Below are 57,671 nucleotides of genomic sequence, written 5' to 3'. Positions count from 1 at the left end.
ACGCTTGCACATTTCGGTTAAGCGCTTCCAACGACTTCATCGCCATCGTACCATGTCATTTTGACTTAAAACAAGTGAATTCCAATATTTTAAACAGTACCTTTACATCCGTTTCCACAGACTTTTGATGTTTAAAGTATACTGATTGAGGAAAATAATTTGAGAAGGGAGGCGTTTCATCGTGTATCGTCGCTATTTTTTATTTTTAATTTGGATTGTTGCCATCGTCTTTATTTTATCCTTCGGAAACAATCGTGTTTTTCCGGACGGTTTTTTATTTTCTTTTCTTCGGTTTGATCAAAGTCAATTTGACACGTCAGCCCTGAGCCTGTTTACACTGCTAGGCATTTATCCGCTTGCATTCTTTATGATGTTCTTAGACGAAAAACGATTTTTAAAACCTTCACCGATGTTAGCAAGTATCGGCGCCTTCGTCCTCGGATCGTTCGTTTTGATGCCTTACCTCGCACTCGCCATTCCGCGACAGACATTTCTTCCGTTTCGTCGGCGCACTTGGATATTGATTGCCGTTCCTCTGTTAGCTGTCCTTTCAGCGTGCATCATCTGGATTGCGTTAGCCCGTTCCGATTGGTCGATTTTCTTGCTTTACTTCATGACGAATCAGTTCGTCCGAACGATGGCCGTCGACCTCGTGATGTTTTATATTTTACAAATTTTTATGTTATACCGCATTCGCTCACGCGATGAAAAAAAGTTGATGTGGCGCGATTTCCTCCCGCTATTCGGACTATTCAGCTATCTCTTTCGCCGTCATGTCTCTAGCTCATCTTCCTGATTTCAGATACAATAAGGGAACAGAGAGTTAGAGGGGGAGTTTTGCAAATGAAACAATATCACGACCTATGCCATGAAATTCTGACGAACGGGACAAAAAAAGAAGATCGGACGGGAACCGGGACGACGAGCATCTTCGGTCATCAAATGCGGTTCCCGCTTAAGGACGGATTTCCGATGGTCACGACGAAGAAATTACATATGAAATCAATCATCCATGAATTGATTTGGTTCATTTCTGGGAACACGAACATTGCTTACCTACAAGAAAACGGAGTTCGAATTTGGAATGAGTGGGCAGACGAAGACGGGAATCTAGGTCCGGTTTACGGAGCACAATGGCGTTCCTTTCCTAAGCCAGACGGAACGACAGTTGATCAACTCGCAAATGTCATCGAGCAAATCAAAACAAATCCAGATTCTCGCCGCCTCATCGTCAGTGCCTGGAATCCGGGACAAGTAGACGAGATGGCATTACCGCCGTGCCACCTCTTGTTTCAATTCTACGTCGCCGACGGCAAACTTTCTTGTCAGCTCTACCAGCGTTCGGCAGACGTCTTTTTGGGAGTACCGTTTAATATCGCCTCATACGCCTTATTGACACATATGGTCGCACATGTCTGTAAACTCGAAGTCGGGGATTTTGTCCATACGTTAGGAGATGCACATATCTACTCCAATCACATGGATCAAGTTAATCTTCAATTGAGTCGGACGCCCAAACCACTCCCACGGCTCCGTTTCGCCCGCGAAGTGACTCGTATAGAGGACTTCCGTTTCGAAGATATCATCATCGAAGGGTATGATCCTGATCCACACATTAAAGGAGTCGTCGCCGTATGATTTCACATATCGTCGCCTATACGAAAAATCGTGTCATCGGTCGTGATAATGAGATGCCTTGGCATCTTCCAGCTGACCTCGCTCATTTTAAACGCGTGACACTTGGCAAACCGATCATCATGGGGCGAAAGACTTTTGAATCAATCGGACGTCCGTTACCCGGGCGACAAAATATCGTCGTTACGCGAGATGAACAGTTTCAAGCAGACGGTGTTACGATTTGGTACAATCTCGATTCACTCTCTGCCATAATTAATTCAGAAGAAGAAGTCTTTTTGATCGGGGGCGGCGAACTGTTCCGCCAAACCTTGCCAGTTGCAAAACGTCTCTACGTGACCGAAATTGAAGCCGAGATCGACGGGGATGTTTTTTATCCCTCCATCCCTTCGCACTTCACTTTATTAGAAGAAGCATTTTATCCGGCTAACAAAGAAAATACATTTGCATTCTCGATAAAATGCTTTGAACAATAACATTAAAAGATGACCCCTTTTACTACATAGCAGGGGTCATCTTTTTGTATCGTTTAAGAACGCTTCCACATATGAAATTGGAAGGGAAGCACGAAATCAAAGGTCCCTCGTTCAAGAGATTTTTGATTAATCCTTCGATGTCGACTGAGAGTCTTCCTTTACTTTATTTATTAATTTACCACTTTTGTAAAACTCGTCTTTTCCAGATAGTTTTGTTCGATTCGCACAGCAACCAAGTGATACAGAATTGAACTAAAGTCTCCTTGCTGGCTTTTTTGCTGCAAGTCAGCTCCCGTGTAAGGTTCTGGTAAGCTCAGACCGATGTACATAAGCTCATCACCAGAATATACGTTTCCATTCACCCTGTAATTTTTCTCTGGATCAAGCCCGCTCAACTTTAACCGTTTCAAACGTGGATTAGGACGCGCTAATACCTGATAGTGAGCAATAAGGGCCTCTTCTTTATTTCCAGAGATGACGGACCATGCTGTCTCGTTGCCATCTCCGTCAAAAGGACTGACTAATCTTTTAAAGATGCCCGTGTGCAATAACTTACGATGCTTCTTAAAAAAATGAATTTGTTGCTTGATTTCTTCCTGCTCTTCGAAGGACAGTCTAGTGATGTCCAATTCATATCCGAATGTACCAAAGAACGCTACGTTTGCACGAGTGGCAAGACTCGTATGACGGTGGACTTGATGATTCGGTACAGCCGATACATGTGCTCCTATAGAACTGAGCGGATAAACAATTGACGTTCCATATTGAATTTTTAATCGTTCGACTGCATCCGTATCATCACTGGCCCAAGCTTGTGGTGCATAATACAACATACCAGGATCAAATCTGGCCCCCCCGCTTGCACACGATTCAAATAAAATAGCTGGAAACGCTTCGATTAATCGTTCGTAAAGTGCATAAACCCCTAAAATATATCGGTGTGCGACTTCCTGCTGTCGTTCATACGGTAACGTAGCAGAACCAATTTCAGTCATATACCGGTTCATATCCCATTTGACGTAAGATATGTCGGCACTTCCTAATATAGTAGTCATTTGTTCAAAGAGATGATCTACAACCTCTTCGCGGGAAAAATCAAGTACATATTGATGACGCCCATGTGAATGATGATAGCCAGGTACTTCGATAATCCAGTCCGGATGTTCCTGGAATAGTCGGCTTTTTTTTGACACCATTTCCGGTTCAAACCATAAACCAAATGACAGTCCAGTCTGTCTGATCCGGTTGACAAGGTGTGGCATTCCATTTGGAAGTTTCTTTTCATTGATATACCAATCACCAAGAGATGTTGTGTCATCTTCTCTTTGACCGAACCATCCGTCATCGAGAACAAACAATTCAACACCTAGTTTCTGTGCAGTTTGTGCAATCGTAACAATTTTATCTTCATCAAAGTCAAAATAAGTTGCTTCCCAATTATTAATCAAGGTTGGTCGTTCACGATCACGCCAAACACCTCTCGCTAATCGTGTCCGGTATAAACGATGGTAAGTTTCACTCATCTCGTTGATACCTTGATTCGAGTATACTAAAATGACTTCCGGCGTTTCGAATTGTTCCGTGGCATCAAGTATCCATTTAAAATCAAATGGATGAATCCCAAGCTGGACACGGGTCGTATTAAAATGATCAACTTCGATTTGCCCTAAGAAATTTCCACTATAGATTAGGCTGAATCCGAATACTTCACCAGAATGCTCTGTCGTACCGGGACGTTTCAAGGCCAAAAATGGATTGTGTTGACTGCTACTTGTTCCTCGCGTACTTGAGATACTCTGTATCCCAGGACGTAAATGATGTTGCTCTAAATGTCGTTCACGCGCCCACGCACCTGATAGCTGTAGCAGTTCATAATTGGCATCGTCTAAATCAACTGACATGCTGAGTGCACGTGTTAATTCAAGTCGTCCCTGTCCCGTATTACAATACTTAACTTGACGGGATAATGCATTTGTCTGTTCAAAAACACTGTATGACAAAATAGTCTCAAGACCGGATTGTTCATCACGTAACGTTATTTTTAAGGTTGTTGCCTCTGTTTCATCTTCTACATAAGTAGCAGGAAGACCATCAAGTTTCGATTTCCCTTTAAAAAGATCATGTGATACGTATATTAACTCACTTATTCGATGCCCTGTTTCATGTACGACTTGGAATGCAGGTTCGCGATAATCCGTCGTACCGTAACTCGGAAATTCCTGTTGTGTCGTTTCTAACGAAAAAGCAAGGTCACCCTCTGTGACACATGAAAGGGTTGCTCGTGGTACTTGGCGCATAAGATGTGAAAAATTCTTTTGATGCCTGATTTTTCTTCCATAATATAAATGACCAAGCTGACCATTCGGTAAAACGTGAAGAATATAGCTAAAATCCTTACCTTGAATATGAAATTGTGGTGTAGGTGAACTATTGTAATAAATCGCCATAGAAAATTCCTCCTTTCTCTTTTAAGAAGCTTCTTCCTGATTACGTTTCACTTCTTTGACTTGATCCTTGATGAAGAATGTACAGAGTACAACCCCTATCAAGAAGAACAGCGGTAAGTTAAAACCAGCACGAACACCGACAAATTCCATCATATATCCAACGAGCCAAGTTGAAAACATCGCACCTAGACCTGCTGCCGTATATAAAAACCCAAGTGCTGACCCCGCATTTTTAAATAGCGATGTAGCGAGCGCAATTGCCGTCGGGAAAATGACTGAAAAAAATGCACCTGACACACCATATAATATGGCAATCGAATCTGGACCGAATTTAGCGAAGCTAAATGTCAAAATAGCAAGAGATGCAAAAACGAAAATCACTCGTTTTTCACCGTATCGATCGACGATGATTCCCCCCAGTAAACGTCCTATTGTAAAAACAGCGAAGAAAATTGAAAGATACAACGCACCTTTTGAACGGGCTTCTTCCAGTTGAATTCCTTCAAGATAGGCTGGAAGCCAACTGGCAAATCCCGCTTCCGCCCCAACGTATAGTGTTAGTAACAACATCAATAAAACGAACTGACGATTTTTTAACATCCCAAAAAATTGTTTTAAATCAAGGGCTTCCTTTTCAACAGTTTGCTTAGGCATTGGCGCCTTCAGTGTATAGAATGCAAAGAGGATTAAAGTAACCCCGAGTACGATATAGATTGTACGCCAAGATACAGCAACGCCAAATAGATAGTTCAAAAGGAGCGGAGCAATGAATGCACCAATTCCGTATACTCCCATCATGACGTTAAACATTAAGCCTTGTTTTTGTGGAAAAATGGGTGGAACAATTGCATTTGAACCAATCGTCATCGTTCCAAGCCCTATCCCGACGATCGCATAAAACAAAGCAAATATTGCAAAATTGTTTGAAAATCCTGTACCAGTCAAACCGATTATCATAATGATCGTTCCACCTGCCATCATGAACCGGATACCGCGTTTATCTGATATGTATCCTCCAAATAAACTTGATAAGAAAAATCCCGTATAGTAAATTCCCATCATTATTCCAATGTCGTTATAACCAAACCCTAAATCCTCTTGGGCACGCGGGAGTATTACTCCTTTTGAATAATTAATTGCTCCAAGCGTAAACATAACAAAGAACATAATGATCAGCGCAGCTACCTTTTTAGGTGTGTCAAAGTGTTGTTTCCATTCCATTACAATAGACCCCGTTTCCTTTAAATGATGTATGAAGTACTGAATTCGTTATAATTAGTTTATTTTTTTGTAAGCGTTATCACAAGAAGCTATTTCTTCTTCATTTTACGTCTTATTGTGCTCTTTTTTTAAATTTAGAGCGTTTTCTATGTTATTTTATGCTATATTTACGAAATAAATATTTGAAATGATTATTTTTAAATATTTTTAGTTTTATTTAATCATTTTATGCTTTTTAATTAGCTAATTTATGCTATCAGGAGAAATGATATGACAAATGAGATTGAATATGGTTCTTATGCTTTTCGTTTTCCGGAATTCGTAAATGATATTGTTCAAATCTGGTCGGTTGGAAAAGATCATCAAACATCCTCTCTCTATCAGTGGAATGGATTAGAGCGTCGCGATAAAGGAAGTCTGATTTTTCAATATACACTTTCCGGCACAGGTCAATTACGTATAGATGGAAAAAATTATAGACTTGACCCCGGACATGGCTTCATTGTTTCTGTTCCAAGTGATTTTGAATATGGTGTCATTGAGGGAGAGCCTGATTGGACGTTCATCTATATTACATTACAAGGTGAAATTGCTAACCTTTGCTTCACTAAGCTACGAAAACGATTCGGTCCTGTCGTCCGCTTTCATCCGGAATCTGAACCGATTAAACGATTAACCACTATTTATGATGCAGCAGCAAGTGATACGATTTCAGATGGATTTCAAGCTTCGGCTCTTGGTTATACTTTTTTGATGGCACTCGAAACATTTCTTGCTAATCCAACCGACATGCTAACCGACACACCGCCCTCTATCGCTCGTTCTTTAGTTTACGCCCATGAACATTATGCAGATTCGTTGGGTATTGAGGACTTAGCGACGGTCGCTCGGTTATCACGTCACCATTTCTCGCGCTTGTTCAAAAAGACTGTCGGTATGACGCCAAACCATTACATTACTCGGCTTCGTGTCGAACGAGCTGCTGCCCTCTTAACAGAGACGTCTAAAACAATTGATCAAATCGCTAAAGAAATAGGTTATCCAAATTCAAATTACTTCAATAAAGTATTCCGAAAAGAAAGTAGTTATTCACCAAGTGAATTTCGTAAAAAGAAAGCACAATTATCTTTTTAGCCACACTGCAAATAAGGAAATTCCTTTTAGACGTAATCTAAAAGGAATTTCCTTATTTTTTAATACTTTTACCGTAAGATTAACTGTCCTTGCGGATATGTAATGGTTACTGTTTTTCCAAAAACAACTCGATTTTCAAGAATATCCTTTGCAACGCGAATCGCAAATAAAGTCCGTTCCAATTCATCGTCCGGTTTATTCTGAGCTTTAATCAATTCTATCAATTGATGTTCCTTCGTAAGAAGCGTTTGATACATATCTTCAGCAACTGCTTTAAATTGTGTCATTATGAACCTCCCTAAACCGTCTGCCTGTCGCAACAGTGATGGTGCTATGATAAGTCGATGACTTGAGTCGGCCTTAAAATTTCACCCTGACCAGCTAAATTTAACATATCATATCTATGCTTAATTGAATCGGAAAATAACGAATAGGATAACATTGATTTATTATAATTTACTTAGTCCGTACTGAAATAGATATCTTCTCCAATCAAGTGCTATGAAGCATTCGAGGATATGCAAGACTTCCGGGAAATATCGTAATCATCAACTTATAGTGCGCAAACCATCACATCGAAAGAATCATGATAACCGAAGCACCCATTGCCGAATCTGTTCTTCGATTTGATTCGATTCGAGGGGAAGTAGACAGTAATCGACGACCCCCCGTTGTAATGCTTCTCCAAGCAGCGTACTTTCCTCCATGACAGTAACAATCGTTTCAATCGTATGTTCGCGTTCGTGTTTCCATTGATCGAGCAGACGGAAATCCGCTTCCGCAATCATCGATAACGGAACAAAGTTAAGTTGCATTACAGCCTCTGCCGGATCCTCGTATGGTAACACACGGAAATGATATTTTGGATGCTCCGGTACGTCAAGCTGACTCAAGTTCTGCAAAGGCATTCCGTCAATTTTTATCAAGCCTTCAATCTTTTCTTTTTCCGTTGCGACCGAGTACGCCACGACACGGTTCCGTCCTTTTCGTTTAGCTTGATAAAGTGCTTCATCTGCTTCGGATGTCATCTCTTCAAGGTCGAACGATGGTTGAGAGACAAGCGTTACACCGATTGAAACGGTGACCTTTAGACCGTTAGGAAATGTATGCCGTTCGATTCGTTCCCGAACTTTCCCCATCGTTACACAGGCAGCTTCCACATGCTCTGTACTAAAGAGCAACATGAATTCCTCTCCACCAAATCGAATCATTTCATCCTCTTGGCGAATTGCTTGTTTCGTTAAAGATGCAAGCTCAGATAGCACGAGATCCCCTGTCGGATGTCCGTGTAAATCGTTAATCCGCTTAAAATGATCGAGATCAAAGATTGCCAGTGCAAATAATTGACCGTCACGCGCAAGGCGTGACACACGCCGTTGAAAAGCATTCTGTAAGTATTTACGATTGAACGCCCCGGTCAGTTCATCAACAAGAATCGTAGATGAGACAATTCGCAGCTTATGTAGTAGCCGTTTCAACCGGATTTGTCGTTCGATGAGCGTCACCGTTTCATCCCAGTAATCATCTGCTCCGAGCTGGTAACAATATTGACGCGTCTGTTGATTTTCCTCTCCGATAATAATCAAAGGGGTGAACGTCGCCTCTAATTTTTTGATTAACTTATCTAGCTGTACCTTTTTTGAAGCCCGGACAAGTTCATAGTCAATCAACAATGCATCCGTCGGTAAATCGTAACCGACCTCAAGCATATCTTCGACTGATCCAAAAAAACGGGTCATGTAACGTTCGTTTTCTAACGCCTTTTTCCACTGGACATTATCAAGAAACCGTTTCGTGATTGAGACGATTAATTCTTTTCGGACCATTTTTTTACGACCATATGCAGATAAATAGTCGATGACAGGTCGTAATTGAAGTTTTACCACCTCATGACCAATCGTCTTTTCTTCTGAAGGAAGTTCTTGTTCAAGCCGCGTCGCTTGTCGCGCAAAGAACTCCATGCTTTCTTGTTGACCGAGCCGCTCAAGCCAACTGGCGAACACTAGTAATTCCGCTGTCGGGACGGATTCCATCCGCAATAAACGTTCTACCATCAGAATCGTCTGATTGATTTGTTTCTCCAACTGCATTTGTTTATTTCTCAAAACATCCTCCCCCTCTTTCTCTACAACCGAAGCAGTGTTGCTTCGAGTGAAGAGAAAGCGAGGGAGGCACCCTCACTTTCAAATTAAGCCTTTAAATTCGGACTAATCATATCGGCTGGAACAATCCAGGAGTCATATTGTTCTTCTGTCAATAATCCTGTCGCCAATGCCGCTTCTTTTAACGTCGTTCCATTCTTATGTGCAGCTTTTGCAATCTTCGCTGCATTTTCATACCCGATGTGTGGATTTAAGGCTGTGACGAGCATGAGCGAGCGCTCTACATTTTCATCGATGACTGCTCGCTCCGGCTCGATACCAACTGCGCAGTGGTCGTTGAATGAATGGAGCGCGTCCGTCAACAGACGAACGGACTGAATGAAATTATACATAATGACCGGTTTGAAGACATTCAGCTCAAAGTTTCCCTGGCTCGCAGCAAATCCAATCGTCGCATCATTTCCAAGCACTTGTGCCGCGACCATCGTCAACGCTTCACTCTGTGTCGGATTGACTTTCCCTGGCATGATTGAACTACCCGGCTCATTTTCAGGAATCGTGATTTCACCAATTCCTGCTCGTGGACCTGACGCGAGCCAGCGGACATCATTGGCGATTTTCATCGCGTCCATCGCAAGCGCTTTAATGGCACCATGCGCGAAGACAAGCTGATCATGGCTCGTCAAGGCATGAAATTTGTTCTCAGCGCTGACGAATGCTTTTCCTGTCTCTTGACTCATTTTTTCAGCAGCCCGGTCCCCGAACTCTGGGTGCGCATTGATCCCTGTCCCGACAGCCGTTCCTCCAATCGCGAGTTCCGTCAATGGATCAAGCGTCAACGTAATCATTTTTTTCGATAAATCGAGCATTCGGACCCAGCCGCTGATTTCCTGACCGAGTGTAATCGGTGTCGCGTCTTGTAAATGTGTCCGTCCAATCTTGACGATGTCAGAAAATGCCTTCGCTTTTTCGTCAAGCGTCGCATGAATGGCTTCAATCGCCGGGAACAAGTCATCAATGACGACCGTTTTGGCTGCGATGTGCATGGCCGTCGGATATGTATCATTTGAACTTTGTGATTTATTGACGTCATCATTCGGATGAATCGTCAAGTCGCTGCCACGTTCTTGTAACTTACGTGTCCCAACGCGTGCAATCACTTCGTTGACGTTCATGTTCGATTGTGTGCCGGACCCCGTCTGCCACACGACCAGTGGAAACTCCTCATCGAATTGCCCCGCGATGATCTCGTCACAAACTTCTGCAATCACGTCTGCCTTTTCACGGTCGAGTACACCGAGGTCTCGATTGGCTAACGCTGCGCCTTTTTTTAAGACGGCAAAGGCACGAATAATTTCGATTGGCATCTTTTCTGTACCGATTTTAAAGTTCTCTAAACTCCGTTGTGTTTGTGCGCCCCATTCCTTTGAACCCAAAACACGAATTTCCCCCATCGTGTCTCGCTCTAAACGATATTCCATTGTTGTTTCCCCCTTTTTTTCATCTTACACCTTATCAGTTTAACGGAAAAAACGTTGAATGGGAATGATAGAGCGTTGTTTGGGGAATAGTTTGTTAATCGAAAAGGAGTGAATGCAGTATGTGGTTTATCAATCTGACGATTGTCTTACTTTTAATCGTCGCAAACGGGATTTTTGCAATGACCGAACTTGCGCTGTTGTCTTCAAAACGCCAGAAACTGCAACAGTATGCGGATGAAGGAAAAAAATCAGCCCAAATTGCACTTGATTTTTTAGATCGTCCGACGGATTTACTATCGACGGTCCAAGTCGGCATCACTTTGATTGGAATCGTCAACGGCGCGTTCGGCGGCGCTGCTTTATCGCAACCTGTCATCCGCTGGCTCGGTCAATTTTCTTGGCTTGAAGCCTATGCCAGTACGCTCGGATATATTTTCGTCGTCACAATCATCACGTATATTTCACTTGTCATCGGTGAATTAGTCCCGAAACGGATTGCTCTCGTCAGTCCGGAACGTGTCACGATGTGGCTCGCCCAACCGATGCGTTTTTTTTCAACACTCCTTCGTCCGTTCATCTACATTTTGAGTAAGTCGACGAGTGGCATTTTCCGATTGATTGGCCTCGATCGTCTCGAAAGCGAAGATGAGACAGAAGATGAAGTGAAACAGTTGTTGATTCGTGGTGCTCAGGAAGGAATCTTTGCAGATTCGGAAGCCGAACAAGTCTCTCGTGTCTTTGCGTTCCACGATCAATACGCCTATGAATTAATGGAACCCCGGACCGTCACGGAGTGGATTGATTTAAACGATTCACCTGAACAAATCTTAAATGATTTACGTCGGGCGAAGCACCGGAATTTGCCCGTCGGACACGATGATTTGGATCATTTTGTGGGCTATATCGATGCGAAAGAAGTCTTAGCATCCGATACTCCCGCCTTGACGATTGAACGCTACATCCAGACACCGCTTATTGTCCCTCGACAGCTTAAAGCAACAGACTTACTCGAGCGGATGCGGAAAGAAACCGTCTCGATTGCCTTTGTCCTCGATGAATACGGTGGTTTTTTAGGAATGATAACATTATTTGATATATTGGAAGCCTTCGTCGGAGAAATTTCAACGATCGAGGAAGAACCAGAGCTGATCATGCGAAGTGATGGCTCCTATTTAGCAGACGGATTGTTGCATATCGATGATTTGAAACGAACGCTCGGTTTGACGACACCACTCCCGGGTGAAGTCCAGAATGCGTATCATACGGTAGCTGGACTGATTTTATATACACTCGGCGAATTTCCACAGCGTGGCAGTCACGTCATGATCGCCGATTATCGTTTTGAAGTCGTTGATTTGGATGGACGTCGCATCGATCAAGTCTTAATCGAAAAAGCCGCTCCTGATTTGTAATATCAGAAAAACGACCTGATTGCACCGAGTTACTCGGACAAACAGGTCGTTTTTAAATTAAAACTCATTTAATGCTTCACGTGCCACACGGTCCGCTTTATTTTCAGACCGCGGAATCCACTTGACGAATGCCAGTGGTAATTGTGAATACCGTTCGAATGCCGGATCAAAATAAACTTGAATGCGCTTGTTCTTGGCAAACTCGCGTTCGACCGCTAACGAAACTGCTTCCGAGTCCGTCCGGAACGAAAAGACACTTTCTCCTGCGTTCAATAACTCTTCCGCTAATTCGACCGCTCGTGCAAACGCCTGGAATTCCGCTTCATGATTGTTGACCGCGGTAATCCGAAACGTTCGTTCGATGACTTCTCCTGCGGAATTCTTACAGAAGATTCCTACCGTCGCGTCATCATTCGATGGCCGAACAGCCCCATCAAAATACATTTCAACCATGTTCAATCGCCGCCTTTACACCTTTTCGGATTGCTTGTTCATCTAAATTTTTTCCGATGAAAACTAGCGTCGTTTGTTTCTCTTGCTCGAACATTCCACGTACTGCTGTTCCGTAAATCATTCCGGTGCCTTGAAGAATCGTCTTTTGATCCGTATCCGCGAAATGAATGATTCCTTTATAGCGGTATAAATCTTCCGCATAGGCTTCGAGTACTTCACGCAAAACGGCACCGAAACGATTCCGATTCAACGGCTGCACTTCCGTAATCGTCAATGCCGTGAACGAATCTGCCGCTCGTTCGAAGCGATCATCTTGTTGTAATAAACGTTCTTCTTCCGCTTTTGGAAAATGGAACGTTTCAAATAAATTTGCTACCTCGACACGTGACTCGACTGTCGGAATGATATGTGCCGTCGGATTCAAGACTTCGAGCCGGGCGATGATGTCGGTTCGTGCAGCATCCGGTACCAAATCCACTTTATTCAGTAACAAAACATCGGCAAAGCCAATTTGTCTGACATTCTCTTCAAACGTCAATTCTCGTTCGAGATGGTACGCGTCGACGACCGTGATGACGCTCGAGAGTTGATATTGTTGTTCAATTGCCGGTTCAAAGTAGAATGTTTGGAGGATTGGGCCCGGATCAGCAATTCCTGTCGTTTCAATCAATAAACGATTGAATACCATCTCACCTGAGCGTCGTTTTTTAGCAATCCGTAATAACGCCTCTCGTAAATCGCCACGAATCGAACAGCAGATGCATCCATTCGTCAATTCAATCATCTCTTCGTCACTTCGTTCAATCAAAGCTTCATCGATATGGACTGATCCTACCTCATTGACGAGCAGCGCCACCTTTTCGGTCGGATGGGAGACAATATGATTCAACAGTGTCGTTTTTCCCGCTCCTAAAAAACCCGTAATCAATGTCGTTTTAATTCGTTCTTGCATAACTTTCACTCCTTACAGCAGTTGTGCCGTTCGCCATTTCTCTTTTCGTGCGTCGAGTAAATCAATCGCATGCAAATACCAGGATTCCGTTGTTTGTGGCGTGACACTTGAACCCCATTCTTTTTTTCCATGATGCGATAAGATGAGATGCATCATCCGATGATGCATGTCTAACGGAATCCGGAGTGCCTCGTCACGCAACGCGCGTTCGAACACAAAACAGCCGTATGGCATATGTCCGACTAGACTTCCAAGCGGATCAATCGCAATACCGGATAACGTTTCCTCTGCCGCATCGACTTGCAGTAAGTCCGTGAAGCGACTTGGTGTTGCGCCGAGATGATTATACTCCCAAATCTTTCCGATGTCATGCAACAAGACACCTAACAAGAGTTCATCCTGATTCGGTTCTTGATCGAGAAGCGTAATCGACCGTGCCGCCTGATAAAGAGAATCGAAGCTGTCGTCCCAGGCAAATTGACGTGTCGCTCGCTCAGGAGCTTGAAATAAATCGTTTTTATGATCAGCTTCTGCTTCTTGAATACACTTGAGTAACGTCAAATAAGGTCGCTCCGATTGACAGATTCCTGCCGCGATCGTCATCATACAAGCAGTGTGCTTCATCAACCCACCAATATAGGCATGGTGATGGAACAATGCCGCTGGTCTCGTCGAAAAATCATCCCAATACAAGTTTAGACAACGCAGGGCAATCTGGCGGTAAGGTTGTTGCATTTGCTCGACTAGGCCAATCAATTGATCCCGGTAATCGCTCGCAGACTCTTCCATCGGCATCTGAGGTAACAATGTCGTTCCAGCGACATCATGGACGGCCTTGACGCGTTGAACAGTCAACGACTTATTGCCTGAGTCGACGGGATATTCCTCGACCTTGGCAGTAACGTGGACGATCCGCGTCTCTAGATAAGGACGCATCGCCTCTTCCGCCGTTCCTTGATTCAACCATTGTTTTCCTTTACAAGAACCACTCGATGAATTGAATGTAAACTGTAACCATTCACGCCCTGTCTGACTCGTTCTGATTTCCGCAGAAGCGACTAAAAGTGTCTCTTCGATTTGTTCTCCCGGAACGTGACGTTCAATCAAAAAGCCGCCTGACGCATTTGATACGTCAACCACAAATTCATCCCCAAGGTAAGGTGGCATCTGTTGCTCTGGAATTGCTTTAAATAAGCGAATCATTTCCGAATCACTCCTCTCATCTCTATTGTCCATCATATCAAAGTCGCTCACCACCTGTACAAAACAAAAGAATGATTGTAAGCGTTTACTTAATCAGCTATGATGAATGCATATGTACAATACTTCCAATTAAGGAGGACTTTCATGATGCTTCGCTCACTCTCTTCAAGTTATGATGTCGTGATGCGCACAGCGCGAGATACAGTCGATCCAGCAACACGTGCTCAACTGAGGCAGGCCGTCGTCGCCTATGGCATAACGGCTAAAGATGAATCACCTTTACAGGCTTTAATCGAACAGGAGCTCCACTTATGTTGTATTCAAGTACAGCATGCCGGACTCGACGTTCAATCCGACCTCGTCAAGTTACTCGTCTTGTCCGCTTTCAGTAGTGATGCGGGATTTAGCACCGCAGAACTGAACAGTATGACACCAAATGCAATCAAAAGACAATTGTCTTCATACGATGCCATCTTCGCGCGTCTCATCCAAAAACTTTTTCTCCATCAGACACAAGTCGATATCATTTGCCAACGGCTACAACGTGTTCTGTGTGGTGCAGCAGCACAAAAGTGTTCGATTCGGGCACGTCGACTACAAGAGTCAACCCGCGTCACCTACTCTCATTAAAAAAGTCCTGACTCGAGTGAGTCAGGACTTTTTTTCAACGACCTGGCATTCCAGCTCCTTGAAAGGTGTATATTATGAAAATGCGGCATTCCGCTTCGTCATATTCTATAATCATCATCACAGATATTGGAGGTTCTGTCAATTGATTTTCAAAAAAAGTGGGTTGATCTCGTTAGAAATCAACCCGAATGGAAGAGTGAATAATTACCATGGCAATGCTTGATTTCATCATACAATGCAATGGAAGCGTTTACAAGCCTTTATCTAAAATTTTCTCAAGAAAATATTGTTCTGTTAATGGCAAATGTACGACTTCAATCCCGCTTTGGCGCATCAAGTTTAATCCATCGCCGTATTCATAACCCGTCGTATAGACGACGCGATCAATTTTTGAAGCGATTAAAGCTAAACTACATGCGTGACACGGACTATGCGTGACATAAGCCGTCGCATGACGCGCACTCGTCGAATCCGCAGCAAGTTTTCCTAACGCATTAATCTCCGCATGAATTTCATGTTGCTTTGACCATTCATGATGTTCTTGTTGGTTATTACAACGATAAAAAACTTCGCCATTATGTATAGTAGTATCAGATTCCAACACATTTTCATTGATTGATTTATAGAAAACCCCGTGTTGCTTTAAAAAAATTTCGTTGCAGTTCACATGCTGACTCGGTGTTCCATTGATTCCAATCGAAATTGGCTTTTCATCCTTGACGATGACGCATGCGACAGACTTCGAGGCACATTTCGAATGACGTTCTGCCATCATCTGGGCAAACAGTAACCAGGTCGTATCCCATTTCTCTTGTTTCGGATCCATAACGTTCACTCCTTAAACAATACGAAGGAACACGTAAACGTGTCCCTTAGTATCGTTGATTTGGTAATTCGCGACTTTTCGAAGCGACTTCAATGACTTTTTGTTTTAATTCATTTTCCATCCGCTCTAACTCATGCTCTGCATCGCGACGTTTCTGCTTCCCATCTTGTTGAATCCGCAGTGTCTCATCAAGCGTCTCGATTAAATTTTGATGCGCAACTTTTAACGATTCGACCGATACGATTCCTTTTTCATTCTCTTCTGCGATTTCAATCGATGAATCTTTTAAGAGACGTGAATTTTGTTCGAGCAATTGATTCGTCGTATTTGTAACATCCTTTTGCATCTGCAAAGCACTCTTTTGCCTAGACAGACTGAGTGAGAGGACGACTTGGTTTTTCCAAAGTGGAATCGTATTGACGACTGCAGATTCAATTTTTTCAGCAAGAATCTGGTTATTCTGCTGAATGACACGGATTTGCGGTGCCATTTGAAGACTGATCGTACGTGATAACTTTAAGTCGTGAATTTTTTTCTCGAACCGGTCCGTCAATTGAATCAAATCATTTAATTCTTGTAGTTTCGTCTGGTCACGTGAAACCTCGACTTCTGTCCGAAGCGGTTCGATCTCATTTTCTCTGACGTGTGCAATCTTCGTCTCACCCGCTGCGATGTAAAGATTTAGTTCCTCGAAGTAACGTCGATTTTTTTGATACATTTGATCAAGTAACGTAATGTCTTTCATTAAGCCAAACTTCGAACGATCTAAATTATGAACGACCTCTTCTAAATAAGCACTCATCTTTTCATATTGTAAGAAGTAGGTCTCCGCTTTTTTCTTCGCCCGTCCGATGACGGGAACGTTTGACCAAAAGCTTTTCTTTTCTTGTAACGAATCCGGGTCCATTTGACGGACACGTTGCATTAAATCCGACAACAGTTTTCCGGCGTCGCCACCATCTTTCATTTTGACTTCGCTTAACACTTGATCTGAAAATTGCGAGAGTTCCCGTTGAACCGGTGCTCCGAATTGCATGACGGCATCGGATTTATTCAAATCAATCACTTGAAGTAAACGTTCGATTTTTTGACGCTGTTCAGCTGGAACGTCACTTGGAATCATTTCTTCAACCGGACGAACTGGCGTCCGGTGTTTTGGTGTTTCCGCAAGATTCAGGTCAACTGATGGATCAGAAATCGTTGGTTGTGCCTGTTCCTCTGTTTTGGATTCGTCCGGCCACTCTTGCCATGAATTGTTATCAGAATGGGTCATGTTTATAACTCTCCTCCTGTTTTCTTTGTTCCGATTCTTGTGCCAAAACTTTTTCAATCGTTAAAAGTTCACGCTCTAAGTCGACCGTATCTCCTTCTAACAACAAGGATTGGTGTTGTTTTAATTTTTGAGCAATCATCTTCAAGTTCGCTTGCAGTTGTTCGCGTGTATCAAATTGCACTTGAGCCCCACGTCGTTCTAAATCTGCGAATTTTTCTGAAATCGATAATAAGGAATCGAGATAAAACGTGAAGAAGTCGCGTACTTTTTTTACTTCACGTGGTGCATTAAATAATTCTTCAAATAACACATGTGCTTCGCGCGAGACGACTCGCATATCTGAACGTACTTCGCTGTCTCGGATCGATGGGATAATGCCATCGAATGCCTGTAACTTTACGAAACCTTCTTCGACGGTCCGTTGCAAGACTTGCAACTCCAAATCATCCGTTTCATCAAATCTGCGCGTCGCTTGTTCAGGCTTTAAGATGACGCTTCCGACAAATTGATCATCATCATCGAGTAACAATTTCTTTTTGACATTTTGTCGTTTTATCTCTGTTGATTTTCGTTCTGTCCGGTACCGCTTCCCGGGTTTCGCCCGGTAACCGCTCCAAATGAACCATAAACCGAGCGCTACGAAGATTCCGGAAAAGTTTAACGTATCTGCTATCTGAAGAAATACGAACATCAAACCAATCGATCCGAAAATCCACCATGTAGAAGATTTCATGTCATCCCCTCTTTCTATTGACTCCATCTATTTGTGTCATGAATGAATCTACTGTTTCTTATATCTTACCATTACGGATGTCTTAACAAAAAGTTTCCCGTTTTCGATAAATGTTAGTCCTCTCTACTCTTTATTTCACCATAATCTTTCACCGGCCGCATCCGTCTCTAGATGTACGATGCTGAATGGATTGCATCTACTTTTTTCTTTTTACTTTTTACTTTTCACGAGTAACATATACGCATAAGATTTTTCGATTATTCAAAAATCACTTTCATCAAAAAAACTAGCTTCCGTTAATCAAAACGAAAGCTAGTGCTCGTGATCATATTCTGATTCAATCAAACATTCAAGAGAATACGAGTGGCCAAATCAGAATGATTAAAATGGCGAGCGGACTCAAGTAGCATACACTAAAGCGCCAAAATGGAATCATTCGTTTTAACAGGGGACCTGTCGCTAGCTCACGTTCGACAATCGCCCGATCAAGTTTAAATCCAGCAAATATTGAAATCAAGAGTGCACCGATTGGCATCAAAATATTCGATACGAGGAAATCCATCCAATCAAAAATTGTCTTATCGAACCACATGATGTCGCTCGCGACTCCAAAGGAGAGTGCTGATGGAACACCTACTATTGCGACAAGGATTGTCGTAATAATGGTATTACGTTTCTTATTTTGGACGGTCGCATCTTCTTTTCGATCAGTAATCGATGAAACCACAACTTCTAGCATCGCGATTGAAGAAGTGATCGACGCGAAAGCAAAGAGTAAGAAAAACAACGTTAAGAAGACTGTTCCAAATTGGACTTGGCTGAATACTGTTGGTAACACGATGAATAAGAGTGAAGGACCTTCAGCAGGATCAAGACCTGAAGCGAAGACCGCTGGGAAGATCGCGAATCCGGCTAGTAGTGACACGACGATGTTTAAAGAGACGATCCATCCTGCTGACCGATTGATTTGACCACGCTCTTTCATATACGAGGCATACGTCAACATTGCGGAGACGCCGAGCGATAATGAAAAGAAGGCTTGTCCGAGCGCACTCAGGACCGATGTCCGGTTCAGCGCTGAGAAATCCGGTTCGATGAAGAAACGAACCCCTTCACTTGCACCTTCAAGGGTCAATGACCGACTCACTAATATAATGAAACAAAGGAATAATAATGGCATCAAGATTTTACTCATTTTTTCAATTCCCGACTGAACACCTCGCAAGACGATTAATCCCGTAATGATGAGGAATACGACTTGGCCTAAAATCGCATAGAGTGGAGAGGCGGATATCATTCCGAAGAGTTCTCCTAACTGATCCCCACTCATGGAAGTCAAATTTCCGGAAAAACCAAGAACCGTATAAATTAATACCCATCCCCCGATGACGCTGTAAAAGGATAAGAGTAAGAAACAGGTGATGACACCTAACACGCCAATAAAGGTGAATTTCTTATGACCCAACTCTTCGAAAGCGCGCAACGCCGTTTTTCCACTCGTTCGACCGATTAAAAATTCTGCAATCAATACCGGGAGACCGAGGAGCAAGGTGAACACTAAAAATAGTAGTAAAAAAGCGCCTCCACCATTCGTTCCTGTCGTATATGGAAACTTCCATATCGCACCGAGTCCAATCGCTGATCCTGCTGCTGCTAAGATAAACCCAACTTTTGAAGCCCATGCATTGCTTTTCATGGTACTCCACCTCCTTTTCAAAAATACTTCCTTATTGTACAAAAGTTAAATCAAGAAGTCATCCTTTATCAAACATTTTCTTTAAAGCGTCAAAGCATAACCGCATATTCGCATGTTTGTATTAAAACAAAAAGCTTATACACTAAAAAAGGAGAGACATGGATTCTTCTTCGAATCTTTTTTGTCTCTCCTGATACAATCTTGTTAAGTTCGATTTAGTTTACGATTTTGTCCAGCGTACATTTTTAAGAATTCCGGTAAGACCTTCACCTCGACAGGCGAGTTCAGCGCCTTCTCACCATCCGTATCGATGACTTTTGGAGAATCCGTTTTTAAGGTAAAACCACTCGTTAAGATGTGCGTGAAAGATGGGTCGTTTGCCAGTCCGATTTTTTGAAGGATCACGTCACGGATTGTCGCTAAGTTGACTTCATCGACAATCACTAAATCCAGTTTCCCATCATTGTATGCACCGTTCGAAAGATTCGTTTCAATCCCCCCAAGCGACTCGCCATTCGCTGCTAAAATCAAAACGGCTTCTCCTGTCATTTTTTGCCCTTCATTTAATTCAAGTTCGTAGGCAAACGGTTTTGCATCCAAGCTTGAGCGGATGGTTGACAGATAATACCCCATTTTCCCAAGTCGGACTTTTTCTTCTGTATCAATGCCAATTGATGCTTCAGCAATTAATCCGAGACCCAAAAAGTTAAGGAAGTACGTATCGTTGACTTGTCCAAGATCGACTTCGACGATTTGTTGGGTCGCAATCATCTCTGCAGCAAGACGCGGCACCATCGGTAAACCGAGTGTCCGTGCAAAATCGTTACACGTTCCCCCTGGCACGATGCCAAGAATCGGACGCGTCTCCAGTTTAGCTAATCCATTAATGACTTCAAATACGGTTCCATCTCCACCGAGGACGACAAGGGCATCGAAGTCTCCCGCTTCTTCTGCAAACTCCTGTGCATCTCCTGCCCGACTCGTTTGCTTAATGACGATTTCATTGAATTGTTCCGCAAGTGGACTAATAACATCTTCTAGAAGACCACTCCGGTTCGTCCCGGCGGAAGGGTTACTAATCATCAATAGTTTCATTGAATGATTCCTTCTTTCTTCAAATAATTATTTGCCACTTCGTTGGCAGTTTTACCACCATAGGCGACTTCTTCATTCATTTTAGACATTTCTTCATCCGTGATTTTTCCATCTAATTTCTTTAATGCTTGCCCGACTTCCGGGTACTCATCAAGCGTCTCTTGGCGCAACAGAGGTGCCCCTTCATACGGAGGGAACAGTTGTTGATCGTCTTTCAAGACGACCATGTCATATTTCGCGATTTCCGGATCGGTCGAATAGGCATCGATGACTTCGATGTCTCCTGATTCGATTGCCTTGTATCGTAATTTCGGTTCCATCGTCACGACTTCTTTAAAATTGACACCATATTTTTCTTGAATCCCTTTGTAACCATCTTGACGATCTTTAAACTCTAACGTGAAGCCTGCCGTTAATTGACTCGCAACCCGCTTGATGTCGGAAATCGTTTTTAAGTCATACCGTTCCGCGATTTTTTTCGGAACTGCGATGGCGTAGGTGTTATTGTAGTCCATCGGCGGTAAAAGCGCGAGGTCCTGTTTGACCAATCCATCTCGTGCTTGCTCGTAAACCGCTTGTGCATCATTTGAGACCGGTTTTTCATTCGTTAAGCTAGCAAGGACCGTCCCTGTGAATTCCGGGTACAGATCGATATCACCCGATTGCAAGGCTTTATAGACGAACGTCGTCTTTCCGAAGTTCGGTTTGACTTGGACGTTTAAGTCCGTTTCATCCTCGATGACGATTTTATACATGTTCATTAAGATTTCTGGTTCGACCCCTAATTTCCCGGCGACGACCAAGTCAGGTTGTTCCGTCCGTCCGAGTGCGAACGGCGTGATAATCAGTGTCGCAATCAAGGCCAGGGCGACGACCATCCGGCTCGTTTGCCGTTTTTTTGTGGCGACTTCCGTCTGACGTAATAAAAAATCGAACAATAACGCGAGTAAGGCTGCCGGGATAGCTCCTAATAATAAGAGATTGTTATCATTTCGGTCGATTCCGAGCAAGATGATCGATCCGAGTCCCCCTGCCCCAATCAAAGCAGCAATCGTCGCCGTCCCGATGATAAGAACCATCGCTGTCCGAACACCAGCCATCATGACCGGTAAAGCGAGCGGTAACTCAACCTTCAACAAACTTTGCGTCGGTGTCATTCCGCAGGCACGGGCCGCTTCTTTAATTGAAGGGTCGACTTCTGCTAATCCCGTAAACGTGTTACGGACGATTGGTAAAAGAGCATATAGAACAAGTGCAATGACAGACGGGAGTGTGCCGATTCCAACAAGCGGAATCATCAGTCCGAGTAGTGCGAGAGAAGGAATCGTTTGGATGACGGATGTCACACCAATCGACCATTCACTAATTTTTTTATTTCGTGATAAGTAAACGCCTAAAGGAATGGCAATCAAACATGCGATTAATAACGAAATGACCGAAAGTTGAATATGTTCGATTAATGCCTGCAGTAACTCTTCTTTTCGATTTTGAAACGTTTCGACTAAACCGTTCATCATATCGTCCCCCTGACTTGTCCCATGAACTCTTTGATGAAGGGATCGTCACTCGCTAAGACTTCCTCTTTTGTTCCGATAAATACGATTTCGCCCTCGTTCATCAAGCAGATGCGACTGCCGAGCTTCAACGCTTCATTCATGTCATGGGTGACGAACAAAATCGTTTTACCGAGTTCACCGTTCAATCGAATCAAGTCATTTTGAAGTTGGTCTCGAGAAATCGGATCAAGGGCTGAAAATGGTTCATCCATCAGAATGACATCTTGCTCTGCAGCGAGCGCACGCATGACGCCGACGCGTTGTTGTTGTCCACCCGATAGTTCACTTGGATATTTCTTTTTTAAATTTTCATTAAGACCCGTCAACTCGAATAATGTGTCGACGCGCTTCGCAACTTTTTTCTTGTCCCACTTTAACAACTGCGGAACGACAGCGACATTTTCTTCAATCGTCATATGGGGAAAAAGTGCAATTTGTTGCAGAACATAGCCGATTTTCCGGCGAAGTTCATGTTCATCAATCGACATGATCGGCTCTCCATTAATCCATATCTGACCTGCTGTATGATCAATCAATCGGTTGACCATCTTCATCGTCGTCGTCTTTCCACAACCAGATGGACCAATCAAACAAAAGATTTCGCCTTCTTCCACTGTAAAATTCAAATTTTGGACCGCTTTTGTTCCGTCGGCATAAGTTTTTCCGACTTCTTTAAATTCAATCACAGATGATCCCTCCGTTTCCTATTTGTTTTATTATCTTTGTAAAATTCCCCTTAATCAGTGTTTCCAAAACCTGATTTTTTAGCAGTTTCATTAAAAAAGAGCCATCTCGACCGAAACGTTCGGTCGAGATGACTCTTTTAGTCTTATTCGTAAATCGTAACTTGGACCGAACGTCGGCCCCAGTTGATTGCTTCTTGTTCCGTTTCCATCATTAAATCCATGATTTTCCCATGGATGACGCCTCCCGTATCGAGAGCAATCGCATCTCCAAATCCTTCAACATGCACTTTCGTACCGAGGGGGATGACGTTTGGATCAACCGCAACAATCCGTCGGCCTTCAAAATGAATCGTATGTGTAACATCATAGCCTGAAGCCGTTAAAACTTTTCCATCATATGAACCATTCAGCGCTGCATCATTCGTATAAGCCGTCGTTTCAAATGTCTCTTGGCGCCCACCAGTTTCATTTTTGGCAGCTACTTTTTTTGGTTCGACAGTCGATGCCGCTTCTTTTTGATTTTCCTGTTGTTTACGTTTCGCTTCGTCTTGTGCTTGTTGTTTTTTCTGTGCTTCTGCCTTTTCTAATGTTTCCTTTTTTTGCTTTGCTTCCTGCTCGGCTTTCGCCTGGCGTTCACGTTCTTGTTGCGCTGCCTGTTCTGCAGCACGTTGTTTCGCCTGTTCTTCAGCTCGTTTTGCTGCTTGCTTCTCTTTTTCCAATCGAATAGCCTCTCGTTTCATCTGGAGCGGATTTTGGACGATTTTCTTTTCCGTCCCGATTCCAATTTGTGCGGCTTCCGTATGCATATGTGGTAAAAGAATAAGTCCTGTAAAAGTAAAAATGATTGTAAGTACGATCTGTTTTAGTTTCATCTTTCAAAACAACCTTTCCGGCCTTTAACGGCTCGAACACCTTACCATGATGAATTTGCGGATGAAAACCCTAAAAGGTCATTTGAAATATATCTGTCAAAAAGTAACGAAATGGTTACACGCTTTCAAAATATGCTCTTATCGTTGATATCAAGCCATTTCTATGATTGTTACCGTTCTGTCATCTTTTTATTCTTGTAACGTCTTTGTAATGATTACGATTGTTCATGAAATTCTGTTAATTTATTCTTAAAATTGAGGTCATCCAATCGATTCAGCGATCAAATGACTGATTTGTTTATAACTTTTCATCCACGCTTTGAATATTTATTCAAAATCAGACGATTCATCTCCCACTTCTAAACGTTCAGGGTGAACTCCTCGTGTAAATAGGAGATGAATCGTCTTCGGGCAAGATAAACGGTCCACCGTCGGGACGACGGGGTTAGCCTGATCAATTTTCGACCGATAGATTGAATAGCTCAGGAAGCCTCCACCTCTAAGCGAAGTGGAGGTGGTTCAATCAAACAAAAAACCCGACAATATGTTGTCGGGTCCCGTGTTATTTTGTTTTACGTTCTAACAATTCAATCTCTGATTTGAGGAGAACTTGTTTTTCAAATTCGAATCCAAGTGATTCAAAGTTTTTTGTATGCGAGAGATCACCGACAACCGTATTTGTTAATACAGCCGTAACTTCCGCGACCCATCCTTCTTTCGTTTTGACCATATCGCCCACGATATAATCAAATAACTCTTCTGTTTCTTCCATCTCAATCATCTCCTGACACGTTCAGATAGTACTAATCATATAAAAGAACTCACAAAAAAGCTAGTATCGTGAAATCATACTCAACACTTGGCGAAGAATCTTTGCCGTCAATCCCCAAATCAAGTAGTCCTCATGCTCATAAAAATGTTCGACGACTTTGTACGTCCGATCAAGATAAGCTTCCCGATTCGCCATCCGACTTGTCGGAACCGCTTTCCCCGGGCGAATTCGCCATTCCATCTCTCCTTCAATCGGACGCGCGTTCAACAGTGCGTTTAACGGGACATAAAAAATATGATCGACTTCATCCGGAGAGGGATCAATTTGATTCGCTTGTATGATTCCGACGTATGGATAGATGATGGAGCGGTTCGGTGTCACGAGCGGTTCTAACGTCCCGATGACTTCAATTTCTTCCACTGTCACATTGAGTTCTTCTCGCGTTTCCCGGATTGCCGCTTCTTTCGGTTGTTCTCCGACATCGATTCGTCCACCCGGAAAAGAAATCTCTCCGGGTTGCGAACGTAACGTTTTTGCCCGCACTTGAAAGAGGAGGCAGATTTCCCCGTCGCGTTCGACTAACGGGACAAGAACTGCTGCTGCTTGCCGCGGAAGGCTGTCCCTTGTCGATTTGAATACATCTTTGATTTGATCGAATACGGGATTATTCATCGTCCTTCCTGCGAAACTCTCTGATACGCTTCCTCTAAGTGACGCATCCGAACAATCAAATCGGCGTTCTTCGCGATTCGGTCTGCAAGAATCGAGCCCGAAACGACTTTATAATACGCATTCAATGCTTGTGTCTTTGTCATATATGCCTCATTTTGTCGAATATACTCTTTGAAATTCGCTACTAAACGGTCTGCTGTAAATAACTGTTCGTTCAACCGACTCATCCTCTCTTGCGGTTAGCCGCTAGGTGTATAGTTTAATGGTAGCTACTTTTGGCTAAGAAGTAAAATAAGGGGGGCTTATTCGTGAAGAAAAACATAGATGTATTGATTATCGGGGCCGGACCGACCGGATTGACACTTGCACTCGCGCTCTCACGGTATGGCTTAACATTCCGGATCATCGAGCGAGCGAGCGGACCATCTGTCGTCTCAAAGGCAATCGGTATTCAAGCACGCTCACTTGAATTGTTTGCCCGTCTCGGTGTTGCCGAGGAACTGATGGCAGAAGCGATTAAGATTAATCAAGGAAATCTCTATGTGAATGGAGCTTGGCAAGCAAAACTTGATTTTACGGATTTGAATACACCTTTCCCATTTGTAACACTCTTACCTCAAAGTGAAACGGAACGGATTCTTGAACAACGCCTACTTGATTACGGACATCGTGTCGAACGGGATACCGAGTTGACCGGCTTCGCTCAATTTCCAACATTCGTCACGGCATCGATTCGAAAAAACAATGTCGTCGAGACAGTCGATGCCTCGTTCGTAGTCGGCGCAGACGGTGCGAACAGCTTCGTCCGGCGTGAACTAGGACTTCCCTTCAGTGGCAAGTCGTTCAAGGAATCTTGGGCGCTTGCTGATATTGAAGTCGACTGGCCGCTTTCGTCAGAAGAAGTCCATATTTTCTTTTCCGATCATGGAGTAATCGAGTCGTTCCCATTACAATCAAACTTATTTCGAATTACGGGCAATTTAACGGACGGTGTCGTGCCGACGGATCATGCGGCGATTGAAGACTTTCTTAAAAATCGGGCGAAAGTACCCTTTAAACTTAAAAAAGTCCATTGGTATTCCATGTTCCGTGTCCACAATCGAATCATCGAAAAGTTTGGTCACCACCGGATTTACTTAATCGGTGATGCAGCGCATATTAACTCGCCTGTCGGCGGACAAGGGATGAATACGGGAATCGCAGACGCGATGAATCTAGCCTGGAAGCTTTGGTGTGTACATGAGTTTAAAGCAAGTTTCCCGTTGCTCGACTCTTATAGTACGGAACGGCGGGAAGCGGCACGTGGAATTTTACGTTCGACGAACCTTGCGACTGAATTGTTGCAAATCAATGTGCCATTTTTACTACCTCTGCAAGAAAAAGTCATTCGGAACAGTTTAAAAATCACACCGCTTCATCATTACGTGACGAACCGGATTGCTCAATTGAATAGTAACTATCATCCATCCGATACGTTTGTCACGCAAGGGAGATTTGGCTTACTTGCACCGAAACCGGGTGAACCGATGCCGTACAGCGAAGTTGTAAATCCGCGGACGAAAAAAAATGAGTTACTGCTACGTCGCGCTGATCGAAATTTCTTATTGCTGCTCTTTTTACCGCGTCAGTCCGATGAATCAGAACTGACCCCTTATAAAGAACTCGCCTACTCCTATCCGGACCTGTTTGAGACCGTCTCGATTCATCAAGAGCTAAAAGAAGACGGGGTCGTCGACCAGGGGGGAGAACTCGCACGGAAGTTCGGGATTAAGCAATGTGGTCTGTATTTGATTCGTCCAGACGGCTACATCGCTTATCGTCAGCAAGGCTTGAAGATTAAACCTTTCTCTCGCTACCTTGAACGTTTACTTTATGCCCGGTAAGCACGTATGATAGGTATGAGGTGATAAGATCCATGGAGTTTATGAATATACGATACTTTTTGATCATCGTTCTAGTTGTTCTGTTCATCATCATCGTCGCCCGTCGCACAAAAGAGTCTTTGCGTTGGGTCCTCGTCGGTGAAGAATTTGGAGAAAAAGGCGAACAGCTTCATCGAGATTACGAGCTACTAGCGGATGCCGGTTTTGAAGTTCGGCTCGAACGAGGTGTTAAAACCTCTATCTTTTTCCGAAGGTTCAGTAAAGATTTAGCCGATCGTGTTGCAATTTATGCACTTAAAGAAGATATCGACCGTGTCGAACGTTTTCTCACTCAACCTAAAAAAAGACGTTAAAAAAATAAGCAGCCTCTCCGTAAGTTGAGAGGTTGCTTATTTTTGATGGTTTGCCAGTATAAAAGCAACCTGTTTACGATCTTTCTCCGTGACAGGAGTTCCTTGTCGTCTTGCGATCCATGGCTTGATGGCGGCAAAGGACTGGCCAATCGGAAACTTAACCCGCGTCATACGCAACTTTGGCGCTTGTTTGAATACTATCATCGTGTGAACAGGAATCGACACGCCTTCCGCCTTTAAAAGTGATCTGACATGTTTCGTGAGGCGTTGTGCCTCTATTACTGGGTGCCGTTGTTCAACCCGTTGAACACGTTGCTCGTCTTCGACGTGATAGGTTTGATCACTTAGCAATACAGCAGCCTCTTGATTGACAAGGACTAAAAACAATCCTTTTGGCCCGATTAAGGCAAATTCAATCTTCATGCGGCGGTCGAGCTCGACGTTTTCAAATAACATCCAATCGTACCGACAAATATGTCGCACTTGATCACAGACGAGTTCTAAGTCGTTCACCTTACTTGGAACTGAACGTTTAAAGGAAAAGAAACGCCGGTCTTCTAGAGGTGTCATTTTTTTTGCCATCACCTGTAACATATTGTCTCCCCTTACGTCTATGTATTATTAGTTAGTTTACCATCCTTTTGCACAAGCGGTGTGCGCTTTCAAAATCAGGGGAATTTCGTAACAAAAAAAGACATCCACTTCTTTTTAAGTAGATGTCTTGACGTTTATTGATTTTCTTGGTGAGGACGTCCAAAAACAGCTTTTTCAAGATTTGAAATCCGGCGTAGCATGTCATAATTCGATGGATTAGACACTGGGGCTTCCGCCTCAACGATTCGCTCTTCGGGTTTCGGCGCCGTCGCTTTTGCTGCTTCTAGTTCTTTCTTCAAACGCTCGATTTCGCGCTCGAATCCTTCGTAATCTTTGATGACTTGATCCAAGTATCCATCCACTTCTTCAATCACGTAACCGCGTAGGCCCGTCTTAAATTCTTTTTTGTAAATATCATCTGCTGTCAATAAGGGTTTATACATCGTCTTCACTCCCACTGATCATTATAGTTCAGTTCCTGTTCCATCATCGATAAATCATCTTGTGTGATTAAGAACAGTTGATAATCGGTCCGTTCCATCTCTATTCTAGCACGCTCGACAAGATACTTCGCTGAGCCACCGTGTTCTTCATCAAAAACGGATAACAGACCTTGGCTTTTTTCAATCATGAATTCCGTTTTGTTACGAAGCTGACTCGGATTCTCATAAGGCTTTTGGCTGATTGCATCGACGAAGTCCGCCTGGTTCAGTACCGCTAAATACTGAGCTTGTACAGGTTCCTTCCATTTAGCCTCTTGCTCTAAAAAGGGCAATAAAATCCCGAGACGAATGTCCGGATAGTCTGCTTTTAGTTCTAAGATGACTTCACAGGCCCACAGTTCACAGCCTGGAGTCGCGCTTGTTACGAACCATGTCGTCCCCATGTCTTCAATGAGTCGAATCAAGCGTTCGCGGTACGCCGCTTTGATAACCGGAATACCAGGATGTTTTTGATCAAAAATTCCTAGTTCAGTTGGCTTATAACCCGTGATGGCAACGACTTTCATTCTTGACACTTCCTTTGTAACCGATTGCTCCGATGTGTAAGTTCAGCGGTCAAACGTTCCCGCCGTGTTGTTAGTAACACCTGTCCTTCTAACAGTTGTTTTGCTTGCTCAGTATAATCATAAGCAAGCTGTGGCTCTTTTGCAATGTGCTCCGCCCATTTCGCCAACTCGATGTATCCGCGGAATGTCTCACTCTTTTCAAAGCAGTTGACTGCTTCCTGATGCCGTTTCATTTTTTTGTGCAGAAGTCCTTGCCGTAACCAACCTTCTGCCGATAGATCGTTTGCCTGATGAAAATGCTCGACCGATTGCTCATTGATGCCTAAATCGGCTAACCAGACGGCAATGTTTTCCCCAATTCGAGGTGATACCTCTTTTCGATGGGTCACGAGATGATTGCATTCATCGTACAGACTGACAAGTGTCAGACAGTCATGCAGGTGATGTTCAAGGACGCCATCCATGATGGACGGATTTTGATGTTCGACGTATTGAAAGTAATGCATCGGGGCTAAAAATCCTGGCAAATCACCCGCTCGTTCAAATCCGATTTGCTCTTCCATCGCTGTCAGACGGTACGAATCGGATAACCCTTTAAAAATCCGCCGACAGACATGGAGTAAATCCAGGTGACCGACTTTCGGCAGACGCGGTACACGTTCACGGACGAAGACATGTCGCGTCTTGATTTGCGGCCAATCAAAGCTTTTTCCGTTATAGGTGACGAATCGGACGTCTTCTCCGATATCAGTCAAAAAGTGATGATAAAAAGCTGCTTCATAGTGCGGATGCGGCAGGAAGTATTGCCGCATCAATAGCTCGCCTTGTTCAAAACGGGCGAACCCCATCAAAAAAATCGTTGTCCCCGTTCCACGTAAACCGGTCGTTTCCGTATCGAAAAAGATGATCTGTTCGAGCGGGACATCGAGCGCGAGTGGTGGATGCGGTAGTTGGAGTGATTCGTACCCGGCACCAAACGTCCGGTGTCCATGGCTTTCTGTCAGTGGATAGCGCTGATCGATTCGAACGATCCACTCATCTTCGAACGTTAAAATTTCCGCCCCCTTCTCCACCCAGGCGGCTTGTTCGTTCGCAATCTTCGGATCGACGACGTGCGTCGAAGTCTTTTCTATCGTTTGCCGTTGTCCACTCTCCTGATTCGTCGGTTTTAACATTCGTCTTAATTTATTTTTCATGTTAACTCCCTTTCCATCTCAGTCAACATCTGAATCGTCCGCTCCTTTTCGTCTGCGAGACCGACCATGCCGATACAGGCCGGGCAACCGTCAAGGCAGGGACATGTCTCAATCGAGTCGCGTGCTGCCCGTAACATGATGCTCCGTTGTTTATAGATTGAAGAAGCTAAGCCGACCCCTCCAGGATACCGGTCATACAAATAGATGGTCGGTTTCTGCGTGTGTGTCGCCTTGACTTGCGGCACGACGAAAACATCACTCGCGTCACACATTAAATAAAGAGGTGCCACACGCCGTAGGCTGTTCGCGACCCCTTCCAGTACTTGTTCGAGCTCCGTACTGGAAGCAGATGTAGCAGGCAACGTAAACCAGACGCCTGTCGTATGGATTTCCCGTTCAGGTAAATGAATCGGACCAGACCCGATGTTTTCGTGGGTACCGAACTTAATTTTTTTGAACATCGTCGCCATCCCACGAACACTGACATCACCACGGGCCACACTAAACAGATCATTCGAATAGCTTTCATCTTCTTCAAGGACAGACAAATCGACTGAAAAATTAGCATCGGTATAATAATCGACATCAACGGCACGGACGAACGCTTTTTTCTCCTCAAAATCGAGTGTCTCGACTTGATATTGATCCGCCCCATGCAAGTAAATCGCTTCATCGTGAAGTAACGTCATTGCACTAAATGTATCCATCTCACCGATGACCCGATTCGGGACTTCCGTCTGATCGACGATGACGACGTTTTCTTGATCACTTGAGCGTAACGAGATCTCATGTGCCGGAAACGCATCATTCATCCAATAGAAACGCTCTCCCCGCTGATGCAGGACACGTTCTTCAACTAAATACTCGAGAATATCTTCCGTCTCGAGTGTGCCGAATCTTTCACTTTGCCGAAACGGAAGTTCGAATGCGGCACATTTTATATGGTCGACGGCGATGATTAAATTATCGGGATCGAGTCGTGCCGCCTCTGGTGATTGATTTAAAAATAACTCCGGTCGTTCTGCCACGTATTGATCGAGCATCCCGGACGAGGCGACGAGGATGATTAAAGCATCATCTTGCCGTCTTCCGGCACGCCCGGCCTGTTGCCAAAGCGAAGCAATCGTTCCCGGATAACCATTCATGATACAGACTTGCAATTGACCGATATCGACGCCCAGTTCTAACGCATTCGTCGAGACGATGCCGGTGATTTCACCTTTTCTTAGACGCCGTTCGATATCACGTCGCTCCGTCGGTAAATAACCACCACGGTATCCTTCAATCGATTTCGGACCGAGTTCATGGCGAATCAAACTGCGTAGATACGTCAGCAACACCTCGACGCGGACACGTGAACGGGCAAAGACGATCGTCTGAAACTTCTTTTTGATGAATCGGGATGCCAGTTGTTTGGTTTCGAGTGTCGCCGAACGTCGAATTCCGAGTTGGGCATTGACGATTGGTGGTTGATAGACGATGAAATGTTTTCGCCCGGTCGGAGCACCGTTGTCATCGATCAGACTGACCTGCTTCTCAATCAGCCGTTCCGCCAGTTCTTGTGGGTTGGCAATCGTCGCGCTCGTCATGATGAAGACAGGGTCACTCCCGTAATAGTGACAAATCCGGCGTAACCGTCGGATGACATTCGCGACGTGACTCCCGAAGACGCCACGGTACGTATGCAACTCATCGATGACGATATACTTCAGGTTTTCGAACAGTTCAATCCACTTCGTATGATGCGGCAAAATGCCCGAGTGAAGCATATCTGGATTTGTAATGACGATGTTCCCCGCTTTGCGGACTTTCGTCCGAATCGTCGGTGACGTATCTCCGTCATACGTAAAACAACGAATCGGTGCTTCGAGCTCATCAATCAACTCGAGCAGTTCACTGTTTTGATCTTGTGCGAGAGCTTTCGTCGGATAGAGATACAGTGCCCGGTCGTTCGGATGCTCCAGTAGATGCGAGAGAATCGGTAAATTAAAGCAATATGTTTTCCCGGAAGCCGTCGGCGTGACGATGACCGTCGATTTCCCTGCCATGACTTGATCAAATGCTAATGCTTGATGCCGGTATAAGGCATCGATGCCACGTGCTTTGATAGCTTGTTGTAATCGTTTTGGCATCTGTTCCGGAAAAGGTGAGTACCGTCCTGCTGTAGCTTCCATCGTCTTCATATATGTGACGCGCTCCATAAAGGCGCGATCAGCTTTTAATTCCTCTAAATAAGTAACGAGTGATTGTCTCGGTTCCATCGACTCACTTCCTTCCTTCTTCACTCATTATACAAAAAAAAAGAGGTAAGACTGTAGCGACAGGTTCGCCACTTCAGTCTTGACCTTCAATTCATTCCTCTGTTTCTTATTCCGTGCTTTGGGAATCCTCTTTTTTGTCCGTCTTTTCTTTATCGGATTGTTTTTTCTTATCATTTTCTTTTGCTTTTTCATCCGTTGATTGTGTAGAGACTGACTCATCCGTTGCCGGTTCGTCCGTTGCCGGTTCATCCGTCGCTGGTTCGTCCGTTGCCGGTTCGTCCGTTGTCGGTTCATCGGTCGTCGGTTCGTCCGTTGCCGGTTCATCGGTCGTCGGTTCGTCTGTCGTCGGTTCATCCGTTGCCGGTTCATCTGTTGCCGGTTCATCTGTTGCCGGTTCATCCGTCGTCGGTTCATCCGTCACTGGTTCCTCAGTCTCTGGTTCAGCGACTGTGACTGACGTCGCAACAGGACCTGACTCTTCTCCTGATGCTTTCGCGACGAGTGTGAACTCTGTTCGTCCTGGTTTTAGACTGTTGATACCAATTCGATTCGTCGAACTCGTCCCAAGAACCGATGTATTGCCATCCGGATCTTTCATCGATACTTCAAATGTTACGCTATCGTATCCGTTCGTCCGCAACGCTGAATCGTTGTAATTCCAAGTCAGCTCACCTGACTGCGCTTCTTCATCGTAAGAAGCTTGCAATCCAGTCGGAGCTGGTACGGCCTTTTTTTCGACGACCGGCTCCTTCGTTCCTTTCACATACAGTTCGTCACCGATACTGAGGACCGAGCTTGGTTGTTCGAACGGCGCTGGTGTCCGGTCACGTGTTTTGGTCACAAAATCTTTCCATAGGTTTTGTGCCATTCTACTCTCGGTTTGCCCTTCGAGGCCGATCCCGTTATTATTTCCAGATGTCGTCGTTCCTGTCCAAACACTAATGGAGACATCAGAAGTATAACCAACGAACCAAACATCCTTATAGGCATTCGTCGTTCCGGTTTTTCCTGCTGCATCAAATGAAAGTCCAGCCGTCGGGAACGTACCGCCCGGCTTCAGGACGTCACGAAGCATGTCCGTCAACATATAGGCTGTATAGTCTTCCATCGCTTTTTTCGATTTGATTGGTGATTTGATTTTTGATCCATCACTGTACTCAATTGACTTGATGATGTGTGGCTCCACATAATCGCCACCGTTTCCGAGTGTCGCATAAGCGCCCGCCATCTCAGTCGTGTTGAATCCGTGTTTCATCCCACCGATTGCGTACGCTGGAGAAATTGATTCATCTTTTTCTAATGCCAAACCAGATTTAGCAGCAAACGATTCGACCGCATCGCCACCAATCTCTTGGAACGTTTGGATTGCCGGCGTATTGGCTGAAATCTTCAACCAGTTTCGAATCGTGTTTGTTCCTTTGTAACCGTCGTAATAGTTTTGAATCGTCTTGCCGTTAATCTTCGTTTCTTGGTCCGTGATTTGTTTTGCTGTCGACCATTTTTCATTTTCAATCGCTGGACCATACGCGAAGAAGGGTTTCGCAGAAGAACCCGGTTGGTGCGGTTCATTCGCGTAGTTACGGCGTGCCGTGTCTTCCCCTGGATTTTTTCCATCGACGACGGCTAAGACTTCACCCGTTTTTGTGTTGACGGCAGAGGCCGCAGCTTCGGCATAATCTGGTAATTGTACGACTTTGTCTTCTTTAATGGCTTCATTCATATAATCATGCATCGGTTTATCAATCGATGTATAAATTTTGAGTCCTTGGCCATAGATGTCTTTTCCTTCAAGACCAAAGACATCTTCTAATTCTTTTGAGACCATATCAAAGATGACGCTATCGTACGAAGCATCTGTCGTCGATTTTGGAGCGGGATCAATCAATTTAGAAATCGGTTGATCGACTCCTTGGTCACGTTGTTTTTGCGTGATGACGCCTGTCGTCAACATCGCATCTAATACTTGTGTTTGACGCCCCTTCGTTAACTTCGGATCCCCTTTAATCGGGTCATATGCTGTCGGACGCTGTGGCAATCCGGCAAGCATCGCTGCTTCTGCATAATCTAATTTATCGACTGTCTTATTGAAATAGGCTTTTGAAGCCGTCTGAATTCCGAACGAATTCTGACCATAGTAGTTTTTATTCAAGTACATTTCTAAAATTTGATCTTTCGTGTAGTCTTGTTCTAGACGAATCGCTAACCACTGTTCTTGTACTTTCCGTGTGATTGTTTTTTCAGAACTTAAAAACGATTGTTTGATGACCTGTTGCGTGATTGTTGATGCCCCTTCCGAGCCGAATCCATCGGTGATGTTCGCGATGATCGCTCCACCGAGACGACGGAAGTCAATCCCTTTGTGTTGGTAAAAACGTCGATCTTCAATCGCGATGAAGGCGTCTTTGACGACTTCAGGAACTTCTTTAATCGAGACGTACTCGCGACTCGTTCCACCCTGTTTGATTTCCTCTTTGTTGCTCGCATAAATTTTCAGCGGGAGCGCATCCCGTAGTTTCGTCTCATCGAGTTCCGGAGCAGTGGCAATCGCATACGCAGCAAACCCACCTCCGACAAGCATCATGATGATGAATAAGCCGGTTGCAATCATTAATAGCTTTTTAAAAAGTGGACCTTTTCCAGATCCACCTGAACCACCGGACTTCTTTTTTTTCGGACGTTTCGTCCGATTCGATTGTTTAGTTGACGTCTTCGTTTCTTCACGACGTGCGACACGACTTCTTTCCATATGCTATCCTTCTCCTTCAATCCGTAAGTTTCTCAAGTGAAATATAATTCGTCTACTGCTTCGAGATAATCGATCGCAGGGAACGCACCTGTCTTGATTTTTATACCATGTTGTTCGATTTGGTCGAGCGGAATTGATTTACGACCCGTTTCTAATTGCTCCCACCAAGGGAACACGTGCTCGACTGAAAGCACATATTGCACATTATACATACTGAACCGAATGATGACAAAACAAATTCCTCCATGTGCTACGCATTGTCGCATGTGTTCGATTTGGTGGGGGTGGAAGTTCTTGAGTGGAAAAGAGGTTTTATGATTCGTTTCCTTCGCTTCAAAATCAATATATTTCCCCCGATAGACACCATTATAATCGGTCGTCGACGGTTGTTTGAAATAGGCTTCTTTCACGACAGCCGCAGAACGTTTCGGGTAATCGACTTGAACGATTTGAAGGGGGGTTGGCTTCTTGTGAATAATTGCCCGATTATGCGTCAAGTAAAACGTATTGCTTTCATTAATCAATTTTTCAAGCTTCATCCCCCGATTAGAAAACGTCGATGCTTGTGAGCGTGCTTTTTTTATCGTCGTTCCATGAGGTTCGAGAGGCTTTTGAAATTTTTTACCGTTCGGATAATTCAAAACGATTCCCCTCCTATCGCGTTTATTGTACCATGATATGTGATTGTATCGTATCGGCCGAGAGGAGTAGTTAAAAACAAATGACAATTGAACCGTTACTTCAAGAAATCGAAAAAATTTATCAAGCAGGTCGCGCCGGAACAGAATATGACTTCAACGAGGATGTCATTCCGTTCGTCGAACAAGCAGATGTGCTCATCGCCGATTGGCAACATAATGCGCAGAACAGCCCTTATTTACGCCCGGCGATGGTCGAGAGTGCCGTCGATCAACTGAAACAACTATCAGTCCAGGCGTTCCAACCAAAAACAAGTTTAAAACGTTTCAATGAAACGATTAAGTCTGTTCGCTATATCGATCAACTGATGCAGTGATTTCTCTCACTTAAGGTTTTACTTTTTTTAGCAGGAAATCTTGGTATACTTGTCGTACACAGTATAGTGTGGGAGACAGTTACAACTGGTCCTGTAGAACCGCGCGAGGAGGAATCTGATTGGCAACACCTAAATCGAATTCGCGCCATGAATCAAAAATGATTCCTAGAGCGTCGAACAACACTGCGAAAAAATACGTCATGTTCGTCGATGAGACGGGGACACCTAAAGGGAATACGCAATTTAATTTGACAGGTGTCTTGATGGAATACAAATATGCCATCGATTCGGACGAAACGGGTGAACCGAGCCCTTTACGGAAACGCTTGATGGAATTTAAGTCGAGTGTGTTTGAAGATCCACACATTCCACTCCATTTAAAAGAAATTTTAAAGGCGGAGCATCCTTACGGCAAAGAAGACGGGATCACGATTGATATGTTACGTCATTTTTGGGTCGCATTACCTGACTTCCTAGTCGATATCGACTGTACGATTGTCAGTGTCGAAGTCGATAAACAGAAGCTGCAAGATTTTTATTCGACACCAAAAGATCCTTACGTCGTCGCCTTTGCCCACTTGATGAAATCTTTTTACGCTTTTTTAGAGGAGACGGAAGCGACGAGTGCTCGTGTCGTCCTCGAAAGTCGTGATGATTATCAAAACTTATTAATTCAAAAAGCGTTCTTCGATATCTTTAACTCGGGGACGGTCCACCTTGACGTCGAAAAAAGTCGTCAAAAAATTAAAGGCTTCATCTTTGCTGAAAAGGATAGCGACCTCTACCAATCCGGTCTTGAGATTGCTGACCTCGTCTGTCTTCCCCTTTCACGCGTACGTCGTGGCGTGATTGAGGTGAAACCACGGTTTGTCCATTACGGGGACGAAAACCGAATCTTTAAAGCAATCAAAGAAAAAATTTACATTCGTCGCGATAGTCCCGATCAAGATTTCCGAAACTGGGGATTCAAAAAAGTTCCGATCACGAAAAAGCGTCGGGAATGGTCCGATACGCCTTGGAATGGTTAAACATACGCGCGTATGATGGACAAGAGACATTTTATTTCACACGAATAAAGGATAGCACGCTTCCGGGGTTTCTTCCGGAAACGCGCTATCCTTTTTTTGCTTTCAAGCATCATTTAAATAATTCTTCGTTAATCGACAGGGATGATTGTCCCTTTCGTCCGTTTTTTTCCTTCCCGACACATGTCGAGTAATGGGCATTCAAGGCAGTGCGGACGTTGCGCCTTGCAGTGATACCGTCCGAAAAAAATGAATTGATGATGAAGCTTCGACCAGCGTTCCCGCTTGAATCGTTTCATCAACGTCGCTTCGACTTGTGTGACATTATCTTTCCAGCGACAGATACCGAGTCGTTTCGAGACCCGTTCGACATGCGTATCGACTGCGAATGCCGGGACATCGAATGCAACCGATAACACGACGTTCGCTGTTTTTCGCCCGACGCCGGGTAACGCTTCGAGTCCGGCGCGGTCCGTTGGTACTTCGCCTTCATGCAACGTGATGAGGCGTTCCGCGAGTGCTTTGATATTTTTCGCTTTATTGCGATAGAGACCGAGTCGTTTGATTTTCTCTTCGATGGCAGCGACCGGTGCAGTGGCTAGGTCGCTTGGCGTCGGATACGCGGCAAACAATCCCGGCGTGACTTGATTGACGAGCACGTCCGTCGCTTGCGCACTCAAGGCGACGGCGACGACGAGTTCAAACGGATTTTTATGAATCAGTTCACAAAAAGCGTCCGGAAACATCTCTTCGAGGGTCAATTCAATCCGGTCGATTTCAGCTACTCGTAACATGATTCACCCTCCTCTCGTCGCAAGATCTTCGAGTGTTTTAATACCCTCGCGTTCCCACGTCCGCAAAATTTGATTGATATAGGTCATCTTCCGGACGTTATGGTAGACGGCTTCGCGAAGCGCAGCAAGGACTAGCTCTTCCGCGATGTTTTCAATCGTCAGCCACTGAATGATTTGTTCCATTTGAAACGGCGACATCATTCCGAGTTCCCGCTCAAATTGTTGGAAGACCGATGGATTGATCGTATCGAAATTCGGCGCCTCTTGTTCCGGTGGTGCCATTAATTTTTCATAGAGTGGAACTAACGAATAGCGTTCCGATCCGGCGACGTTTTCCATCGCCAGCAACCCCTTCTGTAACAAACCGAGCGTCGTCTCAATCGTTTCCGTCTCGGACAGCCCGAGACGATTGCTCAATTCTTCCGGTGAAGGCATCTCCATCCCTTCCGCACGGCAAGCGAACAGTTGACCGATTAACGTAAACTCGACGAAGCTGATTCCAAGCCGCTTCGCTTCCGTGAACAATCGTTTCGGAAGCACGACGGTCCCTTCTTCGAAAAGTTGGATTAAATTATGATTCATGACACTTCCTCGATTCTTTAGTCTAAGCAAGAAATCGACCCGTCTAAACGATGGGTCGATTTCAGTCTAAATTACGGATACAACCGGTTGAGTAGACGTGGGAATGGAATCGTCTCCCGAACGTGCTCGACGCCCGTGATCCAAGCGACAGTCCGTTCAAGTCCTAAACCAAAGCCACTGTGCGGTACTGAACCATACTTGCGTGTTTCAAGATACCATTTATAGGCGCCTGTCTCATCCAAGTTATGTTCTTTCATATCAGCAAGCAGTTTGTCGTAATCTTCTTCACGTTGCGAACCACCGACGATTTCGCCGTATCCTTCCGGTGCAATCAAGTCGTCACACAGAACGAATCCCGGGTTTTCCGGATCTTCTTTCATGTAGAACGGTTTGATGGCTTTCGGCCAGTGCGTGATGAAGACCGGGCGGGCAAAACTATTTGCGATTGCTGTTTCATGTGGTGCACCAAAATCATCTCCGAATTCGATGTCATCGAATCCTTGCTCTTTCAACATATCGATTGCTTCCGTATACCGGACGCGTGGGAATGGTGCTTGAATCGTTTCAAGAACCGTCAAGTCACGCCCGAGCAACTCGAGTTCCGCTTTACAGTTCTTCAAGGCGGACTGAACGAGATGCGAGACATAGTTTTCTTGGACTTCGAGGTTCATCTCGTGGTCGTAGAACGCCATCTCCGGCTCCATCATCCAAAACTCAATCAAGTGGCGACGTGTTTTTGATTTTTCAGCACGGAATGTCGGACCGAATGAAAAGACTTTCCCGAGCGCCATCGCTGCCGCTTCCATGTAGAGTTGACCCGATTGTGACAAGTACGCATCTTCATCGAAGTATTTCGTTTGGAACAATTCGGTTGTTCCTTCCGGTGCACTGCCCGTCAAGATTGGTGGGTCGACTTTGATGAACCCTTCTTGGTTAAAGAACTCATATGTCGCACGGATCAATTCATTTCGAACGACCATGACGGCATGCTGGCGTTTTGACCGCAACCAAAGGTGACGGTTGTCCATCAAGAAATCTGTTCCGTGTGCTTTCGGTGTAATCGGGTAGTCGATTGCTTCATGGATGATTTCAATTGAAGTGATCTCCATCTCATGTCCAAGTGCTGTTCGCTCACCATCTGATTTGATGACTCCCGTCACCCAAAGTGATGATTCTTGCGTTAGACCTTTCGCTGTTTTGAATAAGTCTTCTCCGACCGTTTCTTTGACGACGACACCTTGCATAAAGCCGGAACCGTCACGTAACTGAAGGAAGGCGATTTTACCGCTTGAACGTTTGTTCGCTAACCAACAGCCAATCGTGATTTCCTCTCCCACATGTTTTGCTACATCTCGAATCATTGCTTTCAAAAGTCAACATCCTCTCTAAGTTAAACGGCTGTACGAGCCGCGATAAATCCTTCAATCCGATCGAGCGCTTCTAGGACACGCTTCGGGTCTGTTGCGTACGATAGACGTACATATTCCGGCGCACCAAATCCTGAACCTGGAATCAAGGCTACTTTTGCTTCTGACAAGACGGCTGTACACCAGTCATCGACGTTTGCATAACCACACATCTTCGCTGCCTCTAAGGCATGTGGGAACAAGTAGAAGGCACCTTCCGGCTTCAAGCACGTCAAACCAGGTATTTGAATCAAGCGTTCGTAAATTTGTTCGAGTCGTTCTTCGAACACGGCACGCATCGCTTCGACCGGGGCATCCCCTTCTTCGTAGGCCGCGACAGAAGCAGCTTGCGCGATTGACGTCGGGTTCGACGTCGAATGGCTCGCAAGGTTTGTCATTGCGCCGATGATTGCTTTCGGTCCGATCGCATAACCAATCCGCCAGCCCGTCATCGCATGCGATTTCGAGACACCATTGATGATGATTGTCCGTTCCCGCATTCCTGGAAGTGTCGCAATCGATAAGTGCGTCACACCGTTATACAGTAATTTCTCATAAATTTCATCGCTGATGACGAGAATGTCATGTTGAATCGCCATCTCTGCTACCATCTCTAACTCTTCTTTCGTGTAGACCATACCTGTCGGGTTCGAAGGTGAGTTCAAGACGATTGCTTTCGTTTTCGGTGTGATGTGTTGCTCGAGCAACTCACGTGTCACCTTGAAACGTGACGCTTCCGTCGTCTCTAAAACGACCGGTACGCCGTCACTCAACTTGATTTGCTCAGGGTAGCTGACCCAGTACGGAGCAGGAACGATGACTTCATCTTCCGGGTCGAGAATGGCTTGGAAGAGTGTCGATAAAGCATGTTTCGCACCAGACGCAACCATGACTTCCGAGCGATCATACGATACCCATAAATCGCGACGTGTCTTCTCGATAATCGCGTCTTTCAACGCAACCGTTCCGCCTGAAGGCGTATACTTTGTATCGCCTGCTTCTGCTGCCGCAAATGCCGCTTGAATGATGAACTCCGGCGTGTTGAAATCCGGTTCACCAGCCCCAAGACCGATGATATCTTGACCGGATGCCCGCAGTTCCTTCGCTTTCGCCGTGATGGCAAGCGTTGTAGAAGGCGTCAATTGTTGTACGCGTTTTGATAACATGTCGCACACTCCTTTTAGTTAATCCGTAGTCGTTTGATGAAAGATCCCTCTTGATACGTATAGTACGAATATTCATAGCCCGTCTCGGTTTCCGCGACGATCTCAATTAAGGCGCGATCTTCGAAACCATATTTCGTGGAAACGATTTTTCCTTGATCTCCACTTTGACGAATGACTTCATCCACCTTAATGCCGTCTTTAACCGGGCGTGTCTCAATCTTACCTTTTGACGGGACAAAAGCGCGTAACGCCTCTCCCTCTTTTTTAATCGAGAAGACGGTGTACTGGTCTTTTCCGTTAAAGACATTTTCGAATGTCACGGCGTCCGGGGCTATTTCTTGTGTTAAACGTTTTTCTGCCCGCTTGACGACTTCTTGTTCTCGCCCCTTTGCTTCACCAACCGTTAACTGGTAGATTCCTGTACCGATTAGCGTAATCAAAAGAACGACCGAAATCAAACCGATGGCGATTTTCCACTTCATGTGCGGTAGATGGTGAAGACCATCTGCTCCTTGTCTTTCTCATCTAGAGCTAAACCAAACATTAAGTCCTCCGTTTTTAACGTGCGATTCAATAAGTCTACGATTTTGTACGTATCGTCATGGCGATTGACCTTGACCGTTGCGAGTGTCTCGATTTTCGAATCCATCTTATATCCTCCCTCATTTTTCTTAACCTATTATAATGCGATAATGGTTATTTTAATAGACTCAATCCGTATCATTCAAGAACAATTCGAGTTCTGCCGTCAATTCTTGAAGTGGTTTTGATAAAACAGGCACATTTGGCAAACTTGAAACAAAACGTTTTCCGTAACGTGTCGTCTCAATTCGACGGTCAAACACGAACACGACACCACGGTCATTCGTCGTTCGAATCAAACGACCGAACCCTTGTTTAAAACGAATGATCGCTTGCGGTAAGCTGTATTCAAAAAACGAAGATTTACCTTGTTGTTCGATTTGTTCCGATCGTGCCTGAACGATGGGTTGGTCAGGCGGTGCGAAGGGTAGACGAACGATGACAAGACAACTTAAGTCGTCACCCGGAACATCGATCCCTTCCCAAAAACTCGCAGTCCCAAAAAGAATGCAGGCATCGAGTTGCTTAAACTGTTTCATCAAGCGCTGCCGGGATCCTTGTGTGATCCCTTGCGACAGCAACGTAAATCGTGCCGGAAGTGCCTGCTTCGTCGCATCATGCGTTTGTCGCAACATGTCATTGGATGTGAACAAAACGAGCATCCGCCCTTCCGTCACTTCAGCGATTTCGATGATTGCTTCCGCAATCGTTTCGGCATATTTCGCAGGTGGGACGTCCTGCAGTAACGGCAAGTCCGTCGGAACCATCAGCCGGACTTTTTCCGCGTACCCGAATGGTGACGGGACAATGAACCGCCGTGTCTCGAGTTCGCTTAAACCAAGCCGCTTTTCAATGAATTGAAACTTGTTCGAGACCGTCAACGTCGCGGATGTCAAAATGCTCGTCCGTTTCGAGAAGACATCCCGGTATAAGCGTTCTGAAATATCGATTGGTTGCGTATAAATCCGTGTCAACTTCCGATTTTTTGCAGTCGTCTCAATCCAGGATACTGTTTCATCATGAGGCGCGAGCATCGTCTCAAAAATCGCATTCTCGACATCCTCGATTTGACCGATCACGGATTTGAGATCCGCGACGACGGACCGTTCCCGGTAACTCATGTGTTCGCGTTGATCGTGGAATAATTTATGAATCGCCCGAATCGCTTGTCGTAATCGACGTAAGACCAATTCGACCCGTTTCGCACTTTCCTGAACGGCCCGCATCGAATGATCGAGTCGTTTGAAGCGGACTGTGACACGTCCTTCCCGTCGCTCTTTCCGGGAAGAGAGATCAAGTCCATAGGCTTGGATGATCATCAACAGGTTATCTGCCTCTTCGATTAGCTCCGTCATCGTCTCATCAATCACTTCACTATGCGCTTCGACCATCTCCGTCAAATCAAACTGATCGGAGAGGCTGACGAGACGCGTCAATAGTTTTTTATCCGCGGAGAATCCGAGTTGTCTAAAAATCCGGTCGAATGAATGCCCGTCGAAGACGAGTCCGAAATGGTGGCTCGCGACTTCCTCGATTTGATGGGCCTCATCTAAAATCAACGGACAGCCTTTCGGTAAGACACCCGCCTCATACTGAATATCACTAAACAATAAGGCGTGGTTCGTGACGATGATCGTCGCGTCCTTCGCTCTACGGACGGCATGTTGGAAAAAGTCACGGCTAAACCACGGATCGAATCGCCCGAGTTGCGACTGGCTATCCGACTGGATCAACTGTTTGATGGCGATGTTCCCTTGTGCTGCTCCACCGGGAAGACTGACTTCTTCCAAGTCTCCCGTCGTCGTTTCAGTCAACCAAACGAGCAATGTTGCTTTCGCTAACGTAAAATTATACGGTTCTTCTGTTTCATTCAGGAAAAACTCGAATTTACGTAAATCAATATAATTGTTCCGCCCTTTGAGCAATGTAATGTCGACTGGGGCATCGAACAGTTGACGCAACAGCGGTAAATCACGGGCGAACAGTTGCTCTTGCAGTTGAATCGTATGTGTACTGACGATAATCGGCGTCTCGTGTTCAATCGCATAATGTGTCGCCGGAACAAGATAGCCAAGAGATTTTCCGGTACCCGTCCCAGCTTCGACGAGCAACGGTACTTCTTGATCAAGTGATTGATAGACATGGCGCATCATCTCAAGTTGACCGGTTCGTTGCTCATAACCCCTGAACAGCTTCGGAAAGATCTCTTGATTCAAGTGATCAACGAACGGTCCGAATGGCTGGAGTTCCGACCGGTGCGGCATCAGTTCCGGATCAAGACGTTTTTTCAGCGCAATCTTTCGGAACGAATCGAACCGATCGTCTGTCTCGATGCCGACTGCTTGAATCGCAAAATCAATCTCTTCTTCCATCGCACTGAATAATTTCGGGGCTAAGCGACGCAACTGTTTTAATGTATCGAGCGGTAGCTCACGAAGTCGACTTAACAGTTCGAGTAATAATTCTGCCGTCGCTTCTGCATCGCTGCCCGCCCGGTGTGCTTCTTGATGCGTCAACTGTAAACTTTCCGTCAGGTGCGATAAGGAGTGACTCTCTGCCGTCGGTAATAGAATCCGTGCCAGTTCGACCGTATCGATGACGGGACCCGTGTACGGTAAGTAACCTTCTTCTTCAAGCGCTTCATTTAAAAATGTTAAATCGAATTGGACATTGTGCGCGACAAACACTCCGCCATCTAACATCGAGAGGACGCGCGGTGCAATGACATCAAATGTGTCTGCGTCCCTTACATCTAAATCGGATATTCCTGTCAATTGCGAGATGAACGGCGGAATCGGATTTTTCGGTCGAACGAAAGCCGACAGACGTTCCGTCACGCGCCCTTGTTCGACGACCGCTACGCCGATTTCAATCATCTCATCTCCAGCTTTAATCGAATGACCTGTCGTCTCTAGGTCGATCACCACATACTTCTTCTCCACGACTTATCTCCACCTTTAACCATCCATCTGTTACGTATCGAACTTCTCATGTTTCATCTTAACAAAAATAGAGACCCGAATGTGTTCCGGGTCTCTGAATTTCATAAGATCGTATGCGCGATTTCTTGAGAAAGCATCTGTTTGATGTTATTCGTTTCATCGAGAACAGCCACCTTCGGCTCGTGGACGAGGATTTCTTCATTCGTCAATTGTGCATATGCCATGATGATGACTTCGTCTCCAACTTGGAAATGGCGAGCTGCCGCACCATTTAAACAAATGACACCGGAGCCACGTTCACCCTTGATCGCATATGTTTCGATTCGGGCACCGTTTTGATTGTTCGTCACTTGAACTTTTTCATTTTCAAAGATTCCGACCGCATCAAGCAAATCTTCATCAATCGTGATGGAACCGACGTAATGGAGGTTCGCCTCCGTCACTCGAGCTTTGTGTAGTTTAGCGTGCATGAATGTCCGTAACATAAATCATGCTCCTCTCGTATAAAGTAAATTATCAATCAAGCGCGCTGATTCAAACTGAACCGCGACGGCTAATAAAATCGTTTTCGTTTCTGATGTAACCGGTCCGAGCGTCGGATAGTCGACCGCTTCGACATAATCAAGCGCCGTTCCTTCAAGATGCAAAGCATCTTTCGTCCGTTCGACGACTTCCTCGACGGCTGTGCCTGCTTCAAGTAACGCGTTTGCTTGCTGGAGAGCTTGTTGCAAACGCGGTGCTTGACTGCGTTCTTGCTCAGACAGATAGACATTTCGTGAGGACTTTGCGAGACCGTCCGCTTCCCGGATAATCGGACACCGTTTAATCTCGACCGGGACGAAATAATCTGCAACATATCCTTCAATCAAGGCTAACTGCTGAGCATCTTTCAGTCCGAAATAGGCACGGGTCGGGTGGACGATGTTCAACAATTTACTGACGACCGTCAAGACGCCATCGAAATGTCCTGGTCGTGACGCACCACAAAGGACGTCGTCGCCCGTTCTGACCGTCACGCGCGCCATATCGAGCGGATACATCGTTTCATTCGTCGGATAAAATACATAATCGACGCCTGCCGCACGCGCCAGTTGTTGATCGCGTTGTTCGTCACGTGGATACCGTTCTAAATCTTCGTTTGGTCCGAACTGCGTCGGATTGACAAAAATACTCAACACGACAATCTCATTTTCACGTCGTGCTTGTTCGAGTAACGAACCATGACCTTCATGCAAAAACCCCATTGTCGGTACAAAACCAATCGAGTCATAGGCTGCTAATTCTTGCCGTAGTTCGTCGATGTCTTGAATGACTTTCATTCTTTACCGCCTCCATAAAGCGAATCGATCAATTCTTCATCCATCGTGAACGTATGTTCAATAGATGGGAATACACCTTGTTTTACTTCTTCGACGTAGCTAGCAATCGCTGCTGTCCCTGACGTATTCCAGTCCGTATACGCTTTAACAAACTTCGGTAGACGTCCGACACCATATGTCAGGATGTCATGGTAGACGAGGACTTGTCCATCGACATCAACGCCGGCACCAATCCCGATGACAGGAATCTGAAGTAATTCGCTGACTCGTTTCGCAAGTTGGTGCGGGACACATTCCAGGACGAGCATCTTCGCACCGGCTTGTTCCGCTGCTAAACTGTCTGCAATCAACTGTTCCGCTGCTGCAAGCGATTTTCCTTGTACTTTAAAACCTTCGAGTACGCCAACTGATTGGGGTGTCAATCCAAGATGTGCGACACAAGGCATCCCTGCGTCCGTCAAGCGACGAATCGTCGTCAAGATGTCCCCAGCACCTTCAAGTTTTAAGGCATCGGCCTGACTTTCTTGAAAAATACGTGCCGCAGCATCAAGCGTCCGGTCGAACGAACCGTGGTAACTTGCGAATGGCATGTCAACGACCATGAATGTCTTCGGTGCCCCACGGCGGACCGCCCGTGCATGATGAATCATGTCCTCAACCGTCACGGCAATCGTCGAATCATATCCTAAAATTACGTTTCCAAGTGAATCACCGACGAGTAAGAGATCGACGGCTCCTGCTTCTGCTAATTTCGCTGACGGATAATCATACGCCGTCAACATAACGAGTTTTTCTCCCGTTGCTTGTTTTTTTAGTAAAGGTGTCATTGTGTGCATGTGTGTTCTCTCCTTCGTTAGTGTAGAGAGGACAAAAGGAAACGCCTTCCTTCCTAAAAATACCCATAGGAAAGAAGGCGTGAATAAGTGCAACATCGTCCTTCTGTCCCTGTCCGAAATAGGATCAAGGCAGGTCGTACTAGCGATAAAAAAAGTTTTCTACCGGTATGACTCCTAACGGCTATCATCCTTCGCTTTATTATACATGATTCAAATTGGCAACTGCAAACGTCGGGATTTTAGTTTTCTGTCCAGTAGACGAGTTCCGCCGAATGGAATGCTTCCATTCCTTGGTCCGTTTCGACCATCAGCGTTCCATCGGCGCGAATTCCGCGCAAATAACCAGACAAGGTTTGTTGACGCGAGCGTAGTGTAACGGGTTGATTGAGCTTATCCGCAAGATGTTCCCACGCTTCGACAAAAGAGCCGAATCCATCGACCAACCACCGTTCGTACATCTGCTCAAACTGATTTAAGAAGGATGCAACGATTTCTGCCCGCCGAAACGTTCGATTGGTCGCGAGTTTAAGGGACGTCGCCCGATCAGCGATTGCCGTACTAAAGACGTCATGGTGAACATTGATTCCAATTCCAATGATGACCGAGCTGATCCGGTTTGCTTCCGTCTGCATTTCCGTCAAAATCCCTGCGACCTTTCGACCATCAATCAATAAATCATTCGGCCATTTGATTGTCACTGGCACGTCGAACTCACGTAAAGATGTCGCTAGGGCAATGCCAGACACGAGTGTTAATTGTCCTGCTTGATCGAGCGGGACGTCTGGTCTTACTATCAAACTCATCGCAATTCCGTTTCCTTTCGTCTCGTGCCAAACACGACCGAGCTGTCCGCGCCCACTCGTCTGGTAGTCACAGACGACGAGTTTCCCTTCTTTGACCTGCTGTTGTGCTAAATCATGCGCAATCCGTTGCGTCGTCTCCGTCTCCTCGACATGAAAAATATCGCGTCCGAAAAATTTCGTCTGTAAGTACTGTTCGATTGCAAGTGCTGTTAAATGATCACCACGATCGATGAGGTGGTACCCGGTTTTTTTATTCGATTCAATCGCGTACCCTGCTTCTTTTAAAGACGCAATTTGTTTCCAAATAGCGGTACGTGAAATATTTAACTGGTCAGCTAAATCTTGACCTGAAATCCAATCCGTCTGCATCAATCGTTGCAAGATTACGTCTCGTGTTGATTTTTCCATTTGCTCACTTCCTCTAACAGAATCGACCGTTGATTTTCAAGGTGTCCGTTTACGACATGCTGTTCCAAATAATGGAGTGCTTCTTTGATTTCTTGTTTTTTCAGCCCGGCAGCAATCATGTCGCGTCCGCCGACTCGTAAATCTTTTAACGAGCGGATCGCTAAAGTTGTCCGGTCTGCGTGACTCCGACCTGTCATTTGATTTAAGACGAGCAGTTCCTCGTCCGTCAATGTATACCGTTGCCAGTCCGTTAGTTGCTCCAGTCGAACAAGCGCTACGAGTCGTTTTGCCCGCTGCTCCTGTTTTTTCGAACGTTTAAAGACACGTAACCGTTCTTGCGGAAACCCGGCGTCGAGCAGCAGCGTCCACACATTTTCTGTCGAGACACCCTGTAATGATGATTGTGCTAATCGTCCCATCACTTCTGAAGTGACGTGTGGAAGATAGGTCGCGAGTCCTGTGCGTAACATCGCTTGTAACGCTGCAACACGCCCCGGTCCAAGGAGCAGTTTTTCGAACTCAATCGCGACACGTTCGATTGCGACGTGTTGAATCGTCTCCGCTTGCTTCGCGATGGCCCGCTCCGTCAAACCGTCTAACGAGAACTCGAGCTGACTCATGAAGCGAAAGGCACGAATCATCCGTAAGGCATCTTCTTCGAAGCGCTCTTCTGGCCGGCCGACCGTTCGAATGATTTTGCTCGCAAGGTCGGCTTGTCCGCCAAAGAGATCGACGAGCCCAGTTGGTTTTAACGCCATCGCGTTGATCGTAAAATCACGTCGTGTCAAATCTTCTTCCAGCGAGACGCCAAGCGTCACGTGGTCTGGTCTACGGCGGTCGCTATAGGTTGACTCAGAACGAAACGTCGTCACTTCGAACGGTACGTGTTCTAAGACGATCGTCACCGTCCCATGCTCGAGTCCGGTCGGGATGACGACCGGAAACAACGGGATGACCTCGTCCGGTAAGAGTGACGTCGCTAAATCATAATCGCCAGGCACGCGTCCGAGTAACGTGTCGCGAACAGCTCCACCGACGACATACGCTTCGCCACCTGCACGTTCGATTGTTTCAATGATCGTATTCGCCAGCTCAGACATTTTCATATCGTGCACACACCCGTTCATAGACCTGTTCATACTTCCGGACGATTTCATTTGAATCGAACCGTTGCCGTGTATCGCGAATTCCGGCATCCGCCATCTGTTCGCGTAACTCGGGTGTATCGGCTATCTGGCCGATTCGTTCCGCCGCTGCCTTGACGTCATACGTCGGAACGATGAATCCGGTTTGTCCGTCTTGGATCACTTCTGGTAAGCCACCGGCATTCGAGACGACACTTGGGACTCCGACCGCCATCGCTTCAAGGACGACGAGTCCGAACGCCTCTTTTTCCGACAACAATAAATGGATGTCACTGATTGCGAGCAACTGGGCGACATGTTCTTGTTTTCCGGCGAAGATGATTTTTTCATAGACCCCGAGTTCTTTTGCCCGACGGCGTGTCTGCCCCATCTCCGGACCATCTCCGACGAGTAATAACCGCATGTCACGATTATTTGCAGCAATTGCAAACGCGACGAGCGTATCATCGATGCGTTTGACGGGGCGGAAGTTCGAAATATGTATGACGACGACTTCTCCCGGCTCAATCCCATAATGTCGTTTTAGACGTTCGTCGCGCATCGGATAATACACACTCTCATCAATCGAGTTCGCAATGACGTCAATATCGTACTCGGCATGCAACGTCATGTTCGTCTCAAGAGCAAGACTTTCCGAGACGGCCGTCACAGCATCCGAACTTTCGATTCCGTAACGGATGGCTGGCTGCATCTCTAAGTCTTGACCGATGACCGTGATGTCCGTTCCATGTAAAGTCGTCACGACAGCGACGCCTTTCTTCTTCGCCATATTGCGTCCGAGCTCTGCACAGACGGCATGCGGGACGGCGTAGTGGGCATGGATGATGTCGAGATCGAACACATCGATGACTTCTGCGACTTTCGAAGCCAATGTAATATCATAAGGCGGATATTTAAATACAGAATATTGGTTGACTTCTACGAGGTGAACCGTGATATTCGGACGATATTCCGTCAGGCGAAACGGCATGCTTGATGTAATGAAGTGGACATCATGCCCACGATCCGCAAGTTTCATCCCGAGTTCCGTCGCGACGACACCACTTCCGCCTACGGACGGGTAACAAAGGATTCCAATCGACTTTTTCATATAAGATCACTCTCTCTTTAATTAGGTTAAGCTTGTCTTCTCGATTCAATTGTAAACAAAACGCCTCTTAAAAACTACATCGACCACTTTTCAAGGAGATTTCCGTAGAAAAGCTAGTCTTTTTCAACGTCTACCGTTACCCTAGAGAAAGAGTCTTGTTAGAGAGGAGCAACCTGTTATGGCACCCCCATTTCAATTTCCGATTCGCTTCCGAAATATTTTTTGGATTTTAATCGGATCATTTATCTTTGCGTTCGGCATTTATCATTTTAATGTTCAAAATGAGTTAGCTGAGGGTGGATTCACGGGAATCACCCTTATTTTAAAGGGCTTGTTCGGTTTATCGCCGTCGATTACGAACCTCGTCTTAAACGTCCCGTTATTTTTCGTCAGCTATAAAATGCTCGGGCGGACGACGTTCATCTATACCTTGATCGGCACGTTCAGCTTTTCCCTTTGGTACGGCTTAATCGCCAACTATTCACCGCTTGAAATCATGTTGAAAGATGATATGGTGCTCGCTTCGTTGTTCGCCGGTGTCTTCATCGGTGTCGGCCTCGGCATCATCTTCAACAACGGCGGGACGACGGGCGGGGTCGATATCATCGCCCGACTGACGAAGCGGTATTTCGGATGGTCGATCGGTCGGACGTTCATGATTTTTGATTTTTTCGTCATCGTCGCTTCATTGACATATCTCGACTACAAACAGGCGATGTATACGTTGCTTGCCGTCTACGTCGGGGCCCGTGTCATCGACTGGATGCAGGAAGGAACGTATGCTGGTAAAGCCGCGATGATCATCAGTGATCACCGGACGGAGATCGCCGACGGGATTCACGCGACGATGAACCGCGGAACGACACGGTTACTCGCGAAAGGTGGATTCTCCGGTCGCGACCTTGAAGTCTTGTATGTCGTCGTCGCCCGCAATGAAATCACCCGGTTGAAGACGCTCGTCAAAACAGTTGACCAACATGCTTTCATCACACTCCATGATGTGTATGAAGTAACCGGCGAAGGATTTACGTTCGATGAAAATCGTGTTCCGATCAAGGAAACGTAAAAACAAAAAAACACAAAAAACACCCGTATGATTCGATTCTGAAGAAGAAGATCGAACCAGCCGGGTGTTTATTTTTTATTAATTTGTACGCGTTACTCTTGAATTACTCGTCAGACGGTGCAAAGACCATCAAAGCGAGGCGGAGGAATTCGGCGACAGCGACGAGTGTCGCAGCGACGTAAGTCCAGGCGGCGGCGTTCAAGACACGGCGTGAGCCACGCTCTTCTTCCGCATCGATGATTCCGTGTTCCGTTAACTGAGCCATCGCCCGTTTCGACGCATCGAACTCAACCGGCAACGTCACGAGCTGGAAGACGACGGCACCGAGCATCAAGATGACACCAAGCATCGCAAGACCAGTCATCCCAGCGAAGAAACCAACGAGTAATAACGGGAATGACAGATTCGACGTAATTGACGCAACCGGTGCAATCCGGTGACGGACACGCATCATGTTATAGTCCGTCGCATCTTGGATGACGTGCCCGATTTCGTGCGCTGCAATCGAAACGGCAGAAACCGTTGAACCATGATACACATCTTCCGAAAGACGAACGACTTTATTCGTCGGATCGTAATGATCGGACATCGTTCCGCCGATCGCTTCGAGACGGACATCCGTAATCCCATTCTGTTTCATGATGAAGTCAGCGACTTGAGCGCCTGTCACCCCACTATGAATCGGAACTTCTTGGTATTTTTTATACGTTTTTCGGACTCGCATTTGTGCCCAGATGGGAACAATGATGATGATGGCGAGGTAAATCAGATAGTTAGCCATGTAACATCTGTCCTTTCCTAAAAGATTATATCCTTATTTTACGTTCAAGCGACCTTATTGTCAATCGAATCGCGTGCGACAAAGAAATATCCCATCAAAATACATAATCCCGTCAACCAGAACGAACCATAGCCAATCCACTGAATATGCTCCGCGAGCGCCGGATAGCGTGGCCACTGACCGAGCACGTAGTCGACGACATCGTTATGGATGACCCAAATCGAGACAAGGACAAGTTCCTTGACGCGAAACGTCATGAATGGAACGTAAAGCAGTGCCTGGAATGCCATCGCGCCGTGCGAGACCATCAGCATCAGTGCCATTGCCGTCAAATAACTGTTACCTGTCCCGAGTTCTTGAAGCATCAAGGCATTCATGACGACGGCCCAGACACCGTATTTAATTAACGTGACGAACGCGAGCGCTTCAAACAGTCGGGAACGACGATTGAAGATCCATAAAAAAACGATGATCGTAAAAAATAGCGACGCCGTCGGACTGTCCGGGATGAACGGATAATAGTACCATTTCGCCGTCTCGAGTTGCGGTTGATACCAATAATAGCCGTATAACGTTCCCGCTAGATTGATTAATCCGAGCGGCCAAAGGAGGGCTTTATGTTTTAAAATCTGCAAAAACGGCACATTCATTCACCTCATGATAGACAAAAGCCGGAGGAATCATTCCCCCGGCTCTTCTCTTATTTATTGTTCTCTCCGCCTTCACCGTAAGAAGCGATGAATTTAGCGAGTTCTTTACGATCTGCATCTGAACCTTTGTACTGTCCAGCAGGCATCGCACCGACACCTTTATCTGCGATTTCATAAATTTCATCTTCTGTCTTTTGTGTCCCGACGAGGGCAGGAGCGGCTGCTCCACCTTCGAGGTTCTTACCATGACAGTTGACACATGACTGGTTCGAGTAAATTTCATACCCTTTCGCCGTCGTATCGATTTCAGGACCTTCGTTCATCGTCAACTCACCTTGTTTATGGATTGTATCCCAGTGCGTTGTTTGAACAGATTCCCAAGTCAAGAAAATGATTGAGACGATTCCGAGTAACATCATGCTGACTGCGACTGGACGTTTTGCCGGGCGACGTTCAATCCCTTGGTCGAGCCACGGTGCTACGAGTAACGCCGTAAAAGCAAGACCTGGAAGAATGACAGTTCCCATCAAAATGTACGGACCGGCAGCAAATTGATATTTCAAGAGCTGATAGAGGAATAGGAAGTACCAGTCCGGAAGTGGAATGTACGACGTATTCGTCGGGTCAGCTATGTTTTGTAGTGGTGCTGCTTCAACGATTGTCAGCGTCATGAAGCCGATCAAGAAGACCGCTCCTACCATCCATTCGCGAAGTAAGAAGTTTGGCCAGAACGCTTCCGTCCGACCTGGATACTCAGAATAGTCTTTCGACTTATTCGGCATCCGGTTATTGATCGACACCCGTGAATCGGTGACGAATTTCATTCCTTTACCACGATGCATCGTGTTCTCCCCCTTTTAGGTTGCCTAAGTTGATTGTCGGTTTAAAGTGGTCCAGAGATCCCTTGTTTACGGATCATCATGAAGTGGGCCCCGAGCAAGACGAACAATGCCGCAGGAAGGAAGAAGACGTGAATCGCAAAGAATCGAGCAATCGTACTTGCACCGACGATTTCTCCACCCGCGAGGAGCGTCTTCGCGATGCCACCGATGACCGGTATGCTTTCCGCGATTTGAATCGTAACTTTCGTCGCGAACAATGCTTTCATGTCCCAAGGCAACAAGTATCCTGTTAGACCAAGTGCTAAGACAACGAAGAACAAGAGGACACCGACGACCCAGTTCAATTCACGTGGCTTTTTGTATGATCCTGTGAAGAAGACGCGTAATGTATGTAAGAACAACATTACGATGACGACTGATGCGCCCCAGTGGTGCATACCACGAACGATTTGACCGTGTGCGACTTCGTTTTGAAGATAGTACACTGACGCATGGGCATTGATGATATCTGGTACGTAATACATCGTCAAGAACATCCCTGAAAGAATCTGGATGACGATTGTAAAGAACGTCAACCCGCCAAAACAATAAACGAATGCTGAAAAGTTATGGGCAGGGTTTACGTGTTCTGGAACTTCATGATCGGCGATATCTCGCCAAAGCGGAGTGATATCAACCCGCTCATCAATCCAATCATAGATTTTTTGCATCATCGCTTACGCACCTCTTTCGACTGGTTTACCTAAGTAGAGGAAACCATCTTTCTCTTGCATTTCATATTCATCAAGCGGCTTCGTCGGAGGCGTTCCTGGTACGTTGACGCCATCTTTCGTGTACCGTCCGAAATGACATGGGCAATAGAATTGCTCTGGGTGCGTCGGATCTGCTCCGAAACTGACTTGGCATCCTAAATGCTTACAGATCGGTGATAGTGCGAGAATTTCGCCCTTATCATTTTTGAAGACCCATGCTGATAATGTTTCTTCGAAATCATACCAAGCATCCTGTGTTTGCTTCTTGAAGTCGACCCGTTTTGGTTCTGTTGTGATGTCCGACAACTTCATTACTTTTACTTTATCGCCTGATCCTGATTTCTTCAGGACCGGATCAACTGCGAAGTTGACCATCGGCATGACCATCGTCGCTGCCATAAAGCCACCGACTCCAGTCAGTGTATACGTCAAGAATTGACGACGTGTTACGTTAGACCCGTTTTGAGCCATATCGATCCCCCCTTGTGATGTACGCCGTGCCCCAAGACCACTGTACTTCACACAAATTTCTCACATGGTAATAGTATCTTAATAAAATCATCGCGTCAACCGCTTCATAGCGCGGTCCAACGGTTTCCTAACTGTTCGAGAACTTGTCCTACAAAATTCCCGACCATCTGACCTTGCTGGTCGCGACTCATCGTCTCGAGCGATAATCGTGGAACATAGACGATGTCGTCGACCGCTGTCTCTTTCCAGCGTAAATCTGCCGTAATGAACGTGACAAAACGGAATTGCTCGGCAGATGCCGCTTCCCGCCAACCGTTCAATTGATCGAGTGACGGTATACCGACATACGTCATTGCTGGAAGGAGCATCGCCCGACCGGACAGTTGCCGTTCGACTTCTGACGCAACCGTCAGTGTCATGTCAGCACATTCCGCAAAAGCATGCATCGATTCATCAAATCCAATCGGTATCAATGGGACGACCAACGTATCGATATACGCTTGTTCGTTTCTCGTCCTTTGAACATCGGATGGTTTGAAACGCAAATCATTTCCCCCTTTCCTGTTCACTTACATTTCGTCACATTTAATGTATCATATCCGCTTTTATTACTGCTCGCTTAATGTGAACGTTTTATGAAATTCCATTCTATTTTTCTTCATATTTAGGTTTTTTTCAAACTCAAATAAAATCATCCTCTTCTTTATCCGAAGAGGATGACTGTAGACGAACGCATATGAAGATTGAAAAGTGTACTTTAGTTATTGGAGTTGGCTCCGAATCGTCCGCAATTCTTCCGAGAGTGATTGAAAACGACTCCGATCGCGTGCATCAAGTGCTTCATCAATCAAACGAATCAATCGCTCTTCCTCTTGCCGATTGACCGTCGCCGCGATGAAATTCATCGCTTCGTCCGCTAATCGTGGTTCAACAGTGACCTCCGGACGAAACGGGTTCTCTTCAAGTAGGGACAAGTATTCATCATCCATCATCATCCCTTGAAAATTTAACTCGATATAAATCGGTTCGTCCGTCAATCGGATGTCGTGATATGCCTTTTCCGGGTCAGTCGTTTTAACCTCACCTTTTTTAAAGAGAAACGGTTCAGCGTCAAACCCGTATGTCGTCATGATGATTGCTTTTGGCGCGAACATCGCATTTTGAACAAAATGAACTTGATCCAGTTTCGCATCATTACGAAGCCAATAATCAAGGATCCATTTGGATTCCCGACGCTTCAACGTGTAATAGGTCAAGATGCGGCGCAAGAAACGCTGTTTTCTCTCTGTCATCTCAATCCTACTCCCTTCTCCAATCGAATCAACTATCCATCCGTTCGACATAATCGACGAGATCAGCATCTTCTGGAGCGAACATCGCTGCCCGACGCAACAATGCTTGTCCCTCTTCGCGTCGTCCTTCTTCAACCAATGCGAAACCATATTCTTTCAAGAAGAGGGCATCATCCGCGAATGCAGATTCAACTTGAGCATACTGCTTCATCGCATTCGTATAATCTTCCAGCGCATAGAGTGATCGAGCACGGTACCACGTCAAGATTGGTGCCGTGACGTGTTCTTCGATTGCTGAAATCGTTTCAATCGTCGCCTCATGGTCCTCATCTTCAGCGAGGAGCGCAAGTAAACGTTCCGCAGCGAGCAAGGATTCCGGGTTAAGGGCAAGAGCTTCACGTAAGGCGTTGACACTCCCTTGGCGGTCTCCTAGCTTCAAGAGGAATAAAGCTTCCATCGTCCGGAGCTCATCATTATAATCGTCTCGCTCCATCCCTTGCTTAATGACATTCAACGCTTCCTTCGTCAAGCCGAGTTCTGCTTGACTCTCCGCGTAAGGCACGTAAGCCGACGTATAATCTGGATCTTGGGCAATCAGTTGTTGGAACGTTTCGACCGCTTTTTGGTGTAGTCCGACGCGGTGAGCGGTCATCGCAAGTCCAAACAGCGTATGCAAGTCAGACCGTTCCGCGACTGCACGTTCATATAAGGGAATCGCTTCTTCGAATTCACCGATCATTGCGAGCGACTCGGCGTACAGGGCATCCAGTGGCAATTCTTCTCTTAATGCCGGAACAGCTGCAATTTCAGCGAACAATGGGACCGCTTGATCAAATGCTCCAAGTGTCATATAGAGTTCAGCCAGTCCGTAAGCGAGCAACGGTTCATCCGGCGCAAGTGACCGTGCCTCTTTTAATTTCGCGAGCGCTACTTCGTCGAGTCCTTGTGATTGATAAAGGTCCGCTAACAAAACTAATGTCCGAGGTCCATTTTCGCTATCCGTCTTATCGACTTGTTCAAGGACGGTGATTGCTTCTTCTTCTCTATCAAGATCGATATAACATTCGGCAAGCAATAAAGCGACGCCAGCATTCCCCGCATAATCGACGTAAAGAGGCGATAAGATATCGACTGCCCGGTCCGAGAGTCCGAGTTCGATGTAAAGATCTGCGACAGCTAAGCGATCCTCATCGGTCCCTGTCTTTTCAAGTTGTTCGAGTGAAGCTAACGCTTCCGACGTATGGCCGTGTTCTAGCCCTTCGACGATTTCTTTTAATACCTGTTCGTTCAAGGCAAACGCCTCACTTTCTAAATTCAATTCGGAACTTATCCGTT

The 57,671-nt window shown here is 45.5% G+C and carries 59 protein-coding genes (1 of these 59 running past the window's edge); 11 read left to right on the top strand and 48 right to left on the bottom strand.

The window, feature by feature from the left end; translation table 11 throughout:
- The first annotated feature begins 181 nt into the window (after positions 1-181).
- Genes KNQ02_RS04500 through KNQ02_RS04490 form a run of 3 tightly spaced genes read left to right on the top strand, consistent with a single transcriptional unit; the run spans position 182 to position 2,111 of the window.
- The gene (locus KNQ02_RS04500) at positions 182-796 is read left to right on the top strand and encodes a hypothetical protein (protein ID WP_088837280.1); all 615 of its coding nucleotides are present in this window, start codon (positions 182-184) and stop codon (positions 794-796) included.
- Positions 797-843: 47 nt separating this feature from the next.
- Positions 844-1,638: a thymidylate synthase gene (locus tag KNQ02_RS04495; protein ID WP_088837281.1), complete on the top strand. Its 795-nt coding sequence runs from the start codon at positions 844-846 to the stop codon at positions 1,636-1,638.
- Positions 1,635-2,111, top strand: coding sequence for a dihydrofolate reductase (locus KNQ02_RS04490; RefSeq protein WP_088837282.1), 477 nt, complete (start codon positions 1,635-1,637; stop codon positions 2,109-2,111). Before KNQ02_RS04495 ends, KNQ02_RS04490 begins: the two co-directional genes overlap by 4 nt.
- 170 nt (positions 2,112-2,281) lie before the next feature.
- Here the strand turns inward: KNQ02_RS04490 and KNQ02_RS04485 are convergent, their stop codons facing one another.
- Together KNQ02_RS04485 and KNQ02_RS04480 are read right to left on the bottom strand one after the other, a co-directional pair.
- Positions 2,282-4,558 (bottom strand): alpha-galactosidase, encoded by a 2,277-nt coding sequence (locus KNQ02_RS04485; RefSeq protein WP_214765088.1) that lies wholly within the window; start codon positions 4,556-4,558, stop codon positions 2,282-2,284.
- A 21-nt stretch (positions 4,559-4,579) separates the two neighbouring features.
- Complete coding sequence (locus KNQ02_RS04480; protein ID WP_088837284.1) at positions 4,580-5,779, bottom strand: MFS transporter; 1,200 nt, start codon at positions 5,777-5,779, stop codon at positions 4,580-4,582.
- 270 nt (positions 5,780-6,049) lie between these two features.
- Between KNQ02_RS04480 and KNQ02_RS04475 the strand changes: the two genes are divergently transcribed.
- Positions 6,050-6,913, top strand: a complete 864-nt coding sequence (locus KNQ02_RS04475) for an AraC family transcriptional regulator (RefSeq protein WP_214765090.1) — start codon at positions 6,050-6,052, stop codon at positions 6,911-6,913.
- A gap of 68 nt (positions 6,914-6,981) precedes the next feature.
- On the opposite strand, the gene KNQ02_RS04470 is transcribed toward KNQ02_RS04475, so the two are convergent.
- From KNQ02_RS04470 to fumC, 3 genes are all read right to left on the bottom strand, one after another.
- The gene (locus KNQ02_RS04470; RefSeq protein WP_088837286.1) at positions 6,982-7,200 is read right to left on the bottom strand and encodes a hypothetical protein; all 219 of its coding nucleotides are present in this window, start codon (positions 7,198-7,200) and stop codon (positions 6,982-6,984) included.
- Positions 7,201-7,497: 297 nt separating this feature from the next.
- Positions 7,498-9,018 (bottom strand): GGDEF domain-containing protein, encoded by a 1,521-nt coding sequence (locus tag KNQ02_RS04465; protein ID WP_088837287.1) that lies wholly within the window; start codon positions 9,016-9,018, stop codon positions 7,498-7,500.
- 83 nt (positions 9,019-9,101) lie between these two features.
- Complete coding sequence (gene fumC, locus KNQ02_RS04460) at positions 9,102-10,496, bottom strand: class II fumarate hydratase (protein WP_214807354.1); 1,395 nt, start codon at positions 10,494-10,496, stop codon at positions 9,102-9,104.
- Between the two features lie 119 nt (positions 10,497-10,615).
- On the opposite strand from fumC, the gene KNQ02_RS04455 reads away from it, so the two are divergent.
- Complete coding sequence (locus KNQ02_RS04455) at positions 10,616-11,908, top strand: hemolysin family protein (protein ID WP_214765092.1); 1,293 nt, start codon at positions 10,616-10,618, stop codon at positions 11,906-11,908.
- A gap of 57 nt (positions 11,909-11,965) precedes the next feature.
- On the opposite strand, the gene KNQ02_RS04450 is transcribed toward KNQ02_RS04455, so the two are convergent.
- From KNQ02_RS04450 to KNQ02_RS04440, 3 genes are read right to left on the bottom strand one after another with little or no spacing between them, the layout of a single operon-like run.
- A complete protein-coding gene (locus KNQ02_RS04450) occupies positions 11,966-12,361 on the bottom strand; it encodes a ribonuclease HI family protein (RefSeq protein ID WP_029330538.1) in 396 nt (131 codons plus the stop codon).
- Positions 12,354-13,313: a CobW family GTP-binding protein gene (locus KNQ02_RS04445; protein WP_214765094.1), complete on the bottom strand. Its 960-nt coding sequence runs from the start codon at positions 13,311-13,313 to the stop codon at positions 12,354-12,356. The genes KNQ02_RS04450 and KNQ02_RS04445 overlap by 8 nt, the downstream gene beginning before the upstream one ends.
- A 12-nt stretch (positions 13,314-13,325) precedes the next feature.
- Positions 13,326-14,516, bottom strand: a complete 1,191-nt coding sequence (locus tag KNQ02_RS04440; RefSeq protein WP_214765095.1) for an HD domain-containing protein — start codon at positions 14,514-14,516, stop codon at positions 13,326-13,328.
- A 144-nt stretch (positions 14,517-14,660) separates the two neighbouring features.
- Here KNQ02_RS04440 and KNQ02_RS04435 point away from each other — a divergent pair, with 144 nt between their 5' ends.
- Positions 14,661-15,146: a hypothetical protein gene (locus KNQ02_RS04435; RefSeq protein WP_088837292.1), complete on the top strand. Its 486-nt coding sequence runs from the start codon at positions 14,661-14,663 to the stop codon at positions 15,144-15,146.
- A gap of 250 nt (positions 15,147-15,396) precedes the next feature.
- Here KNQ02_RS04435 and KNQ02_RS04430 read toward each other — a convergent pair whose 3' ends face one another.
- From KNQ02_RS04430 to yvfG, 11 genes are all read right to left on the bottom strand, one after another.
- Positions 15,397-15,972 (bottom strand): deoxycytidylate deaminase, encoded by a 576-nt coding sequence (locus KNQ02_RS04430; protein ID WP_088837293.1) that lies wholly within the window; start codon positions 15,970-15,972, stop codon positions 15,397-15,399.
- A gap of 46 nt (positions 15,973-16,018) precedes the next feature.
- Positions 16,019-17,245 (bottom strand): toxic anion resistance protein, encoded by a 1,227-nt coding sequence (locus tag KNQ02_RS04425; RefSeq protein WP_051667285.1) that lies wholly within the window; start codon positions 17,243-17,245, stop codon positions 16,019-16,021.
- Entirely contained in the window at positions 17,232-17,978 is a 747-nt protein-coding gene (locus KNQ02_RS04420; RefSeq protein WP_214807353.1) for a 5-bromo-4-chloroindolyl phosphate hydrolysis family protein, read from the bottom strand. Before KNQ02_RS04420 ends, KNQ02_RS04425 begins: the two co-directional genes overlap by 14 nt.
- Positions 17,979-18,327: 349 nt before the next feature.
- Positions 18,328-19,674 (bottom strand): sodium-dependent transporter, encoded by a 1,347-nt coding sequence (locus tag KNQ02_RS04415; protein ID WP_214807352.1) that lies wholly within the window; start codon positions 19,672-19,674, stop codon positions 18,328-18,330.
- A 204-nt stretch (positions 19,675-19,878) separates the two neighbouring features.
- Positions 19,879-20,769 carry a diacylglycerol/lipid kinase family protein gene (locus KNQ02_RS04410; RefSeq protein ID WP_214804460.1) on the bottom strand — a complete coding sequence of 297 codons (891 nt, stop codon included), beginning with the start codon at positions 20,767-20,769 and terminating at the stop codon, positions 19,879-19,881.
- Positions 20,766-22,283 (bottom strand): ABC transporter permease/substrate-binding protein, encoded by a 1,518-nt coding sequence (locus KNQ02_RS04405; protein WP_029330560.1) that lies wholly within the window; start codon positions 22,281-22,283, stop codon positions 20,766-20,768. Before KNQ02_RS04405 ends, KNQ02_RS04410 begins: the two co-directional genes overlap by 4 nt.
- Positions 22,283-23,011 carry an ABC transporter ATP-binding protein gene (locus KNQ02_RS04400; protein WP_088837297.1) on the bottom strand — a complete coding sequence of 243 codons (729 nt, stop codon included), beginning with the start codon at positions 23,009-23,011 and terminating at the stop codon, positions 22,283-22,285. The genes KNQ02_RS04405 and KNQ02_RS04400 overlap by 1 nt, the downstream gene beginning before the upstream one ends.
- A 143-nt stretch (positions 23,012-23,154) precedes the next feature.
- Positions 23,155-23,883 (bottom strand): 3D domain-containing protein, encoded by a 729-nt coding sequence (locus tag KNQ02_RS04395; RefSeq protein ID WP_088837298.1) that lies wholly within the window; start codon positions 23,881-23,883, stop codon positions 23,155-23,157.
- Between the two features lie 562 nt (positions 23,884-24,445).
- Entirely contained in the window at positions 24,446-24,655 is a 210-nt protein-coding gene (locus KNQ02_RS04390; RefSeq protein WP_029330566.1) for a hypothetical protein, read from the bottom strand.
- A gap of 60 nt (positions 24,656-24,715) precedes the next feature.
- A complete protein-coding gene (locus tag KNQ02_RS04385; protein WP_214768558.1) occupies positions 24,716-25,327 on the bottom strand; it encodes an NUDIX hydrolase in 612 nt (203 codons plus the stop codon).
- Positions 25,324-25,554: a protein YvfG gene (yvfG, locus tag KNQ02_RS04380; protein ID WP_236549972.1), complete on the bottom strand. Its 231-nt coding sequence runs from the start codon at positions 25,552-25,554 to the stop codon at positions 25,324-25,326. The genes KNQ02_RS04385 and yvfG overlap by 4 nt, the downstream gene beginning before the upstream one ends.
- Positions 25,555-25,635: 81 nt before the next feature.
- Between yvfG and KNQ02_RS04375 the strand changes: the two genes are divergently transcribed.
- Together KNQ02_RS04375 and KNQ02_RS04370 are read left to right on the top strand one after the other, a co-directional pair.
- On the top strand, positions 25,636-27,210 hold the full coding sequence (locus tag KNQ02_RS04375) for an FAD-dependent monooxygenase (protein ID WP_088837300.1): 1,575 nt from the start codon (positions 25,636-25,638) through the stop codon (positions 27,208-27,210).
- Between the two features lie 32 nt (positions 27,211-27,242).
- Positions 27,243-27,563: a hypothetical protein gene (locus KNQ02_RS04370; RefSeq protein ID WP_088837301.1), complete on the top strand. Its 321-nt coding sequence runs from the start codon at positions 27,243-27,245 to the stop codon at positions 27,561-27,563.
- Between the two features lie 36 nt (positions 27,564-27,599).
- Here the strand turns inward: KNQ02_RS04370 and KNQ02_RS04365 are convergent, their stop codons facing one another.
- The 7 genes from KNQ02_RS04365 to recU form a co-directional block, all read right to left on the bottom strand.
- Positions 27,600-28,157 carry a nuclease-related domain-containing protein gene (locus KNQ02_RS04365; protein ID WP_214768559.1) on the bottom strand — a complete coding sequence of 186 codons (558 nt, stop codon included), beginning with the start codon at positions 28,155-28,157 and terminating at the stop codon, positions 27,600-27,602.
- A 134-nt stretch (positions 28,158-28,291) separates the two neighbouring features.
- Positions 28,292-28,600: a cell division regulator GpsB gene (gene gpsB / locus KNQ02_RS04360; protein ID WP_088837303.1), complete on the bottom strand. Its 309-nt coding sequence runs from the start codon at positions 28,598-28,600 to the stop codon at positions 28,292-28,294.
- 5 nt (positions 28,601-28,605) lie between these two features.
- Positions 28,606-29,166, bottom strand: a complete 561-nt coding sequence (locus KNQ02_RS04355) for an SLOG family protein (RefSeq protein WP_088837304.1) — start codon at positions 29,164-29,166, stop codon at positions 28,606-28,608.
- Entirely contained in the window at positions 29,163-30,362 is a 1,200-nt protein-coding gene (locus KNQ02_RS04350) for a ribonuclease H-like domain-containing protein (RefSeq protein ID WP_214807351.1), read from the bottom strand. Before KNQ02_RS04350 ends, KNQ02_RS04355 begins: the two co-directional genes overlap by 4 nt.
- Positions 30,359-32,623 (bottom strand): DEAD/DEAH box helicase, encoded by a 2,265-nt coding sequence (locus KNQ02_RS04345; protein ID WP_214768560.1) that lies wholly within the window; start codon positions 32,621-32,623, stop codon positions 30,359-30,361. Before KNQ02_RS04345 ends, KNQ02_RS04350 begins: the two co-directional genes overlap by 4 nt.
- A 106-nt stretch (positions 32,624-32,729) precedes the next feature.
- Positions 32,730-35,369 carry a transglycosylase domain-containing protein gene (locus KNQ02_RS04340; RefSeq protein WP_214768561.1) on the bottom strand — a complete coding sequence of 880 codons (2,640 nt, stop codon included), beginning with the start codon at positions 35,367-35,369 and terminating at the stop codon, positions 32,730-32,732.
- Between the two features lie 32 nt (positions 35,370-35,401).
- Complete coding sequence (gene recU / locus KNQ02_RS04335) at positions 35,402-36,016, bottom strand: Holliday junction resolvase RecU (protein WP_204251435.1); 615 nt, start codon at positions 36,014-36,016, stop codon at positions 35,402-35,404.
- 74 nt (positions 36,017-36,090) lie between these two features.
- On the opposite strand from recU, the gene KNQ02_RS04330 reads away from it, so the two are divergent.
- Together KNQ02_RS04330 and KNQ02_RS04325 are read left to right on the top strand one after the other, a co-directional pair.
- Positions 36,091-36,384: a DUF1798 family protein gene (locus KNQ02_RS04330; RefSeq protein WP_088837309.1), complete on the top strand. Its 294-nt coding sequence runs from the start codon at positions 36,091-36,093 to the stop codon at positions 36,382-36,384.
- Between the two features lie 119 nt (positions 36,385-36,503).
- Complete coding sequence (locus KNQ02_RS04325) at positions 36,504-37,412, top strand: DUF3800 domain-containing protein (RefSeq protein WP_239456727.1); 909 nt, start codon at positions 36,504-36,506, stop codon at positions 37,410-37,412.
- Between the two features lie 128 nt (positions 37,413-37,540).
- Here the strand turns inward: KNQ02_RS04325 and nth are convergent, their stop codons facing one another.
- The 13 genes from nth to bshA all read right to left on the bottom strand — a co-directional run bounded on the left by nth (position 37,541) and on the right by bshA (position 50,482).
- Complete coding sequence (gene nth / locus KNQ02_RS04320; RefSeq protein WP_088837310.1) at positions 37,541-38,203, bottom strand: endonuclease III; 663 nt, start codon at positions 38,201-38,203, stop codon at positions 37,541-37,543.
- Positions 38,204-38,206: 3 nt separating this feature from the next.
- Entirely contained in the window at positions 38,207-38,785 is a 579-nt protein-coding gene (locus tag KNQ02_RS04315; RefSeq protein WP_029330601.1) for a DnaD domain-containing protein, read from the bottom strand.
- A gap of 71 nt (positions 38,786-38,856) precedes the next feature.
- Complete coding sequence (gene asnS, locus KNQ02_RS04310) at positions 38,857-40,146, bottom strand: asparagine--tRNA ligase (protein WP_152638933.1); 1,290 nt, start codon at positions 40,144-40,146, stop codon at positions 38,857-38,859.
- A 29-nt stretch (positions 40,147-40,175) separates the two neighbouring features.
- Complete coding sequence (locus KNQ02_RS04305) at positions 40,176-41,357, bottom strand: pyridoxal phosphate-dependent aminotransferase (protein WP_214807350.1); 1,182 nt, start codon at positions 41,355-41,357, stop codon at positions 40,176-40,178.
- Between the two features lie 14 nt (positions 41,358-41,371).
- Positions 41,372-41,839, bottom strand: a complete 468-nt coding sequence (locus tag KNQ02_RS04300; RefSeq protein WP_214765099.1) for a hypothetical protein — start codon at positions 41,837-41,839, stop codon at positions 41,372-41,374.
- Entirely contained in the window at positions 41,836-42,006 is a 171-nt protein-coding gene (locus KNQ02_RS04295; RefSeq protein ID WP_012370646.1) for a YpmA family protein, read from the bottom strand. Before KNQ02_RS04295 ends, KNQ02_RS04300 begins: the two co-directional genes overlap by 4 nt.
- Before the next feature lie 61 nt (positions 42,007-42,067).
- Complete coding sequence (dinG, locus tag KNQ02_RS04290; protein WP_214807349.1) at positions 42,068-44,881, bottom strand: ATP-dependent DNA helicase DinG; 2,814 nt, start codon at positions 44,879-44,881, stop codon at positions 42,068-42,070.
- Between the two features lie 101 nt (positions 44,882-44,982).
- Positions 44,983-45,366 (bottom strand): aspartate 1-decarboxylase, encoded by a 384-nt coding sequence (gene panD, locus KNQ02_RS04285; protein ID WP_029330611.1) that lies wholly within the window; start codon positions 45,364-45,366, stop codon positions 44,983-44,985.
- Positions 45,367-45,369: 3 nt separating this feature from the next.
- A complete protein-coding gene (panC, locus tag KNQ02_RS04280; RefSeq protein WP_214765100.1) occupies positions 45,370-46,200 on the bottom strand; it encodes a pantoate--beta-alanine ligase in 831 nt (276 codons plus the stop codon).
- Positions 46,197-47,036, bottom strand: coding sequence for a 3-methyl-2-oxobutanoate hydroxymethyltransferase (gene panB / locus KNQ02_RS04275; protein ID WP_029330615.1), 840 nt, complete (start codon positions 47,034-47,036; stop codon positions 46,197-46,199). The genes panC and panB overlap by 4 nt, the downstream gene beginning before the upstream one ends.
- A 239-nt stretch (positions 47,037-47,275) precedes the next feature.
- On the bottom strand, positions 47,276-48,247 hold the full coding sequence (locus KNQ02_RS04270; protein WP_088837315.1) for a biotin--[acetyl-CoA-carboxylase] ligase: 972 nt from the start codon (positions 48,245-48,247) through the stop codon (positions 47,276-47,278).
- Positions 48,223-49,353, bottom strand: a complete 1,131-nt coding sequence (locus KNQ02_RS04265) for a CCA tRNA nucleotidyltransferase (protein WP_251132170.1) — start codon at positions 49,351-49,353, stop codon at positions 48,223-48,225. The genes KNQ02_RS04270 and KNQ02_RS04265 overlap by 25 nt, the downstream gene beginning before the upstream one ends.
- Positions 49,340-50,482 (bottom strand): N-acetyl-alpha-D-glucosaminyl L-malate synthase BshA, encoded by a 1,143-nt coding sequence (gene bshA, locus KNQ02_RS04260; protein ID WP_214807347.1) that lies wholly within the window; start codon positions 50,480-50,482, stop codon positions 49,340-49,342. Before bshA ends, KNQ02_RS04265 begins: the two co-directional genes overlap by 14 nt.
- Positions 50,483-50,660: 178 nt before the next feature.
- On the opposite strand from bshA, the gene KNQ02_RS04255 reads away from it, so the two are divergent.
- Positions 50,661-51,548, top strand: a complete 888-nt coding sequence (locus tag KNQ02_RS04255; RefSeq protein WP_214807344.1) for a YitT family protein — start codon at positions 50,661-50,663, stop codon at positions 51,546-51,548.
- Between the two features lie 103 nt (positions 51,549-51,651).
- Here the strand turns inward: KNQ02_RS04255 and KNQ02_RS04250 are convergent, their stop codons facing one another.
- The 9 genes from KNQ02_RS04250 to aroA form a co-directional block, all read right to left on the bottom strand.
- A complete protein-coding gene (locus KNQ02_RS04250) occupies positions 51,652-52,329 on the bottom strand; it encodes a zinc metallopeptidase (RefSeq protein ID WP_088837317.1) in 678 nt (225 codons plus the stop codon).
- 44 nt (positions 52,330-52,373) lie between these two features.
- Positions 52,374-52,979: a DUF1405 domain-containing protein gene (locus KNQ02_RS04245; protein ID WP_251132445.1), complete on the bottom strand. Its 606-nt coding sequence runs from the start codon at positions 52,977-52,979 to the stop codon at positions 52,374-52,376.
- Positions 52,980-53,029: 50 nt separating this feature from the next.
- Positions 53,030-53,821 (bottom strand): menaquinol-cytochrome c reductase cytochrome b/c subunit, encoded by a 792-nt coding sequence (locus tag KNQ02_RS04240; RefSeq protein ID WP_214804441.1) that lies wholly within the window; start codon positions 53,819-53,821, stop codon positions 53,030-53,032.
- A gap of 41 nt (positions 53,822-53,862) precedes the next feature.
- Entirely contained in the window at positions 53,863-54,534 is a 672-nt protein-coding gene (gene qcrB, locus KNQ02_RS04235) for a menaquinol-cytochrome c reductase cytochrome b subunit (protein WP_012370658.1), read from the bottom strand.
- Between the two features lie 3 nt (positions 54,535-54,537).
- Positions 54,538-55,044 (bottom strand): ubiquinol-cytochrome c reductase iron-sulfur subunit, encoded by a 507-nt coding sequence (locus KNQ02_RS04230; protein WP_029330633.1) that lies wholly within the window; start codon positions 55,042-55,044, stop codon positions 54,538-54,540.
- Between the two features lie 104 nt (positions 55,045-55,148).
- On the bottom strand, positions 55,149-55,589 hold the full coding sequence (locus KNQ02_RS04225; RefSeq protein WP_214807343.1) for a DUF2487 family protein: 441 nt from the start codon (positions 55,587-55,589) through the stop codon (positions 55,149-55,151).
- A 216-nt stretch (positions 55,590-55,805) separates the two neighbouring features.
- A complete protein-coding gene (locus tag KNQ02_RS04220; protein WP_029330637.1) occupies positions 55,806-56,336 on the bottom strand; it encodes a ReoY family proteolytic degradation factor in 531 nt (176 codons plus the stop codon).
- A 28-nt stretch (positions 56,337-56,364) separates the two neighbouring features.
- A complete protein-coding gene (locus tag KNQ02_RS04215) occupies positions 56,365-57,627 on the bottom strand; it encodes a tetratricopeptide repeat protein (protein WP_029330640.1) in 1,263 nt (420 codons plus the stop codon).
- Positions 57,628-57,662: 35 nt separating this feature from the next.
- Positions 57,663-57,671: the end of a 3-phosphoshikimate 1-carboxyvinyltransferase gene (gene aroA, locus KNQ02_RS04210; protein ID WP_088837319.1), read on the bottom strand. 1,248 nt of this gene lie beyond the right edge of the window; only the last 9 of its 1,257 coding nucleotides appear in the window; the start codon falls outside the window, past its right edge; it ends in the stop codon at positions 57,663-57,665.

The sequence above is a fragment of the Exiguobacterium sp. s102 genome (genome assembly GCF_018618635.1).
GTDB lineage: Bacteria > Bacillota > Bacilli > Exiguobacteriales > Exiguobacteriaceae > Exiguobacterium_A > Exiguobacterium_A oxidotolerans.
This window is presented reverse-complemented; position numbering and strand designations above follow the sequence as displayed.

What these genes read in the sequence shown, in the direction of transcription:
- KNQ02_RS04495 (WP_088837281.1), top strand. Translation starts at nt 844, where the DNA reads ATGAAACAATATCACGACCTATGCCATGAAATTCTGACGAACGGGACA.
- KNQ02_RS04490 (WP_088837282.1), top strand. Translation starts at nt 1,635, where the DNA reads ATGATTTCACATATCGTCGCCTATACGAAAAATCGTGTCATCGGTCGT.
- KNQ02_RS04485 (WP_214765088.1), bottom strand. Translation starts at nt 4,558, where the DNA reads ATGGCGATTTATTACAATAGTTCACCTACACCACAATTTCATATTCAA.
- KNQ02_RS04480 (WP_088837284.1), bottom strand. Translation starts at nt 5,779, where the DNA reads ATGGAATGGAAACAACACTTTGACACACCTAAAAAGGTAGCTGCGCTG.
- KNQ02_RS04475 (WP_214765090.1), top strand. Translation starts at nt 6,050, where the DNA reads ATGACAAATGAGATTGAATATGGTTCTTATGCTTTTCGTTTTCCGGAA.
- KNQ02_RS04470 (WP_088837286.1), bottom strand. Translation starts at nt 7,200, where the DNA reads ATGACACAATTTAAAGCAGTTGCTGAAGATATGTATCAAACGCTTCTT.
- fumC (WP_214807354.1), bottom strand. Translation starts at nt 10,496, where the DNA reads ATGGAATATCGTTTAGAGCGAGACACGATGGGGGAAATTCGTGTTTTG.
- KNQ02_RS04455 (WP_214765092.1), top strand. Translation starts at nt 10,616, where the DNA reads ATGTGGTTTATCAATCTGACGATTGTCTTACTTTTAATCGTCGCAAAC.
- KNQ02_RS04450 (WP_029330538.1), bottom strand. Translation starts at nt 12,361, where the DNA reads ATGGTTGAAATGTATTTTGATGGGGCTGTTCGGCCATCGAATGATGAC.
- KNQ02_RS04445 (WP_214765094.1), bottom strand. Translation starts at nt 13,313, where the DNA reads ATGCAAGAACGAATTAAAACGACATTGATTACGGGTTTTTTAGGAGCG.
- KNQ02_RS04440 (WP_214765095.1), bottom strand. Translation starts at nt 14,516, where the DNA reads ATGATTCGCTTATTTAAAGCAATTCCAGAGCAACAGATGCCACCTTAC.
- KNQ02_RS04435 (WP_088837292.1), top strand. Translation starts at nt 14,661, where the DNA reads ATGATGCTTCGCTCACTCTCTTCAAGTTATGATGTCGTGATGCGCACA.
- KNQ02_RS04430 (WP_088837293.1), bottom strand. Translation starts at nt 15,972, where the DNA reads ATGGATCCGAAACAAGAGAAATGGGATACGACCTGGTTACTGTTTGCC.
- KNQ02_RS04425 (WP_051667285.1), bottom strand. Translation starts at nt 17,245, where the DNA reads ATGACCCATTCTGATAACAATTCATGGCAAGAGTGGCCGGACGAATCC.
- KNQ02_RS04420 (WP_214807353.1), bottom strand. Translation starts at nt 17,978, where the DNA reads ATGAAATCTTCTACATGGTGGATTTTCGGATCGATTGGTTTGATGTTC.
- KNQ02_RS04415 (WP_214807352.1), bottom strand. Translation starts at nt 19,674, where the DNA reads ATGAAAAGCAATGCATGGGCTTCAAAAGTTGGGTTTATCTTAGCAGCA.
- KNQ02_RS04410 (WP_214804460.1), bottom strand. Translation starts at nt 20,769, where the DNA reads ATGAAACTATTGATGATTAGTAACCCTTCCGCCGGGACGAACCGGAGT.
- KNQ02_RS04405 (WP_029330560.1), bottom strand. Translation starts at nt 22,283, where the DNA reads ATGAACGGTTTAGTCGAAACGTTTCAAAATCGAAAAGAAGAGTTACTG.
- KNQ02_RS04395 (WP_088837298.1), bottom strand. Translation starts at nt 23,883, where the DNA reads ATGAAACTAAAACAGATCGTACTTACAATCATTTTTACTTTTACAGGA.
- KNQ02_RS04390 (WP_029330566.1), bottom strand. Translation starts at nt 24,655, where the DNA reads ATGGAAGAAACAGAAGAGTTATTTGATTATATCGTGGGCGATATGGTC.
- KNQ02_RS04385 (WP_214768558.1), bottom strand. Translation starts at nt 25,327, where the DNA reads ATGAATAATCCCGTATTCGATCAAATCAAAGATGTATTCAAATCGACA.
- yvfG (WP_236549972.1), bottom strand. Translation starts at nt 25,554, where the DNA reads ATGAGTCGGTTGAACGAACAGTTATTTACAGCAGACCGTTTAGTAGCG.
- KNQ02_RS04370 (WP_088837301.1), top strand. Translation starts at nt 27,243, where the DNA reads ATGGAGTTTATGAATATACGATACTTTTTGATCATCGTTCTAGTTGTT.
- KNQ02_RS04365 (WP_214768559.1), bottom strand. Translation starts at nt 28,157, where the DNA reads ATGTTACAGGTGATGGCAAAAAAAATGACACCTCTAGAAGACCGGCGT.
- gpsB (WP_088837303.1), bottom strand. Translation starts at nt 28,600, where the DNA reads ATGTATAAACCCTTATTGACAGCAGATGATATTTACAAAAAAGAATTT.
- KNQ02_RS04355 (WP_088837304.1), bottom strand. Translation starts at nt 29,166, where the DNA reads ATGAAAGTCGTTGCCATCACGGGTTATAAGCCAACTGAACTAGGAATT.
- KNQ02_RS04350 (WP_214807351.1), bottom strand. Translation starts at nt 30,362, where the DNA reads ATGAAAAATAAATTAAGACGAATGTTAAAACCGACGAATCAGGAGAGT.
- KNQ02_RS04345 (WP_214768560.1), bottom strand. Translation starts at nt 32,623, where the DNA reads ATGGAACCGAGACAATCACTCGTTACTTATTTAGAGGAATTAAAAGCT.
- KNQ02_RS04340 (WP_214768561.1), bottom strand. Translation starts at nt 35,369, where the DNA reads ATGGAAAGAAGTCGTGTCGCACGTCGTGAAGAAACGAAGACGTCAACT.
- KNQ02_RS04330 (WP_088837309.1), top strand. Translation starts at nt 36,091, where the DNA reads ATGACAATTGAACCGTTACTTCAAGAAATCGAAAAAATTTATCAAGCA.
- nth (WP_088837310.1), bottom strand. Translation starts at nt 38,203, where the DNA reads ATGTTACGAGTAGCTGAAATCGACCGGATTGAATTGACCCTCGAAGAG.
- KNQ02_RS04315 (WP_029330601.1), bottom strand. Translation starts at nt 38,785, where the DNA reads ATGAATCATAATTTAATCCAACTTTTCGAAGAAGGGACCGTCGTGCTT.
- asnS (WP_152638933.1), bottom strand. Translation starts at nt 40,146, where the DNA reads ATGATTCGAGATGTAGCAAAACATGTGGGAGAGGAAATCACGATTGGC.
- KNQ02_RS04305 (WP_214807350.1), bottom strand. Translation starts at nt 41,357, where the DNA reads ATGTTATCAAAACGCGTACAACAATTGACGCCTTCTACAACGCTTGCC.
- KNQ02_RS04300 (WP_214765099.1), bottom strand. Translation starts at nt 41,839, where the DNA reads ATGAAGTGGAAAATCGCCATCGGTTTGATTTCGGTCGTTCTTTTGATT.
- KNQ02_RS04295 (WP_012370646.1), bottom strand. Translation starts at nt 42,006, where the DNA reads ATGGATTCGAAAATCGAGACACTCGCAACGGTCAAGGTCAATCGCCAT.
- panD (WP_029330611.1), bottom strand. Translation starts at nt 45,366, where the DNA reads ATGTTACGGACATTCATGCACGCTAAACTACACAAAGCTCGAGTGACG.
- panC (WP_214765100.1), bottom strand. Translation starts at nt 46,200, where the DNA reads ATGAAAGTCATTCAAGACATCGACGAACTACGGCAAGAATTAGCAGCC.
- panB (WP_029330615.1), bottom strand. Translation starts at nt 47,036, where the DNA reads ATGCACACAATGACACCTTTACTAAAAAAACAAGCAACGGGAGAAAAA.
- KNQ02_RS04270 (WP_088837315.1), bottom strand. Translation starts at nt 48,247, where the DNA reads ATGGAAAAATCAACACGAGACGTAATCTTGCAACGATTGATGCAGACG.
- KNQ02_RS04265 (WP_251132170.1), bottom strand. Translation starts at nt 49,353, where the DNA reads ATGAAAATGTCTGAGCTGGCGAATACGATCATTGAAACAATCGAACGT.
- bshA (WP_214807347.1), bottom strand. Translation starts at nt 50,482, where the DNA reads ATGAAAAAGTCGATTGGAATCCTTTGTTACCCGTCCGTAGGCGGAAGT.
- KNQ02_RS04255 (WP_214807344.1), top strand. Translation starts at nt 50,661, where the DNA reads ATGGCACCCCCATTTCAATTTCCGATTCGCTTCCGAAATATTTTTTGG.
- KNQ02_RS04250 (WP_088837317.1), bottom strand. Translation starts at nt 52,329, where the DNA reads ATGGCTAACTATCTGATTTACCTCGCCATCATCATCATTGTTCCCATC.
- KNQ02_RS04245 (WP_251132445.1), bottom strand. Translation starts at nt 52,979, where the DNA reads ATGAATGTGCCGTTTTTGCAGATTTTAAAACATAAAGCCCTCCTTTGG.
- KNQ02_RS04240 (WP_214804441.1), bottom strand. Translation starts at nt 53,821, where the DNA reads ATGCATCGTGGTAAAGGAATGAAATTCGTCACCGATTCACGGGTGTCG.
- qcrB (WP_012370658.1), bottom strand. Translation starts at nt 54,534, where the DNA reads ATGATGCAAAAAATCTATGATTGGATTGATGAGCGGGTTGATATCACT.
- KNQ02_RS04230 (WP_029330633.1), bottom strand. Translation starts at nt 55,044, where the DNA reads ATGGCTCAAAACGGGTCTAACGTAACACGTCGTCAATTCTTGACGTAT.
- KNQ02_RS04220 (WP_029330637.1), bottom strand. Translation starts at nt 56,336, where the DNA reads ATGACAGAGAGAAAACAGCGTTTCTTGCGCCGCATCTTGACCTATTAC.